Source organism: Geobacillus proteiniphilus (assembly GCF_001908025.1).
GTDB classification, from domain to species: domain Bacteria; phylum Bacillota; class Bacilli; order Bacillales; family Anoxybacillaceae; genus Geobacillus; species Geobacillus proteiniphilus.
The window spans coordinates 1-44010 of the sequence record NZ_MQMG01000032.1 but is presented as its reverse complement, the minus strand read 5'-3'; the positions used below and the strand labels follow the sequence as shown (position 1 = coordinate 44010).

The 44010-nt window shown below is 53.8% G+C and carries 39 protein-coding genes and 1 riboswitch; of the genes, 16 read left to right on the top strand and 23 right to left on the bottom strand.

All coding sequences use genetic code 11. The features are described 5' to 3' along the window. Positions 1–64: 64 nt before the first annotated feature. Together hutH and hutP are read right to left on the bottom strand one after the other, a co-directional pair. Positions 65–1579 (bottom strand): histidine ammonia-lyase, encoded by a 1515-nt coding sequence (hutH, locus tag BRO54_RS11755; protein WP_074044055.1) that lies wholly within the window; start codon positions 1577–1579, stop codon positions 65–67. A gap of 120 nt (positions 1580–1699) precedes the next feature. After that, positions 1700–2146: a hut operon transcriptional regulator HutP gene (gene hutP, locus BRO54_RS11750; protein ID WP_074044054.1), complete on the bottom strand. Its 447-nt coding sequence runs from the start codon at positions 2144–2146 to the stop codon at positions 1700–1702. Positions 2147–2420: 274 nt separating this feature from the next. Here hutP and BRO54_RS11745 point away from each other — a divergent pair, with 274 nt between their 5' ends. The 10 genes from BRO54_RS11745 to BRO54_RS11700 all read left to right on the top strand — a co-directional run bounded on the left by BRO54_RS11745 (position 2421) and on the right by BRO54_RS11700 (position 10919). After that, positions 2421–3266: an SPFH domain-containing protein gene (locus tag BRO54_RS11745; protein ID WP_074044053.1), complete on the top strand. Its 846-nt coding sequence runs from the start codon at positions 2421–2423 to the stop codon at positions 3264–3266. Between the two features lie 15 nt (positions 3267–3281). Continuing rightward, positions 3282–3461 (top strand): type II toxin-antitoxin system antitoxin, encoded by a 180-nt coding sequence (locus BRO54_RS11740; protein ID WP_074044052.1) that lies wholly within the window; start codon positions 3282–3284, stop codon positions 3459–3461. Between the two features lie 95 nt (positions 3462–3556). Then, positions 3557–3817, top strand: coding sequence for a hypothetical protein (locus BRO54_RS11735; RefSeq protein ID WP_074044051.1), 261 nt, complete (start codon positions 3557–3559; stop codon positions 3815–3817). Between the two features lie 29 nt (positions 3818–3846). After that, positions 3847–4872 carry an XdhC family protein gene (locus tag BRO54_RS11730; RefSeq protein ID WP_074044050.1) on the top strand — a complete coding sequence of 342 codons (1026 nt, stop codon included), beginning with the start codon at positions 3847–3849 and terminating at the stop codon, positions 4870–4872. Continuing rightward, positions 4869–5507, top strand: coding sequence for a xanthine dehydrogenase accessory protein PucB (gene pucB, locus BRO54_RS11725; RefSeq protein WP_074044049.1), 639 nt, complete (start codon positions 4869–4871; stop codon positions 5505–5507). Before BRO54_RS11730 ends, pucB begins: the two co-directional genes overlap by 4 nt. Beyond that, on the top strand, positions 5494–7821 hold the full coding sequence (locus tag BRO54_RS11720; RefSeq protein WP_074044048.1) for a xanthine dehydrogenase family protein molybdopterin-binding subunit: 2328 nt from the start codon (positions 5494–5496) through the stop codon (positions 7819–7821). The genes pucB and BRO54_RS11720 overlap by 14 nt, the downstream gene beginning before the upstream one ends. Further along, on the top strand, positions 7808–8650 hold the full coding sequence (locus BRO54_RS11715) for an FAD binding domain-containing protein (protein WP_074044047.1): 843 nt from the start codon (positions 7808–7810) through the stop codon (positions 8648–8650). Before BRO54_RS11720 ends, BRO54_RS11715 begins: the two co-directional genes overlap by 14 nt. 21 nt (positions 8651–8671) lie before the next feature. Beyond that, on the top strand, positions 8672–9157 hold the full coding sequence (locus tag BRO54_RS11710; RefSeq protein WP_074044046.1) for a (2Fe-2S)-binding protein: 486 nt from the start codon (positions 8672–8674) through the stop codon (positions 9155–9157). A gap of 170 nt (positions 9158–9327) precedes the next feature. Beyond that, positions 9328–9756 (top strand): MerR family transcriptional regulator, encoded by a 429-nt coding sequence (locus BRO54_RS11705; protein WP_074044045.1) that lies wholly within the window; start codon positions 9328–9330, stop codon positions 9754–9756. Further along, entirely contained in the window at positions 9756–10919 is a 1164-nt protein-coding gene (locus tag BRO54_RS11700; protein WP_074044044.1) for an MFS transporter, read from the top strand. The genes BRO54_RS11705 and BRO54_RS11700 overlap by 1 nt, the downstream gene beginning before the upstream one ends. A 201-nt stretch (positions 10920–11120) precedes the next feature. Here the strand turns inward: BRO54_RS11700 and BRO54_RS11695 are convergent, their stop codons facing one another. From BRO54_RS11695 to BRO54_RS11615, 17 genes are all read right to left on the bottom strand, one after another. Then, entirely contained in the window at positions 11121–12278 is a 1158-nt protein-coding gene (locus BRO54_RS11695; protein WP_074044043.1) for a saccharopine dehydrogenase family protein, read from the bottom strand. A 143-nt stretch (positions 12279–12421) separates the two neighbouring features. Beyond that, complete coding sequence (locus BRO54_RS11690) at positions 12422–13903, bottom strand: aldehyde dehydrogenase family protein (RefSeq protein ID WP_074044042.1); 1482 nt, start codon at positions 13901–13903, stop codon at positions 12422–12424. A 70-nt stretch (positions 13904–13973) separates the two neighbouring features. After that, complete coding sequence (locus BRO54_RS11685) at positions 13974–15629, bottom strand: thiamine pyrophosphate-binding protein (protein WP_074044041.1); 1656 nt, start codon at positions 15627–15629, stop codon at positions 13974–13976. Continuing rightward, positions 15626–16804 (bottom strand): aminotransferase class I/II-fold pyridoxal phosphate-dependent enzyme, encoded by a 1179-nt coding sequence (locus tag BRO54_RS11680; protein ID WP_139268065.1) that lies wholly within the window; start codon positions 16802–16804, stop codon positions 15626–15628. Before BRO54_RS11680 ends, BRO54_RS11685 begins: the two co-directional genes overlap by 4 nt. A gap of 602 nt (positions 16805–17406) precedes the next feature. Next, positions 17407–19095 carry a phosphomethylpyrimidine synthase ThiC gene (gene thiC, locus BRO54_RS11675; RefSeq protein ID WP_074044039.1) on the bottom strand — a complete coding sequence of 563 codons (1689 nt, stop codon included), beginning with the start codon at positions 19093–19095 and terminating at the stop codon, positions 17407–17409. A gap of 170 nt (positions 19096–19265) precedes the next feature. Beyond that, a riboswitch (TPP riboswitch) is annotated at positions 19266–19379 on the bottom strand. A 135-nt stretch (positions 19380–19514) separates the two neighbouring features. Further along, positions 19515–20768, bottom strand: a complete 1254-nt coding sequence (locus tag BRO54_RS11670) for a methyl-accepting chemotaxis protein (RefSeq protein WP_074044038.1) — start codon at positions 20766–20768, stop codon at positions 19515–19517. 35 nt (positions 20769–20803) lie between these two features. Then, positions 20804–20944: a hypothetical protein gene (locus BRO54_RS19845; RefSeq protein WP_161496652.1), complete on the bottom strand. Its 141-nt coding sequence runs from the start codon at positions 20942–20944 to the stop codon at positions 20804–20806. A 337-nt stretch (positions 20945–21281) separates the two neighbouring features. Continuing rightward, complete coding sequence (locus tag BRO54_RS11660) at positions 21282–21695, bottom strand: RDD family protein (protein WP_013522922.1); 414 nt, start codon at positions 21693–21695, stop codon at positions 21282–21284. Between the two features lie 210 nt (positions 21696–21905). After that, the gene (locus tag BRO54_RS11655; protein WP_047817752.1) at positions 21906–22961 is read right to left on the bottom strand and encodes an RNA-guided endonuclease TnpB family protein; all 1056 of its coding nucleotides are present in this window, start codon (positions 22959–22961) and stop codon (positions 21906–21908) included. Between the two features lie 263 nt (positions 22962–23224). Then, a complete protein-coding gene (locus BRO54_RS11650; protein WP_074044037.1) occupies positions 23225–24751 on the bottom strand; it encodes a PP2C family protein-serine/threonine phosphatase in 1527 nt (508 codons plus the stop codon). A gap of 6 nt (positions 24752–24757) precedes the next feature. Then, on the bottom strand, positions 24758–25042 hold the full coding sequence (locus BRO54_RS11645) for an STAS domain-containing protein (protein ID WP_239691257.1): 285 nt from the start codon (positions 25040–25042) through the stop codon (positions 24758–24760). Beyond that, on the bottom strand, positions 24939–25418 hold the full coding sequence (locus tag BRO54_RS20545) for an ATP-binding protein (RefSeq protein ID WP_239691256.1): 480 nt from the start codon (positions 25416–25418) through the stop codon (positions 24939–24941). Before BRO54_RS20545 ends, BRO54_RS11645 begins: the two co-directional genes overlap by 104 nt. A 336-nt stretch (positions 25419–25754) precedes the next feature. Then, entirely contained in the window at positions 25755–27407 is a 1653-nt protein-coding gene (locus BRO54_RS20820; protein ID WP_074044035.1) for a helix-turn-helix domain-containing protein, read from the bottom strand. 212 nt (positions 27408–27619) lie between these two features. Next, positions 27620–29029 carry a phosphomannomutase/phosphoglucomutase gene (locus BRO54_RS11630; RefSeq protein ID WP_074044034.1) on the bottom strand — a complete coding sequence of 470 codons (1410 nt, stop codon included), beginning with the start codon at positions 29027–29029 and terminating at the stop codon, positions 27620–27622. After that, the gene (locus BRO54_RS11625; protein ID WP_074044033.1) at positions 28980–30095 is read right to left on the bottom strand and encodes a glycosyl transferase; all 1116 of its coding nucleotides are present in this window, start codon (positions 30093–30095) and stop codon (positions 28980–28982) included. The genes BRO54_RS11630 and BRO54_RS11625 overlap by 50 nt, the downstream gene beginning before the upstream one ends. Next, entirely contained in the window at positions 30076–31263 is a 1188-nt protein-coding gene (locus tag BRO54_RS11620) for a glycosyltransferase family 4 protein (protein ID WP_074044032.1), read from the bottom strand. Before BRO54_RS11620 ends, BRO54_RS11625 begins: the two co-directional genes overlap by 20 nt. Further along, on the bottom strand, positions 31260–32303 hold the full coding sequence (locus tag BRO54_RS11615) for a nucleotidyltransferase family protein (RefSeq protein WP_074044031.1): 1044 nt from the start codon (positions 32301–32303) through the stop codon (positions 31260–31262). The genes BRO54_RS11620 and BRO54_RS11615 overlap by 4 nt, the downstream gene beginning before the upstream one ends. 291 nt (positions 32304–32594) lie before the next feature. Between BRO54_RS11615 and BRO54_RS11610 the strand changes: the two genes are divergently transcribed. Next, positions 32595–33776, top strand: a complete 1182-nt coding sequence (locus BRO54_RS11610) for a Gfo/Idh/MocA family protein (RefSeq protein ID WP_074044030.1) — start codon at positions 32595–32597, stop codon at positions 33774–33776. A gap of 204 nt (positions 33777–33980) precedes the next feature. On the opposite strand, the gene BRO54_RS11605 is transcribed toward BRO54_RS11610, so the two are convergent. Further along, positions 33981–34394: a (deoxy)nucleoside triphosphate pyrophosphohydrolase gene (locus BRO54_RS11605; protein ID WP_074044056.1), complete on the bottom strand. Its 414-nt coding sequence runs from the start codon at positions 34392–34394 to the stop codon at positions 33981–33983. 132 nt (positions 34395–34526) lie between these two features. Here BRO54_RS11605 and BRO54_RS11600 point away from each other — a divergent pair, with 132 nt between their 5' ends. Together BRO54_RS11600 and BRO54_RS11595 are read left to right on the top strand one after the other, a co-directional pair. Beyond that, the gene (locus BRO54_RS11600) at positions 34527–35390 is read left to right on the top strand and encodes an NAD(P)-dependent oxidoreductase (RefSeq protein WP_074044029.1); all 864 of its coding nucleotides are present in this window, start codon (positions 34527–34529) and stop codon (positions 35388–35390) included. A gap of 266 nt (positions 35391–35656) precedes the next feature. Further along, a complete protein-coding gene (locus tag BRO54_RS11595; protein ID WP_193408811.1) occupies positions 35657–36421 on the top strand; it encodes a sporulation protein in 765 nt (254 codons plus the stop codon). 171 nt (positions 36422–36592) lie between these two features. On the opposite strand, the gene rlmD is transcribed toward BRO54_RS11595, so the two are convergent. After that, positions 36593–37981: a 23S rRNA (uracil(1939)-C(5))-methyltransferase RlmD gene (gene rlmD, locus BRO54_RS11590; RefSeq protein ID WP_074044027.1), complete on the bottom strand. Its 1389-nt coding sequence runs from the start codon at positions 37979–37981 to the stop codon at positions 36593–36595. A 235-nt stretch (positions 37982–38216) separates the two neighbouring features. Between rlmD and BRO54_RS11585 the strand changes: the two genes are divergently transcribed. Then, the gene (locus BRO54_RS11585) at positions 38217–38633 is read left to right on the top strand and encodes an Rrf2 family transcriptional regulator (protein ID WP_033011350.1); all 417 of its coding nucleotides are present in this window, start codon (positions 38217–38219) and stop codon (positions 38631–38633) included. A gap of 83 nt (positions 38634–38716) precedes the next feature. After that, complete coding sequence (locus BRO54_RS11580) at positions 38717–39592, top strand: SDR family oxidoreductase (RefSeq protein ID WP_033011346.1); 876 nt, start codon at positions 38717–38719, stop codon at positions 39590–39592. A 402-nt stretch (positions 39593–39994) separates the two neighbouring features. Here BRO54_RS11580 and BRO54_RS11575 read toward each other — a convergent pair whose 3' ends face one another. Further along, a complete protein-coding gene (locus BRO54_RS11575; RefSeq protein WP_074044026.1) occupies positions 39995–42133 on the bottom strand; it encodes a heavy metal translocating P-type ATPase in 2139 nt (712 codons plus the stop codon). Next, on the bottom strand, positions 42126–42494 hold the full coding sequence (locus tag BRO54_RS11570; protein ID WP_074044025.1) for an ArsR/SmtB family transcription factor: 369 nt from the start codon (positions 42492–42494) through the stop codon (positions 42126–42128). The genes BRO54_RS11575 and BRO54_RS11570 overlap by 8 nt, the downstream gene beginning before the upstream one ends. A 236-nt stretch (positions 42495–42730) precedes the next feature. On the opposite strand from BRO54_RS11570, the gene BRO54_RS11565 reads away from it, so the two are divergent. Continuing rightward, complete coding sequence (locus BRO54_RS11565) at positions 42731–43867, top strand: IS110-like element ISGka2 family transposase (protein ID WP_074044024.1); 1137 nt, start codon at positions 42731–42733, stop codon at positions 43865–43867. Positions 43868–44010 lie beyond the last annotated feature (143 nt).

Genomic DNA, 44010 nt, shown 5'->3' with positions numbered 1-44010 from the left:
ACCATTTTTTCAAACACCTATCCTTGAACGCTCTCCACCTACGCCCATCATGCTTTGCCCTTCTCTAAGCTTTCGTTTCATCGCGGAGGAAGTGATGTTTTGCCCTTTCGCTCAACCACGCCGCCACCGCTTCAATGTCATCGGAAAAGACGCGGTCAGCTGTAATGGAGGAAACAATGCGGCGCGCCTCGTGGTAAAACTGCCTCGTTGACGGGGCCATTCGCTCGATGCCGCGCGCTTCGACAGCCTGCAAAGCGCAAATGAGCTCAATCACCAGCACTTTTCTTGCGTTTTGCACGATCATGTACGCATGGCGGGCGGCGGTCGTTCCCATGCTGACGTGATCCTCTTGGTTCGCTGAAGACGGAATCGAATCGACGCTGGCTGGGTGAGCGAGCGTCTTGTTTTCCGACACGAGCGAAGCGGCGACATATTGCATAATCATCGCCCCAGACTGCAAGCCGGGCTGTGGGCTTAAAAACGGCGGCAAGCCTTCGCTAAGCTGCGGATTGACAAGCCGTTCGATGCGGCGTTCGCTGATGTTGGCCAGCTCCGCCACCGCAATTTTCAACAAATCCATGGCGATCGCAACGGGCTGGCCGTGAAAGTTGCCGCCAGAGAGCACCGTCCCGTCCGTAAAAATAAGCGGATTGTCCGTAGCAGCGTTCATTTCGATTTCAAGCGTTTCCTTCACATAACGAAGCGCCCTAAGCGACGCTCCGTGTACTTGCGGGAGGCAGCGGATGGAGTAGGCGTCTTGCACGCGCCGCTCCCCTTGCCTTGTTGTGAGTTGGCTGCCATCTAAATAGCGGCGCAGCCGTTCCGCCACCTCCGCCTGCTCCTGAAACCCGCGGACTGCGTGGATGCGGGCGTCAAACGCGTCCACAATGCCATAAAGCGCCTCAATCGTCAGCGCCGCGATCCGTTCACTGTCATACACCAGTTGTTCCGCCTCTAAGTAAGCAAGGGCTCCGACGGCCGTCATCACCTGCGTTCCGTTAATAAGCGCCAGCCCTTCTTTTTCCTGAAGGGAAAGCGGTGAAATCCCCGCTTGTGAAAGCGCTTGGGCGGCAGGCATCCGCCGCCCTTCGTACATCGCCTCCCCCTCACCGGCAAGCGCCAGCGCCAAATGGGCAAGCGGCGCTAAATCGCCGCTGGCGCCAAGGGAACCTTGCTGCGGCACGATCGGATGGATGCCGGCGTTCAAAAACGCGAGCAGCTGCTCAATCACCGCCGGCCGCACGCCGGAATACCCTTTCAACAACGCATTCGCCCGCAAAAGAAGCATCGCCCGCACAACATCTTCGGCAAATGGCTCGCCGACGGCACAGGCGTGCGAGCGGAGAAGGTTGATTTGCAACTGCTCAAGATCGCTTCCGCCAATGCGCACATCGGCGAGTTTGCCAAAGCCCGTATTCACGCCATAGATCGTCCGTCCACTGGAAATCGCTTGTTCCACTGCCGCGCGGCTTTTCTCGACAGCCCTCATGCTTTCCTCAGCGGCCTCCACCCGCTCCCGCTCATAGACAACACGTCTTACCTCATCGATCGTCAATGTATGCCCAGTCAATACGATCATCATTCCATCTCCCTTCGTTTGTTTTCCCAATCGAACGCCTGGGCAAACAAAAAAGGAGGCGCCCTGCCATATGGCAGCATTCGCCTCCTCATGACTCATCGCCCTAGGCATTGATCGCTCCTATATATGATTGATTCCGAGCCCGACCGCCTCGTGCTCGAGCCCACGCACCGGAGCGCCGATCGTCCCGTACAACGCAACGGCGATCCATTCCCCTTCGTTCAGTTGTTCATACGGCATACCGCGCACCACGGCAAAACGAAGGCCAGCGGTTCTCAACAAATCTCCCAGCTCTACCTGCCCTCTCGTCACGCCATGCACTGCCTCTAAAATCGCATGGTATAAGGCGTGCATCTCACGGTACAAGCCACCGTCAACCACTCCATGCCGTTTCGCCGCCGTCTCAATCGCCGCGACGATTTTTTGCGGCTCCATCGCCCCGACCCGCCCTTGACAATAGCGCCAGGCGAGCGCCTCGAGCTGGTTGAGGACCGGGTCTTCCTCTCCTTCGTCAAGCATCGCCAGCAACAATGCCAGCCGGCCGATGCGCGCTTGTCGTGTTTCCATTGCTTCTACACACCTATTGATCTTTTTTTCTATTGTATGATGACAATGAAAGCGATGTCAATTATGAATTTCCATTTTTTTAGTACATTAAAACATTAACAGGCTGAACGATCGCCCTTTATGTTTCTGGATGGAAAATAGTTAGAAACATCCGCCTCGTGGCGAACTATGGACGAATCCATCTTCTCTTTATTAACATGATCAATCCTGGTTTCCATTTTTTGATTATATGATATCATATAAATATCAAACTGACATTGTTAGGGGGATAGGTATGAGAGAACAAGAAGCATGGCGTATGGATGGATTTATCGGCATCGGATGTATGGCCCTTTTCGTTATTGCTGGTTTTGTCAGCCTCATTCAAGTGCAGCTCTTATTGGCCGTTTTCTGCTTCGTTCTTGCCGTCCTCTTGGCGACTGGCATCACGATCGTTCAGCCGAATCAAGCGAAAGTGCTCACCTTTTTCGGCCGCTATTTCGGCACGATTCGCGACAGCGGGCTGTTTTTCACCGTGCCGCTCACCGTTCGAAAGAAAGTTTCGCTGCGCGTGCGCAACTTCACGAGCAACAAGTTGAAAGTGAACGATGTTCAAGGCAATCCAATTGAAATTGCCGCCGTCGTCGTCTTTCGCGTCATTGATTCAGCCAAGGCGGTGTTTGACGTTGATGATTACGAACAGTTTGTCGAAATTCAAAGCGAAGCGGCCATCCGCCATGTGGCGACGAAATATCCATACGATACGTTTGAGGATGATAACGAAATCACGTTGCGCGGCAACGCGGATGTCATTTCCGATGTGCTTGCCGCGGAACTGCAAGAGCGGCTGCGCGTCGCCGGGGTCGAAGTGATCGAAGCGCGCCTCACCCACTTGGCCTACTCGCCGGAAATTGCGGGCGCCATGTTGCAGCGCCAACAAGCAGCCGCCATTTTGGCCGCCCGGAAAAAAATCGTGGAAGGCGCCGTCTCCATGGCGCAAATGGCGATTGAACAGCTTGACAAAGAAAATATTTTAGAGTTAGATGATGAACGGAAGGCCGCAATGGTGAACAACTTGATGGTCGCGATCGTCTCCGAGCGCACCACCCAGCCGGTCATCAACGCCGGCAGTCTATATTAACGGTTGTGGAGTGCGATGGCAAAGAAAAAACAATTTCCCCTGCGCATTGACCATGAATTATATGCCGCGCTCGAACAATGGGCGCAAGATGAATTCCGCAGCGTCAATGCCCATATCGAGTTTTTGCTGCGGGAGGCAGCGAAGCGGGCCGGACGGCTCGGAAAAGGAAAAACAGATCAAAAACAAGGAAGCTAGCCGATGACGGCTGGCTTCTTTCCTTTTTCAGTCATGGTCATTTGTTACAGAAATATAATGATAGCAGAGCCTTTTTCAAAAAGGGGGACGAACCGATGCCGCATCCGCTGCCGCCGCTTACGGCCATTGCGAAAGTTGATGCATCATCCCACCGCGCTTTCAACAGCTCGGCCATCTTTGGCGTAACGGGCAGTGTCAAAAGTTCTATAGAAAACTCCACTGTGCATCGCAGGGGATCCTCGAAGACGGATTCACCCTTGACCAACACCCGCCAAAGGTGCGAAAGGGACGTCAAGGGCGACGAAAACAAAAAAGGAGGCAATAGGAAAGCCATCCTTAGTACTTTCCAAATTTAACCTTTTCGCAACGCATAAGGAGGATCGGCATGGAAAGCTACTTTCCAGTGCTTGAGACCATCGCCGTCACACCGTGCGATGGCGTGCTCGCCATCATCATCGAGGTGGAAGGCTCGGCATACCAAAAAGAAGGGACGTACATGTGGATCGGCGACGATAGTGGGACGGTCGGCCTGCTTAGCGGCGGCTGCCTCGAAGAAGCGGTGGCGGCCTACGCGCGTGACGTATTGGCCAGCCGCCAGGCAGCCGCCGTCTCGTTTGATTTGCGGACCGAGGACGATTTGTCGTGGGGGCAGGGTGCTGGCTGCAACGGCCTCATCCATGTTTGGCTTGAGCCGGTGACGGGGGACACAAAACCGGTCTGGCTGGCGCTCAAACGCTGCCTTGAACACGGCGAGCATGTTCTGATGGCACGCAGCCTCTCAAACCGAAACGAACCGCCGTTTTTCCAAAGCGAAACCGGAGAGCGCTTTGGCAGCGGCCGGATGCCGAGACCGGAATGGAGTGAATGGCTTCGCGATGCGCCGCTTTTCAGGGGATGGAATGGATGGTATAAGGCAGATGGGGAGGCGTTTTACGTTCAGCACTTTTGGCCAAAGCCGCGCCTTGTCATCTTCGGCGCCGGACCGGACGCGCCGCCGCTCGTCTCAGCAGCCAAAGCGGCGGGATTTTCCGTTACCGTGAGCGATTGGCGCCCAGCGTTTTGCCACCCATCCCACGTGCCGGACGCCGACGCCTTAGTCATTGGCTTTCCGCATGAAACCGTTCCGCGGCTTCACCTGAATGAGCGCGACTTTGTCATCATCATGACCCATCAGTTTGAACGCGACCGCGAACTCGTTTCCTTGTTAGCCGACATGCCACTCGCTTATCTCGGTGTGCTCGGTCCGCGGCGGCGCACTGACCGCCTCTTTCCTTCCGGCTCGACGCCTCCATTTGTCCGTTCGCCGGTAGGGCTTTCCATCGGCGCACGCGGTCCGTATGAGATCGCCGTTAGCATCACCGCCGAATTGATCAGCGTCCTTCGCGGGCGATCAACGGAGAGAGTATCATGAATTGCCCAACCATCGCTGGCATTTATTTGGCTGCTGGAGAAAGCCGGCGGATGGGAACGGATAAACGCGCTTTGCCTTGGGGAGAAAGCACGCTTGGCGCCGCCGGCCTTCAGGCCGCGCTCCGTTCGCGCCTCACTCCCATCATCGTCGTCGTGCCGCCGGCTGACCCACTCGTTTGGCTTCCCACCGAGCTTCGGGATCATGAAAAATGCCGCTTCGTCCGCTGTGTTGACCATCGCCGCGGACAGGCGCACTCGCTTGCCTGCGGCCTGCAGAAAGCGCTCGCTAGCGGGGCGGACGCCGCTGTCGTATTGTTGGCCGACCAACCGTTTGTCACTGCGGACGTAATCAATGCGCTTGCCGACCTTTACCGCCGCCACCGCCCTGATTACGTCGCCTTCGCCTGCTTCGGCACGCCGATGCCCCCAGTCATTTTTGGAAAACAAATGTTTCCTGCCTTGCTTGCTCTAAGGGGCGATGCAGGCGGGCGCACGCTGTTTCACCATCCCCGTTGGCGCGGCCTCTTGTATGAAGGCGATGAAACGATCGGCATCGACATTGACACGAAAGATGATTATAAGCATGCCGTCATGGATCGAGAAGAAAAGGAGGGACGCCCCCGTGGCCGTCGGTAAAAGCATCATCCGCAAAGAGGCGTGGGATAAAGTGACCGGCCGGGCGAAATATACGAACGATTTCAAAGAACAGGGGATGCTTCATGCCGTCCTGGTGACAAGCCCATACGCCCATGCGCGCATCCTCTCACTGGATGCACGCCGCGCGCTCGCCGCCCCCGGTGTCCATGCTGTTGTGACCGGCGAAGGGCTTCCACTCACCGGTGAAGACATGCGCGATCGCCCGCCGATCGCCGTCGACAAAGTGCGCTACTATGGCGAAGTCGTCGCCGTCGTCGTCGCCGATACGCTCGCGCAAGCCGAACAAGCGGCCCGCCTCGTCCGCGTCGTTTACGAACCGCTTCCAGCCGTCGGTTCGCCGAGTGAGGCGTTGAAAGAAGGCGCTCCATTACTGCATGAACATCTCGACCGCTATGAAAAAAACAAAACGACTCATCCTGAGCCCGGAACAAATGTCGCCCACCGGACGAAAATCCGAAAAGGCAACATCGAACAAGGGTTTGCTGAAAGTGACGTCATCGTCGAAACGAGCGTATCGTTCGCCCCTTCCGACCATATCGCGATGGAAACACGCTGCGCCACGGCGGAAATTTGGCCGGACGGCACGATCCATATTTCCGCCTCCTCACAGTCACCGTTTATGATCAAGAAGTTGCTTCATACGTATTTTGGCGAAGAAACCGGCAAAATCATCGTCCATACGCCGCTTGTCGGCGGCGCCTACGGAGGAAAAGCGCCCGTCCAGCTTGAGCTGCTCGCCTACCTTGCCTCCAAAGCGGTCGGCGGCCGAAAAGTAAGCGTCTGGAACAGCCGCGAGCATGACATGATCACTTCGCCCGTCCATATCGGTTTGGAGGCAACCGTCAAAATCGGCGCGACAAAAGAGGGCTTGTTCAAGGCCATGGAAATCTTATTTCTATTTGACGGCGGGGCTTATTCCGACAAGGCGATCGATGTCAGCCGCGCCGCGGCCGTCGATTGCACCGGCCCGTACCATGTCGAAAACGTCTTTTGTGATTCATTGTGCGTCTACACGAATCGCCCATACGCGACGCCGTTCCGCAGTTTTGGCCATTGCGAACAGGCATTTGCCGTGGAGCGGGCCATCGATGAATTGGCACGAACGCTTCAACTTGACCCATGGGAGGTGCGGCGCAAAAATGCCATCCTCCCGGGGCATACGACCCCAACGCAAGTGCGGCTCACCAAAAGCAACGTCGGCAACATGCCAGCCTGCCTCGACCGGCTGCGCGAGCTGATGCGTTGGGACGAGTGGCAGCGCGTGGAATTGGACGCCTATACGGTAAGAGCAAAGGGAATCAGCGGCGGCTGGAAAACATCGACGATCGACACAGATGCCAGCTCGGGCGTCATCTTAACGTTCAACTCCGACGGCAGCGTCAACGTCATCTCCGGCGTTGTCGAAATCGGAACCGGAACGAAAACGGTGCTCGCGCAAATCGTCGCCGAACGACTGAAGATGGACGTGGATGATGTTCATGTCAAAATGGATATTGATACGCAAACAACACCAGAACATTGGAAAACAGTCGCCAGCCGCGGGACGTTTATGGCCGGACGTGCGGCGCTTGCCGCTGCCGATGACGCCATCCGTCAGTTAAAAGACATCGCCGCCTGCGTCTTGCGGGCCTCGCCGGACGATTTGGAAGTCGGTTTCGGGCGCGTCTTTTTGCGCGATGACCCGGCCATCTTTCTTCCGATCAAAGACATCGCCTATGGCTACAAGTTTCCGAACGGCAACGCCATCGGCGGGCAAGTGATCGGGCGCGGCCACTACATTTTGCGCCACTTGACCCCGCTTGACCCAGAGACCGGCGCCGGCAAACCGGGCCCGGAATGGGGTGTATGTGCGGAAGGAGTGGAAATTGAGTTCAACCGCCGCGACTACACGTATCGCATTGTCAAAGCTTATGCGGTCATTGACGCCGGCAAAGTGCTCAACCCAAAGGCAGCGCTTGGCCAGGCGATGGGGGCGATGAGCATGGGGCTAAGCTTTGCCAGCCGCGAAGGGTTTCTTTTTGACAAAGAACAACGCGTCTTAAACCCGCAGCTGCGCACATACCGGCCGATCCGCTTCGGCGAACATCCAGAGTACATCGTTGAGTTTGTCGAAACTCCGCAAATCGATGCCCCATACGGTGCTCGCGGCATCGGCGAACATGGCTTGATCGGCATGCCCGCCGCCTTGGCAAACGCCTTGTCGCTCGCTGCCGGCGTGCCGCTCAATGAACTGCCGCTTGTGCCTGAACTCATTTGGCGGAAACAGAAAGGAGACTCCTATGGTTCCGTTTGACTTTGCCTACTACCGGCCTCAATCGATCGCCGAAGCGACAGCGCTGTTTACGGCGCTCGAGCGGGACGGAAAACGACCGCTCTACTACGGCGGCGGCACGGAGATCATCACGTTGTCTCGTTTGAACCTTGTCCGCACCGCCGCCGTCATTGATATAAAAGCGATCCCTGAATGTCGGACACTTGATGTCGGCAATGATTCTCTCGTGCTCGGAGCAGCGCTCTCGCTCACTGAACTTGAGGAAGCAAACCTGTTCCCATTACTAACAAAGGCGGCGAGAGAAGTGGCCGACCGGACAGCGCGCAACCAAATTACGCTCGGCGGCAACATCTGCGGGCAAATTTTTTACCGTGAGACCGCACTGCCGCTATTCGTCGCCGAGGCGGATGTCATCATCGCCGGACCATACGGCATTCGGCAATGCCGCTTCAACGATTGGTTCCATCAACAGTTGCAGCTCGGCCGCGGTGAATTTGTCGTCCAGTTCAAGGTTGATCGTGCCGCCACCGCCCTGCCCCACTTTCACCGCAAGCGCCGCAAGCAAGGGGAAGTCGGCTACCCGCTTGTGACGATTGCAGCGCTGAAAAAAGACGGGACGGTTCGCGTTGCCCTAAGCGGCGTCTGTCCGTTCCCGTTCCGCTCCGCTGAAGTCGAGGCGCATGTAAATGACCGGAGCCGCCCAGTTGGTGAACGAATCCAAGCAGCGGTTGACGCCTTCCCGCGCCCGATTTTGCACGATATTGAAGGCTCGGCGGACTACCGGCTGTTCGTGGCCGCCCAGCTGCTTGAAGATATGCTTCGTGAGCTCGGAGACGGAGAAACCGTCTAAACAGGAGGTGAGCATGCGGACATGGAGGAAACGACAAAGCGGGAGCTTGTGCTGCACGTTAATGGAGAACGAAGATCGATCGTCGCTCGCCAAGCCGAAACGCTGCTGTTTGTTTTGCGCGATGGGCTGGGGCTGACCGGGGCCAAGCCAGGCTGTTTGAACGGCGACTGCGGCGCCTGCACCGTCTTAGTCGACGGCACGCCAATCAAATCGTGCATGATGCTCGCTATTGAGACAGTCGGCAAAGAAATCACCACGATCGAAGGGCTTGATGATGCCCCCATTCAGCACGCCTTCGTCCGCCACTTCTCCTTTCAGTGCGGCTATTGCACTCCTGGATTCATTATGAACGCCCACGCACTCATCGAGCGGCACCCAAACGCCGATGAGGCGGCGATTCAAGAATGGCTGGAGTCGAATATTTGCCGCTGCACAAGCTATCAAGAAATTGAAGCGGCGGTCAAAGAAGTGCTCGAAGCCAAAAAAGCAGCACCAACAGATCCTTGACGAGCAATGGATATCCCGAACCCAATCGGGATATTCTTTTTTTGATGCGGTATACATATTGTGTTTTTCTTCCATTCTAAATACCTATTGACAAAAATATAACGTTAACGTTAATGTTATGTTTGTAAAACAGATCGTTCACCGTGATCACGGGAAAGCGAGGGGCCCAGATGGAACGATTCAAAATCGATGACGTCGCCAGAGCGACCGGTTTGACGAAGCGGACGATCCGCTATTACGAAGAAATCGGTTTGATCAAGCCGCCGGCGCGCAGCGAAGGCGGCACGCGCCTTTATACAGCCGAGGACATCGAACGGCTGAAAAACATCGTTGCCGCGCGCGAGGTGCTCGGCTTTTCCTTGCAGGAGCTGCAACATTTTTTGGCGCTGAAAGAAAAAATTGAGGCGCATCGGACGGAATACCGACATGCCGCCGCTGGCAGCGAAAAATGGCGCGAACTGGAACAAATCGGCGCTGGGTTGCGTCGGCAAATCGCCATGCTTGAAGAGAAAATGAAGAAAATGACCATGCTTAAGCAAGAGCTGGAACAAATGGCAGAGCGGGTAGACGCCATCTTGCAAGAGAGGAGAGAGGAATAGTGGAGGAAGGAAAACAAACGAGGGCGCGATGGATCACCGTCGCCGCCGCCTTCTTGGCGTTTATGGGCATCGGGGTTGTCGACCCAATTTTGCCCGTCATCGCTGAAAGCATCGGCGCCACCCATTGGCAAGTAGAGATGTTGTTTACCGCCTACATTTTTACGATGGCTGTCATGATGATCCCGGTCGGCCTTGTCGTCAGCCGCGTCGGTGATAAACGAATGATGGTCATCGGGCTTGGCCTCGTCACGATTTTCTCGTTATTATGCGGATTTGCCCGTGACATTCCCCAACTGTCGATCTTCCGCGCCGGCTGGGGATTGGGCAACGCCACGTTTTTTGCCACCGCGATGACGCTGTTGATGGCGTTGACGCCGAAAGCAAGCACAGCGGTCGGCCTGTATGAAGCGGCGATCGGTCTCGGCATGGCCGGCGGCCCGCTCGTAGGCGGACTGCTCGGCCAACATTCGTGGCGCTATCCGTTTCTTGGCACGAGCGTGCTCATTTTCATCGCCTTTTTGCTTGTGGCCTGCTTCGTCTACGATCCGAACAAAGGAAAAACAAAAAAAGCGGCCGGATTGCAAGAAATGCGCCGCTTGCTTACTTTTCCGCCGTTTGTCAAAGGCGCGGTCGGCGGAATGCTGTACTATTACGGCTTTTTCGTCGTCTTGGCGTACTCTCCTTTGATCATCAAGCTATCGGCCATGCAAATCGGATTTGTCTTTTTCGTTTGGGGGCTCTGCCTTGCCTACGGATCGGCGGTGTTGGCCCATCGGCTTGAAGAAAAATACGAACCGAAACAAATTTTGCCATACAGTCTGCTATTGTTCGCCATCTTGCTTCTCCTTCTAGTCGTTTCCGAGCCGACATGGCTGATGGTCGCCCTCATTATTTTGTCCGGGTTGATCTCCGGACTCAACAACGCTTTGTTTACAAGCTATGTGATGGAAACATCGCCGTATGAGCGCGGGATAACGTCCGGCACGTACAACTTCGTCCGCTGGCTCGGGGCGGCCGTCGCTCCGGTGCTGTCCGGCGTCATCGGCCATGCCATTTCCGCGAAAGCGCCGTTTATGGTGGCCATGGCGCTGGCGTTCATTTCCTTCCTGTTCCTTGCCTGGCGCAAGCGGGAGACTTCGGCAACCAAAACGGCGCAACCGTGAAAAGCAGGCGACAACGGCAGTTTCGCGTCCAAAATCGGAAAACGCCCGTCTCCGTCTGGAACGGGCGTTGTTCACAACTCGCTTTCCGGCCGCGGCAATTTTGAGCATGCTGCGGTGGCGTTGTCTGCTCCGCACGCAACGGCGAGACATTGCCCTTTTTCACGAAACTGCTTCCATCCTCCTGCTTATGGCACCGCCTTTTCAGCCATGAACCGTCCGCTTCTCGCTGATGATGACGCCGCGTTTTTTCATCTCGTCCATATACACATCCCCCGGAACGATTTGCTCTGGCGGATAGACGCCGCGCTTTGTGATCACCCCGCGGCCGATGAGCTGAGCGACAGCGGAAATTGTGTAAGCCGTCGTGCGCGCCATCGCCGTCACCTTGTTTTCGCGGTCATTGAACGTGACGGTTTCGTATTCAAGCACCGTTTCCTTTCCATCTTTCCGACCGCCGACGATGACCCGAAGCAACACCACATCATCTTTTCCTTTCAAATCAAGCAGCGGCTTCAGGACGGAAAGCAGCACATCACGCGGCTTGACTCTGCATCCATTGATCTCAACTTCCACATCGTTGCGCGTCAAGTTCAAATCGACAAGCAGCTTGCATTTTTCCGCATGGCCGCGGTAGCGGATCGTTTTGTACTCAAGCCGTTTCAAGTTCGGAAACGAACGCGAGAGCGTCGACGTCCCGCCTGAGGTGTGAAACGCTTCAAGCGGCCCGAACCGGTCGAAATAAATCGGCTCGACTTCCGAAAGGGACGGCACTTCTTGTTTTTGGCCGTTGCGGATGATCAAGGCCGGATCGGTGTAATGGTCAAGCAGCCCCTCAAGCGAAAACACATGGTTGTACTCCAGCGGCGGTTCGGGGCGGACGGGAATGCCGCCAACATACAGCAAAATGGATTCTACCTCATCGAGTTGGCTCGCCCCATAGCCGGATAAAATGTTGATCATTCCGGGTGCGACGCCAAGGTCGGGGATGATGGTCACCCCAGCGGCTTGGGCTTGTTCATGCAGCTCAAGCACCCGGTCGGTGATATGGCCGATATGGCCGCCTAAATCGACAGAATGGACGCCAGCTGCAATGGCCGTTTTCGCTACCGCTTCGTTAAACTGGTAAAACAAGGCGTTGACCACCACATCGTGCCCTTTCATGAAAGACGACAGCTGCTGTTGATCGCTGGCATCCACCCGCACAGCGGCAAGCTTTTTGAAATGAAGCTGCCGCACCGTCTGCTCTGCCTTGGCCAAATCGACATCCGCCAACGTCACCGCCTCAACGTCTTGGCTTTGCACTAAATCGCGCGCTGCTTCTTTGCCCATCAGCCCCGCTCCAAGCACGAGCACTTTCATCGTTCTTTCCCCCTCTGTCACCGATTCTTTGCCATACGCTCACATGACAGCCGCTTTTTTCACATCTTTGCCGCGGCCGCTGCTTCGATTCACGATATACTTCGCTTCTCTTTTGCCGGCCATGTTGCAGGCGACAGCCCGGTTCAATCATCGGTATCGATTTGCGCCCGTTGCAGCTTCCCACTGAAATCGACATAAATGCTCCGCCATTCGGTGAATACGTCAAGCGCAGCGACGCCGGAGTCCCGGTGGCCGTTGCCCGTCCCTTTCGTGCCGCCAAACGGCAAATGAATTTCCGCTCCCGTTGTGCCGGCGTTGACATACACGATGCCGGTGTCCAAATCGCGCATCGCTCGGAATACATTGTTGACATCGCGTGTGAAAATGGCACTTGACAGCCCATAATCGACGCTATTGTTGACGGCGATCGCTTCGTCCAAACTGCGGACGGAAATGATCGACACGACCGGGCCGAAAATTTCTTCGCGGGCGATGCGCATATTCGGCGTGACATCGGTGAAAATCGTCGGCGCGTAATAAAAGCCGCGCGCATAGTCGCCCTCGCGCAATATATAGCCGCCCACAAGCAGTTTCGCCCCTTCTTCTACGCCAATGCGCACGTAGCGGTCAATTTTTTGCAGCGCCTCTTCATGGATGACGGGTCCGACTTTGACCGTTTCATCCAACCCGTTGCCGATTTTCAATGTTTTCACTGCTTCAAGCAGACGCCGCTCAAGCTCCTGTTTCACCCGCTCATGGACGATGACCCGGCTGCACGCCGTGCACCGCTGCCCCGACGTGCCGAACGCACTCCAGATGATGCCGTCAACCGCCAATGTCAAATCCGCATCATCCATCACAATGACGGCGTTTTTTCCTCCCATTTCAAGCGACACCTTTTTCAACAGCCGTCCGCATTTTTCCGCAATCATCCGCCCGACTTCATTCGATCCGGTAAATGAGATGACCTTGACATCAGGATGTTCGACGAGCGCATTGCCGACTGTCGGCCCGTCACCGTGGACAACATGAAACACTCCCGGCGGCAAGCCCGCTTCTTCAAAAATGCGGGCTAATTCCTGCGCCATGATCGGTGTCTCGGGCGCTGGCTTCCACACGACCGCATTGCCGGCAACAATGGCCGGAAACGACTTCCAAGTGGCGATGGCAATGGGGAAATTCCATGGAGTGATGATGCCGACAACCCCCACCGGCACGCGGACGCTCATCGCAAACTTGTCTTTCAGCTCAGACGGCGTCGTATCGCCGAACAGCCGCCGCCCTTCCCCCGCCATATAAAACGCCATATCAATGCCTTCCTGCACTTCGCCGCGCGCTTCCTCGATCACCTTGCCCATTTCCATCGTCAACAGCCGTGCCAATTGTTCTTTCCGCTCCTTTAGCAGCATGCCGACTCGATATAAAACTTCCGCGCGTTTCGGCGCCGGCACGAGCGCCCACTGTTTTTGCGCTTCTTTGGCTGCCTGAACGGCCTCATCAATATCGTTTGGCCCGGACATCGCCACCTCGGCAATCGTTTCCCCCGTCGCCGGATTGATCACCGGCGCAAATTGCCCGGTGCTTGGCTCCTTCCATTCTCCATTGATATAGTTTTGGATTTTCACTGTATACTCCCCCCATTTTTCTAGATGATTTATTGAGATAATTTATACATTGAACGCCGAGCGATGATCGTCAGGACTTCCTCTTGGCCCGCAAGTCTTGGATCGTTGCCGCCACCGAAATGTGGTTCGGATCGGTCAACACTTCAATCACCGTCGGCTTCTTGGCTTCAAGCGCCAACAGAAGCGCTTCCGTGAACTGTTGTTCCGTCTGCACTTGGAATCCGCAGCTGTTCAAGCATTCTGCCAACCGGGCAAACGACACGCGGCCTAAATCGGTGCCGATGACCCGCCCCGGAAACTGCAATTCTTGATGCATGCGGATGGTGCCGTACATATGATTGTTAAACACAATGCTGATGATCGGAATATCGTATCGAGCGGCCGTTTCCAACTCCTGCACCGTCATCATAAAGCCGCCATCCCCGGATAAAGAAACGACGGTCCGGTCGGGAAAGGCCAGTTTCGCGCCAATGGCGGCCGGCATGCCATATCCCATCGCTCCTGACGTCGGGCCGATGTACGTGTGCCCATCCCCAAACGGGAAAAAAGCATGGAGCCAACCGGCGAAATTCCCCGCATCGTTCGTAATGACCGCATTTTTTGGCAAATGGTGACCTAAACTCGCCATGACCGCTTCATGGAGAGTTCGTTTTTCAAGCGGCAGCGCGGCCGTTTGTTCGTACCGTTTCCTCCGTTCAGCCGCCCATTCCTGCCAAGACGGCTGCACCGCGAGATCGAGCAAACGGGACAGCACTTCCTGACAGTCAGCCCAAACCGCGAGATCCGGTGCATACACTTTTCCGAATCCATCGCTGTCAATATCGATGTGAATCAGCGTCTGCGTTGGAGATAGCAAACGGTAATCTTGCGTCGTCACTTCCGACAGCCGCGTCCCCAACGCCATCACCACATCGGCCTGCTCAGCCGTTTCCATGACCTCTTTCGGCGTCCCTAGGCCTAGGTGCCCGACATAGCACGGATGGTTGTGGGGAAACACATCATGCCTCCGGAACGCCGCCATGACTGGAAGTGCATACTTTTCCGCCCATAAGCGCAGCAACTGCTCCGCTCCCGACCATTTGACGCCGCCGCCAGCAATCACGAGCGGCCGTTTGGCGCGCTTCAGAATCTCTTCAATGTGCTGTATATCTTCTTGCCTTGGTGCCGGCTTCGGCACATCGGTCTCGGCTATCACTGCTTCCGCTATCGTTTTGGAAAAGACATCTTCTGGCAGTGAAACGACGACGGGGCCGGGCCGCCCTGTTTTCGCGGTGCGAAACGCCCTTTGCACCAGCTCTGGCACCCGCTCGGCTTCGCGAATTTCGACCGCCCATTTGGCGATCGGACGAAAAAACGCTTCCATATCGACTTCCTGAAATCCTTCACGCCCTAGGAAGCGGCTGTTCACTTGCCCCAAAAACACGACCATCGGAGTGGAATCTTGCCTCGCGGTATGGACGCCAATCGCCAAATTCGCTCCGCCAACCGCCCTTGTAGCCAGCACGACGCCGCACTTTTGCGACGCTTTCGCATACCCTTCCGCCATAAAGGAAGCACCCCCTTCATGGCGGGCGGAGATGAACTCGATGGATGGCTCATCATAGATGGCATCAAGGAGGGGCAAATAACTTTCCCCCGGCACACCAAACACATAACGGATTTGTTCCTGTTTGAAACATTCGACGATGGCTTGAGCCACCGTGATGTGACGCATCGTTCGCTTCATGGCGCCGATTCCTCCCAATTCACTTGCTTCCATCGTTCAACGGCTTGCTCTAGACGCTCGAGCGGCGCTGACAGCGATACGCGGACATATCCTTCCCCTGCGGGTCCAAACGCTGTTCCCGGTGTGACGATGACTCCCGCTTCTTCGAGCAGTTTGGCGGCAAATCGTTCGGATGAGTATCCGTCATAGACCGGGATCCACAAGAAAAAGGTCGCTTTCGGCCGCTGCACGTCGATGCCCAGTTCTCGGAGTTTCTCGACCATCCTATTCATGCGTTGTTCATAAATGCGGCTATTTTCTCGAATAAACGTCTGTCCGTTCATCAAAGCGGCCACCGCCGCCTTCTGGATCGGAATAAACTGGCACGTATCCGTGTTGCTCTTGATCACCGAAAGCGCTCGAATCATGTCCCGGTTTCCGACCACGTATCCGATGCGGCAGCCGGCCATGTTATAGCTTTTGGACAACGATCCAAATTCCACCGCCACTTCCTTTGCCCCGTCCACCTGCAAAATGCTCGGCGCTTGAAAACCGGCAAACGTCACGAACGAGTAGGCCGCATCATGAGCAATGAACATCCGGTGCCGACGGGCAAGTGAAACGGCTTCGGCCAATACATCCAAATCGACAGCGGCGGCCGTCGGATTGCTCGGATAATTGAGAAACATGATTTTCGCTTGGTCATAAACGGACGAGGGAAGCGCATCAAACCGAGGAATATAACCATGTTGCGCATCGAGCGGCAGCGATCGGCTCTGGCCGCGGGCAAAATGGACGGCCGTCCGGTAGACAGGATAGCCCGGATCAGGCACTAAGGCGAGCTCGCCGGGATTGAGAACGGCTTGCAGCAAATGGACGATTCCTTCTTTCGAGCCGATTAACGCCAACACCTCGGTCTCCGGATCGAGCTTGACGCCATATTCCCGTTCATAAAAACGCGCGACCGCTTCCCGATACTCCCTGCAGCCGCCATACGGCGAATACGTATAGTGTTCTGGCGCATCGAGCGCTTCTTTCAACGCTTCGATGACAAAGGAAGGGGGCGGCAAATCTGGGGCGCCGATCCCCAAATCAATGACATCGACCCCTCTTTGGAGCAGTTCTTCTTTTTTCTTCTGGAATCGGGAGAACAAATATGGCGGCATCGTCTGCACAATATCGGAAAATGTGTTCAATCCCATCCCTCCTCATGGCCCTTCGTTTCAGTTTATGCGCGCGCCCATCGCCCTCATGCCCGTTTCACGTTCAAGAAGCAGCCTATAATACCAATGGCTTTCTCACATCAAGATATCATCAAAATCTTTTTTCTCGAAAAGCGGTCGATGCAGGAGAAGTGGTTGTTTTTTCACTAAGCCGCTAGAAAGACGCGATCAACCTTCTGAAACCCGGCCCCTTTCGCCATAAAAAGAAGCGGCCGGCATCATCCACGGTTCGATGACGCAACTGGCCGCTGTCTATGGAAGCGAAGCGCCGGCGAAGACGTCGCGATAGACTGCGCAGTTTTCCTTTCATAATTATTCTATGACTAGAAATTTGTACCTTATAAAATTATCATAATCAATAAAAAATTATTTGTAAATATACTTTTATAAATTTTTAGAAAAATAATACACCAACAATGAACCGCATCGATTTGCAGGACAAACAAGAGGGGCGATGAACGTTCGCCCCCCTCCGTTGCTTCGATCAGCACCGAGCGTTTTCCAGCTCATGCTTTTTCCGTTGATCGAACTTCCCTATCCTCTCCGCCGTTTCGAGCATCGCAGCCCGCCTCTTGTCATTGATACAGCGACGACCCTTGCTGAATAAATTGTTTCGCTTTTTCTTTCATCCCTTCCTCTTTGATTTTCCGCTGCAGTTCATGCGAAATGTTCATTGAGCAAAATTTCGGCCCGCACATCGAGCAAAAATGGGCCGTTTTCGCCGCTTCAGCTGGCAATGTTTCATCATGGTATTCGCGGGCCCGCTCCGGATCGAGGGATAAATTGAACTGATCGTTCCAGCGAAATTCAAAGCGTGCTTTCGAGAGCGCATCGTCGCGCTGCTGGGCGGCTGGATGCCCTTTTGCCAGATCAGCCGCATGGGCGGCGATTTTATAGGCCACGACCCCGGCGCGTACGTCCTCTTTATTTGGCAACCCTAAATGTTCTTTTGGCGTCACGTAACAAAGCATCGCCGTTCCATAAGCGCCGATGATCGCGGCGCCAATCGCTGACGTAATATGGTCATACCCGGGCGCGATGTCGGTGACAAGCGGCCCTAACGTATAAAACGGCGCTCCATGACAAATTTCCTGTTCCCGCTCGACATTTTCGCGAATTTTATGCATCGGAATGTGCCCCGGCCCTTCGATCATCACCTGCACATCATGCTTCCAGGCGATTTTCGTCAGCTCGCCGAGCGTCTTGAGTTCCGCAAACTGCGCCTCATCGTTCGCATCGGCGATGGAGCCGGGGCGCAAGCCGTCGCCAAGGGAGATCGCGACATCGTATTGTTTCAAAATCTCGCAGATTTCTTCAAAATGCGTATACAAAAAGTTTTCTTCATGGTGGGCCAAACACCATTGGGCGATGATCGAGCCGCCACGCGAGACAATTCCGGTCGTCCGGTTGGCGGTGAGCGGAATGTAATGAAGCCGCACACCGGCGTGGATCGTCATGTAGTCGACTCCTTGTTCAGCCTGCTCGATGAGCGTCTCGCGGTACACGTCCCATGTCAGCTTCTCCGGCACCCCTCCTACCTTTTCGAGCGCCTGATAAATCGGCACCGTTCCCACCGGGACCGGCGAATTGCGGATGATGTACTCGCGCGTTTCATGAATGTGTTTGCCGGTCGATAAATCCATGACCGTATCGGCGCCCCAACGCACCGCCCAAAGCAATTTTTCCACTTCGTCTTCAATCGATGAAGAAACAGCCGAGTTGCCGATATTGGCATTAATTTTCACATGGAAACGACGGCCGATGATCATCGGTTCGCTCTCTGGATGGTTAATATTGGCCGGAATAATGGCCCGACCAGCGGCGACTTCTTGGCGGACAATTTCTGGATCGATTTGTTCACGAATTGCGACAAACTCCATTTCTGGCGTAATGATCCCCCGTTTGGCGTAATGCATTTGTGTCACTGTTTTTCCGGGCTTTGCCCTCAATGGACGGCGCACAAACGGAAGCGAACGTTGGATCGCAACAGAAGACCGCTCCATTTCCTCCACATCGCCGCGCTCGACAATCCAGCGGCGGCGAAGAGGAGGCAAGCCTTTCTCCACGTCCGGTTCAAAATCGGGATCCGTATACGGGCCCGTCGTATCGTAGACACGCACCGGTTTGTTTTCCACCATTCCTTGCGGCGTTTTCGTTGGCGACAAAGCAATTTCTCTCATCGGCACGCGCACATCCGGGCGCGACCCTTCGATGTACACTTTGCGGCTTTCCGGAAACGACATAAACGAGCGGATGTTTTCCATGCGTGGCTTCCCCTTTCAACATAAAATATGAAAGATCAGATCTGAAGCCACACCGTCTGAAGCGGGGCAAACACGAGAATAGGCGATGGCGGCCGATTCAAAATAAAAACAGGTTCCGACACCGGAACCTGATCGAAGGCAAAAGGCCAAATGAACAAGACACGTCCATCTGTTCCCGCTGCCTGCTTCCCTACGCTGGCATGACCCAGATCAGGTTCAAAGGGTCAAAGAACTTCATCGCGTTCTTTTCTCAGCCCGGCTCTCGGACTCCCCTAGCAGATAAGCGTATAACAATGATGACTGACTTTTTTTATTTTATCAGACAATTGGCAAAGATGCAAACCATTTTATTCCAAACGTTGACTCCCACACGTCGTTTGAAAGCCCCTCTTTCTCGGAGAAAGCGTCCTTTTCCTCACTCACACAGAAAATTTCTTCAGCATTGCCCGCATCTCGTCCGCCATCTGACCGAGCGATGTCGACGAAGAGGCGATTTCCTCGACGGAAGCCATTTGTTCCTGCGTCGCTGCCGATACGTTGGCCGCACCGGACGCTGACTGTTCGACAATATTGGTCATCTGTTGGAGTGCGTCGTTCACTTGACGAGCATGCTCCGTCATTTGCTCGATGGCGGACGATACTTGCCCAATTTGTTCGCTCACTTGGCCGACCTCCTCGCGAATATGGGCAAATGATTGGCCGCATGCCGCCGCAACGTTCAATCCTTTCACCACTTCGGCGATCACCTGTTCGGCGGACGCAACCGCCCGCTTCGTTTCTTCTTGAATATAGCCGATCAGCTCGGAAATTTGTTGCGCTGAGCGCGCTGATTGTTCTGCGAGCTTCCGCACTTCATCCGCGACAACCGCAAACCCTTTCCCTTGCTCGCCGGCGCGCGCCGCTTCGATCGCCGCATTGAGCGCCAACAAATTCGTCTGCGACGCAATGCCGGTGATCGCTTCCGTAATCTGTCCAATCTCGTTGGAGCGCTCCCCAAGCCCTTTCACCACCTGGCCGAGCGTTTGCACATGATCGTAAATGAACTGCATTTGCTCGGACATTTGTCCGATTGACTGCTTGCCGTCCTCTGCTTTCGCCGACGTTTTCTCGGCGCGGTGCGCCACATCTTTCGTATGGCAAGCGACGTCGCTCAATGTTTGGGAAATATCATGCACGGACGCGGCGGTGGTGCGGACAGCATCGGCCTGCTCCTCCGCACTTGCCGCAAGCGTTTCCATCGTTGTCGCAATTTGCTCTGTCGCTTTCGTCGTCTGTTCGGCGACGGCGGCAAGCTGCTGAGAATATTGCGCTACTTCTTCGGCATGATGTTGGATTTGCCCCATCACACTTTGCCAAGCGTCTGCCATATCGTTTAACGACGCCGCAATCGGCCGCAGCTGCTGCACGCGATCAAGCGGTACGCGCACCGTCAAATCTCCGCCTGTCATCTTGCCTAAATGTTCGTTAATAACGGCAATCGGGGCAACAAACCGTCGATAGTTGAGCGTTGCCGAAACGAAGCCGAGCATCGCGCCAAACAGCACCGTAGCAACAAGCGTCCACCAAAATGCCGTCCCGCGAATGCCGTTGACCAGGCATGTGGCCATGCCGATCGCCGCTGTGCCAGGAATGACAACGAACATTGTGCGAATGATATAAGCGCTTAACGACAATCCATTCTCCTCCCTTTTTCTATCATCAAAAAACTTTATACTACTACTATAGCATTGACATATTCGTCAACGTGCATTGGTTTTCCTTCTTTAGCGCCCAGCCATCCTTCGTGCGCGTTGGCGACATTGTATTGTTCCGCTGCGCCGGCGCCTACGGCTGGGACATTTCCCATCATGATTTTTTAACCTAATTTCCGAAAGAAGTCTCCCACCTCAAGGAATGTGCAGGGCGTAGCCCAATGAGTAGGTGGGAGATGAATTTCGGTTGGCAATCGCCAATGAATATGATAGTCTATGGTTAGAACGGACACCTTCGGAACGAAGGGAAGCGTAAAGGGTTCTTGTGTGTGGCTTACCGTTCGGCGAACACGCACAAGTCGCTTGAAGCCCCCACCTCTGAGCGAAGCGTAGGTGGTGGGTAGTTCACGCCATCCGCATCCGGAATTTATTTGCCTCAAATCGTCGATGTAAAAACAGCGGGCCTCCACTCGGAAGCCCGCCTTTTTCCATTGTTTACACCGTCGGTTTTTCCGTTGTCACATACGTCCCAGCGATAAAATCGTGAATCGACCGTTTGTCTTCTCTTGCGGCTACCATAATCGCACTAATAATGAGACCTATGCCAAACGTGATAAAGTATACGAGTCCGCCAACGAACGAGCGCAAAAACATCGTGCCGATGCCGACTTTTCCGCCGTTGACTTTCGCAATCCGGATGCCAAGCATCCGCTTGCCGACCGTATATCCGTACCAGACAGCCGGAACGATCAACGCGTAAAGGATGTTCGCTAATGACGTAAACCAGTTCGTTTCCCAACTGCCAGTGATGAAATAGCCGATGATCGAAATCGGAATGCCAACGACAATAGCATCCAACAAGTTAGCCAACAGCCGCTTCCAAAATCCAGCCGGATTTGTCACCGCCATATGCCTTCCCTCCTGTTGCCTTTTCTATATTGTATTCGCAATCAACAGCTTGACACTCCACACGCCTAAAGGCGTAGGATTCTTGGGTCGTTCGCGTCCTCATCCATTTCTGGTTTGGACAACGCCCAAGTTCGGGGGTGTGTCATCACCCCGTCCCATCGGGTTAGTGTGTACCCCGATGGGCGGCGCACCTGTGACCAGTGCGCTAGGTTAGGCGCTCAAACCCGAAATCGCTTTGGCGATGTTGATCGCCCCATTTAAGTCGGCGTGGATGGCGTATCCGCACGCTTGGCATTGGAAGCGGATGCCGTTTCGGTTTCCTTTATCTCGATAGCCGCATCGACAGGTCTGGCTTGTGTAGGTCGGATTCACCCACTCCACCCGAATGCCTGCCATTTCAGCTTTATAGGCAATCATCGTTTGCAATTGATGAAACGCCCAGGAATGGAGACTTCGTCCTGCTTCTTTTGCAGAAGCGGCTCGTTTCCGAATCCCCGTCAAATCTTCCATCCGAATCACGCCAACACCGTTGGCGAGGGCAAAGTGGACGATTTGACGGCTGATTTTATGGTTCATATCCTTCATCCAGCGGGACTCTTTACGGCCGATTTTGCGAATCATATGGAGCTTCTTGGCTTTGCCTAACTTTCGCCGCAGAGCCGCATATCGTCGGCGAATGAAGGCGCATCGGTTCCCTTTGAAAAACAACGATTTCGTTCCTACGCTGGCAACGGCGATATAACGAAGTCCCAAATCAACGCCCATTACCTTGGTTTCTTCCCGTTGTTGGACTTCAAATGTGATCGCAACAGCCAAGTACCATTTCTTTCTCTTTTTGTAGAGCTTGGCTGCCCCTTGTTTGGCGGTTCCGTCCAGCAACCGATTCAGCCATGCTTCTTGATAGGGACGCGTGACCACAGGCACGCCGACTCGCTTCTCTAATGTTGGGAATGAAACCGTGTAGAACTCTCCCTTTCGTTCGACGTTCCAATTTTGATTGTTGAAGCAACACCATAATGTTTTAAACCTTTTTACCTTCTGATGTTTCCTTTGAGACTTGACATCTCGAATCGTCTGATTCACGATGGCAGAAGGAAACCGTTGCGACGAAAACTCTTTAAATAGTTTACTCGTCGCTTGATTCAGTTCTGGATGATTCAACAGCCAATTCGCAAACGCTGTATTCACTTCTGTCATCCGTTCATACATTTCTTGTTTGACTTTCGTTGGTTTGTGCAGTTCTAGCCTTAGTGTGATCGTGGGCATGGATTCACCTCCTTGCGACGACTACATGATACCGTTTTTTCATAATAATTCAATATAAGAAAACGGCTCGCTTTCATCCCACCCCTAAAGGAGTGGATTTTCTCGCTCGCTGGTCTGTAAAAAGGGATAGCCCAAAAGGCCATTTTTACAACCACCTCCCCTTTGAGGGAGACAAACTTGGCTGCCGTGCCGTTTCATACATAAAGAAAAAGCAGCTTGTGAAGCGGATCGATCATCCGAATACAGGCGGCTTTTCCCCTCGTTTAGCCAAGCTTGGCCACCACCGCCGAAAAATCGTCCGGAAGCGGCCCTTTTTGCGCAAAATGGCGGCGCAGATGGGCCAAAAGCATCCGCTCGTCCAATGAAATATGCGGCGTTAGCGCATCGCGGAACTCTTCAATCTTTTGCCGGACAGAGCCCGTTTCCCCTTCGATCGCCCCGTCGGAATACAACACAAGCGTCGCCCCCGGCTCGTAGCGCAACCGGCCGCTGTCGACAAAAAGGCGCGGAAGCAGCCCGATCGGCGCGCAGCCGCGGTCCAACTCCGCCACCGTTCCGTCCGGTTGGAACAAAAACCCCGGCGGATGGCCGGCTGATGCATATTCAATCATCCGTTCCTTGACATCCACAAGAACATACACGGCGGTGAAATAATACGTCATCCGCCCGTTTTCATGGTACAACTGGCGCATATGGCGGTTCAACTCGCGAAACACTTCCGTCGGAACGATCCCTTTGCGGATGACGCCGTTTAAGAGCGAGCGGACCGACATGCAAATGAGTGAAGCCGCTGCCCCATGACCCATCACATCCATTAAAAAAATGCCGTACCGCTGTTTGTCGATCGGATACCAGGCGTACATATCGCCACCCAGCTCCCGCGATGGGATGTACGTTCCGGCAATCTGGATTCCTTTGGCCGACAACGGCTTGCTCAACACGCGCTTTTGCACCTCGCGGGCCAGCCGCAAGTCATCTTTCATCGCTGCGATGTATGGGTTCTCATAAGTTGGACCGGCAAATAAAAACAAGTAAAAAGCGATTCCTCCATCATGGCCGGGCACAGCCCGCACCGTCGTCTGCCTGACATAGACCGAACCGTTTTTCCGCCGCCAGCGCACCCACCCCCTCCATTCTCCACTTTCCCCAGTTCCCGCTTGAATCACCTCATAAAGCCAGGCCTCGTAATAACCCGCGTAAAGCGTATGCAGCGGCTGACCGACAATCTCTACACCATGGCCAGTGATTTTTGTGAACGCCGGATTGACAAACTGAACGACAAACTGGCCATCGGTTACGAGCATCGCCTGTTCCATAGCTTTGTACACTTGTTCAGCGAGCTGCCGTTCATTCTCGTTTCGCTTTGCTTCTGTCAGATCAGCGACAACCCCACTGACGAGCCTCACTTCCCCGAATTGGCCAAGCACAGGAAACGTCCGTTCAAGCACCCAGCGGACGGAGCCATCCCGCTGATTGATGATGCGATACGTTTGGACACCCGCATCCGCCCCCGAAAGGAGCGACCATTTTCTTTCCGCCTTGGCGCGGTCATCCGGGTAGGACACTTTTGCCCATATGTCTTGATCGCGGTAAAAGTCGTCCGGAGGCAGGCCGTACAGCTGCTCGCATGATGACGAAATGAACAAGAGACGCCTTTGTTCCGGCGTTGCGAGCCAATACACATAATCGCTCGGCCCAACGAACACATTCATTTTTTCCAAGCCGAGAAGCAACTCCCGCCACGCGAGGTGGTCATAACGTTGAACATATTCCCAAAACCCATCCACCATAGAACGTCATTCTCCACTGAAATAATCCATGGCTTCCTTCTCTGTGGCAAATAGTTTGATAAACGAAGAAAATTTGACGATATGGAAAATTTCTGCAAGCGACCCTTTTACGCCGGTGATGACCAACTCTTTTTGTTGGGCTCTCGCCGCCATGACGCTGTCAGCGATGACACCGAGTCCAGCGCTGTTAATGTATTTGACCCCCTCCATGTTGACGATCAATTGATCCGCCCGTTTGTCCAGCAACTTTTCCAGCGCTTGACGGAACGATTCGACGTTGTTTAAGGTAATATCTTCTGTCCATGTCAGCGTGCAAATTGCCCCTTGTTTTGTCTCCATCTTGTTTCCTCCAATGGTCACTCTTTTTTTTGCACTTGCACATGCACAACAAGACGTTGTTTCCCGCTCGCTTCACGTATACATCGTCGACGATATGGGCGATCAGCTGCAGCCCCCTGCCGCGCGGCCCAGTGTTGACGACATCGGTTTGGGCTACGGAGAAGCATCCCCCTCGCTGCTTGACAATAATCATAAACTGTCTTGCATCAATTTTCCAAAATATCCTAAAGGGCAGTCTTCTTGTTTTTTGACAATATTCATACGCATTCGTGCACGCTTCCTCTGTCGCTAGCCGAAGAAAAAGGCAATCGCGCGGCAAAAACCCCATTCTCTTCGCCAGTTCCTCGGTAATGTCCATCGCTTTTAAAATGTCCGCCGTTTTCATGATCGCCATCGTTCGGATCATGGCCGTAGGCTTCATCGGCATTCCCCTATCCTTGTTATGCTTATGCGCCGGCCAAAGCAGCATGGCAGCTTTTCCACTATCGCACGTTCCAGCGCTGGGGAAAACGGATTCGAATGCTATTTTTTCCTTGATTGTTCCATCCCTATCGAAAAATAGTTCTTATTTACTACAATTCATTATAATACAAAATGGGGTTCATTCCAATTTCCTACATCCAAAAAAAGACATCATGGCACCCATCGTCCAATGATGTCCCCCTTAACGGCGCTGCCGGCGGTGGTTTAGTTGATACACAAGGGCGATCAACTGCGACCGGTCATTGACGCCAATTTTTTGAAAAATGTTCGTAATATGATTTTTCACGGTATGGACGCTAATGAACAGCCGTTCTGAAATTTCGCGATTGCTGCAGCCTTGAATGAGCAGCTCCAATACATCCATCTCCCGGGCTGTCAACTGCTCGGACAGCATGTCGATATTGACCGTCCCATCATTCCCACCGTGAGCCTTGCCGCTAATCATCATCGCACCAATCGCGGCCAGCGCCGTCATATACACTTCCGCCTCTTTCGCTTCCCTTTCTTTCTTTATATGAACGGCGAGAACGCCATAGCGGCCATCGCCGACGAAAAACGGCACTTCCATCACCGGTTTGCCCTCGACATAAAGCAACGCCGGCACCTCGCTTTTCGCCTTCTCGCCGTGACAGCCATAGCGACGGCAGACATCATCCCGATAACGAACGGCCATTTCTACGTCCATCGCCCCTTCGTGGACAACAGCTGTTTGGCCATCGCTAGACCATACCGCGCAGACGAAATCGCCGTAAGCGAGCTCCGCGGCGAATTCGGCCATCATCCGGATGATTTCTTCCTCGTTCTGCACAACACGCATGGCTCGTCCAATTTCCACCAACATCGAAAGGCGCATCAAATGGCGGTCCATTTTCATATCGGCCTCTGTACATTTAGCTAGGAGCAGCCAATGTTGAACGAGGGCGGAGCCGACCGAACGAAGCGCCGCCGGCAGTGAAGAGGCCGCCTCGCTGCCGATCATGACCCATCCTTCCATTGTTTTCCCGTGCATCGCCGGATACGCAATCATCGCTTTCGGGCGGATGCCATGGCGGACAAAAAAGGAAAAGCGTGGATCCAAAGCGGCATCTTGAACGTAAACCGAACGAAGCGGCGGCTCCGAAGACGAAAGCGGCGGAAACAACGCATCGATCATCTTGCCGCGCAGCTTTCCGGCCTTTTCCCCGCTTGCCGCCGCCACCATCCATCCTTGCGGACATTTGGCGATATACAACGCCATATCGACGCGTTCATCGAACGCCCGCAACTCAAAAAGCAGCTTGTCCACGTCCGCTAGGGCAGAGTCGTCCGTAACCGCCGCTTCGAGCCGTTTTCCGTATTCACAGCATTGTTGCTTGCGGCGCTCGCCGCTGATCAATTCCCCGCATATGACCGCCATCTTTTCTATATCTTTTAACTTCGCTTCGACCGCCCGCGCCGGCAGCGCCACCGATCGTTCGATGGCTGACACCCACTTTCCGCCGGCTGCCAGCGGCTGTTCGCAAATGAGCCATTTCGTCTCTTCCTCGATAAACACGCCCGCCCAAATCCAATATTCCGCCTTCTCATCGACAAACACGGGAGCGACGATGCTTTTCATGCCAAAACGCCCGACCGGCACGACCGATGGACGTTGCCATCCGTCAATGACAAGTTCTCGCGGGCAGAAAAACGATGGCGCTTCCCTTTTAGCGGCAAACAAAACGAGCTCCGCCAGCTCGGTCATATTCGATACTTTCGTCACGGGAGTGCCGTGATCATCGACGATAAGCATGCTCAACTCCGTCAATGCCGCGTATGCATCTTGAATATATTGCAACGATTCACGGATCACCACGCCTTCAACTCTCCTACAACACGTTTTTATCTCTATCTATTATGGACAAATGAATGGCAAGAAATCAAGCTTCACCCCCCTGCGATGGCAAAAACAAACCGGCGCGGCGCCCGCCATGATGCGGGCCGCCCGCGCCGGAAAAAACCTTTTGCGCCAGACAGAGCGCCCGTCAAGAACACTCCCAAGCATTTCGATCAGCTTGGAAAAGGACGTCACCAATCGATGCGCAATTCAAGAGCATGGAGGCAATCAGCCAGCTGCCGCTTAATCTCCGCCAGCGCTTCCTCCGTCTTCGCTTCCGCGCGTAAGACGAGAATCGGCTGCGTGTTCGACGGCCGCACCAACCCCCAGCCTTCCGGGAACTGGATGCGGGCGCCATCGACGTCAACAACCGGATAGCGGCCAGCGAACCGGTTTTTCACCGCAGCAATGGCAGCTGGTTTTTTCTCTTCCGGGCAAGCAACGCGCGTCTCCGGCGTCGCCGCGTACCGCGGCACATCGGCAAACCACTCGGACAGCGGGCGCTCATCGTGCGACAGTAATCGAAGCAGGCGCCCAGCGGCGTACAGCGCATCGTCATAGCCGTAAAACTCATCATTGAAGAACAAATGACCAGACATTTCACCGGCAAACGGGATCTCCGGACGACGGCGCAACGTCGCTTTGACGTGCGAATGGCCGGTGCGATGGAAGAACGGTTTCCCGCCGAGTCGCTCAATTTCCTCAACAAGCGCTTGCGAACATTTCACTTCGACGGGCGCGTCGGCTCCCGGATGGCGCTTAAGAATCTCGCGCCAGAACAACACCATCAGTTGGTCGCCCCAGCGGATTGTACCCGTTTCATCCACGACTCCGATCCGGTCGCCGTCGCCGTCAAACGCGATGCCAAGATCAGCCTGCTCCTTGCGCACCATCTCAATCAAGTCCGTTAAGTTCTCCGGCACGACCGGGTCCGGATGATGATTCGGAAACGTCGGATCGGATTCACAGTAAAGCGGGATGACATCGCATCCCCACTCTTTGAGCACTTGTGGCGCAATGATCGATGGGGTGCCGTTGCCGCAGTCGACGACGACCTTCAGCTTGCGCGGACCGAGTTGGATTTTCTCCTTCAACATATTGATATATGCCGGAGCAAGGTCAAGCGTTTCCTCGCGCCCCCGCGCTGTTTTAGGACGCGGCTGTTCCTGGCTGAGCCGCTCCATCGCCCGCCGCAGCGCTTGGATGCGCTCGCCGTAAATCGTCGTTTTCCCCATGGCGATTTTAAATCCGTTCTCATCCCCTGGGTTATGGCTGGCGGTGATGATCATGCCGCATGAAATGTTCGTGTAGTATAAGCTGTAGTAAAACATCGGCGTCGTCGAAAGCCCAATATCGACGACATCGCAGCCGCCATCGAGCAGCCCATCTTTGAGCGCTCGGTGCAGTGCGGGCGATGACAGACGGTTGTCATGGGCGACAACCGCTTTCTTCTCACCTTCGTTTTGCATCATTTCGGCAAAGGCCCGTCCGAGCCAATACGCGAACGACTCATCGAGCTCCTCGCCGGCTCGTCCGCGGATGTCATATTCTTTAAACACGTGTGCCGGCCATGCGAACGGTTTCGTTGTTGACGTATTCATCGACAACCACCTCCACCGAAATCGATTGAGCGATTGCTGCTGTTAACAAGTACGACAATGTTGACTCCGCCCCCCGATTCGGGTTCGGGCCGTTCGGGCCAAGCCCGTCGCAGCAACTGCCGTCGCTTGGGTCGGCAAGCGGCGCGTTGCCGTCGTTTTCCCCGTAAAACCAGGCGAGGCAGCGGCGAACGACGCTGCGATAACGCTCGTCGTCCGTTGCCCAATACGCTTCGCGCGCCGCCAAGGCGAGCTTCATGACATCAAGCGGCTGCTGATCCCAATCGGCGCGGTAGCGGCGGCTGCACCAACCGCGGTTGCCGATCGGGCGGATGACGCCGCCCGGTCCGCTCATTTTTTCAATAAGGAACGCAAGGCTTTTTTCCGCCGCTTCCTTCACCTCATCCCGCGGCGCACGTCGATAGGACGTCCAAAGCGCCCACGGCAGCACCCCGTTGGCGTACGTCAACTCTGGCTCATACCAATGCCAGTCGTCGCCAGCATGCTCCCAATACGCCGCAAGCAGCCGCTGCTCAAGCCGTGCGGCCAAGGCCGCCACTTCCTCTTGATCGACGCCAAGCGGGCGTCCTTCTGTCAATAAGATGCCGCAAGCAGCCAACCCCCAGGCGACGCCGCGCAGCGAACGAAGCTCCCACGCGGCGGGCATGGCCCGCCGCAGCATCTCCGCCGCCGCTTCACGCCGCGCCGGATCGCTGAGACGGGCGTACGCGATGGCCGACGCCCAAAACGACCGGCCGAAGCAGTCGTCTGACGGCGTTTCCTCTTCCTTTGTCCGGTCGAAGAAAAAGTTGTTATGGAACGTGCCATCATCGTTTTGCGCCCAAAGCAAAAACGCCAAATACCGGTCAAGCAAACGGTGCAGCCGCTCCTTCTCTCCTTTGTCTTCGCATAGCGCCAGCCATTCCAGGCACGCCCAAATGGCGCGGGCGTTGTCATCGGTCGAATAACCCTCGCGACGGCGCGGGATGCGGCCGAGGCTATGCTCGAGCAACCCGGTGTCGTCAGTCATGCGCTCGAGATGGTCGAACTTAATGACTGACGGTGCCAACCGTCTTCACCTCCCCACGTTTCGCGGCGCACATGCGCGCAAACAAGGCGACATGCTGTTCGCCGACGCGCGGCCAATGCGTGTTTGCCCCGATTTGGCGCACCTTTTCCTCCCATCGCTTCAGCGCCGCCTCGTCGGCCAACAGCTGCCCGAGCCGCTCTTCCCAGGCGGTCGTATCGCCATACGGCAACAACAGCTCTTCACAACCTTGCAACAAGTCGCGCGCATGCTCATACGGCGTCGAAACGACCGGACGGCCGACGCCGACCGCATAGGCAAGCGTGCCGCTTGTAATTTGCTGCATGCCCGGGTACGGGGTGACGTACAAGTCGCACGCCGTCAAATAATCGATCAATTCCTCTTCGCTGAAATACCGATCTTCCATGCGGACATGGCGATCAAGCCCTAAACGGTGAATAAGCGACTTCAACTCCTCGCGATATGCTTCTCCTTCCCTTTTTTTCACTTCTGGGTGTGTCTGTCCGGCGATGACATACAGCGCTTCCGGCACCTTGCGAACGACGCCCGGCAACGCGGCCAAGACCGACTCAATCCCTTTGCCGCGGCTGAGCAAGCCAAACGTCAACATCACTTTGCGGCCGCTGAATCCGAGGCGGCGGCGAAGCGAATCGCGATTTTCGCTGCTTGGGCCCGGAGCGCCGTGCGGAATATAGACCATTTTTTCCTCTGGCAGGTCGAACGCCTGCACTAAGTACGGGATCGCCTGCCGGTTCATAACGATGATCGCATCGCTTGCCGCCGCGATTTTCTCTTGAATCGGGCGATACGGCGGCTCGGGCGCGGCAAACACCGTATGAAACGTTGTCACGAGCGGCTTGTTGAGCGCGGCGATGAAATCAAGAATGTATTCACCAGCCTCCCCGCCGAAAATGCCGAACTCATGCTGCAATAAAACGACATCGATGTCGCTTTCATTCACCCGTTTGGCCATCTCGGCATACGCCGCGCGGTTTTGCGCCGGAAGCGGCCAATACGCTGGGTCGTTGCGATAGGCGTCATCGCCGTCGCTTTCGTTGTACAAAACGATGACGCGGTCGCCATCGGATGGGCCCCGGACGCCATCAATGCTTTGGCGCAAATGTTCCGTAAACGTCGCCAGCCCGCACCGCCGCGGCGGGTACGTGCTGACGTAGGCAATTCGAATCATGCTTGCACCGCCTCCTTGAACTGATTAATAATCGAATCTTCGAACACTTCTCCCGCCGGCGTCACCGTCCGATAGCCGAAAATGCTGTTTTGCAAACGGCTGCGGTCACGAATGACAGAGCGGTCCCAAACGATTGTCTGCGCGCAATGGACGCGGGCGCCAATTTGGCAGTGGTCGCCGATGACCGCATTCGGGCCAATGACGGCCTGCGGACCGATTTTCACGTGGTCGCCGATGAGCACAGGCGGCACAAACAAGACGCCAGACCCAATCTCCACGTTTTCGCCAACAAACACGCCCGGTTGAATTTCACGTCCTTTGAGCGGAATCGGAAACTCCCGGCTCAACGCATCCCAATGCACTTGGCGGTAGCGGGCCGGCGTCCCCATATCACGCCAGTATCCGTTGCTGACGATGCCATATACACCGACATTCTTCTCGATCAGCAGCGGGAATGTTTCGCGTTCAATCGATACTTCCCGCTCAGCCGGAATATAGCGCATCACGTCCGGCTCGAAAATATACATGCCGGCATTGATGCGGTTCGATGGCGCTTCTTCGCGGCGCGGCTTTTCGACAAAGCGTAAAATTTGCCCGCGATCGTCTTGTTCGACCACCCCATAGGAAGAAGGATCGTCTACTTCCGTTAAAACAATGGTCGCCAAACCGCCATGTTGACGATGGAAATCAAGCAGCGGGATCAATTGCGGCAAATGCACGATGTCGGCGTTAAACACGAGAAACCGTTCCTTCAGCCAGCGCTCGGCGTTTTTGATCGCCCCAGCCGTTCCAAGCGGGAACGGTTCGAGCGCGTATGTAATCTTGACGTTCCAGCGCTTCCCATCTTCGAAATAGCGACGGATCACTTCTGAACAATGATGTGCGGCGATGACAAATTCGTTGACTCCTTGGTCGCGAAGATGAACGATGAGGTGTTCAAGCCATGGCCGGTTCGCAATCGGGGCCATCGGTTTGGGGATGTTTTCGGTCAATGGACGAAGACGCGTACCTAATCCTCCTGCCAGCAACAATGCTTTCATTTCGTCATCCCTCCATAATCTTTTTTTCACAAAAATAGGCATCTTTTTGACGGATGAACGAAAAAATGAAAGTAGTTCATAGATTGCTAGCACTCGGCAGTGACGGTTGCTAATAATAGTATACATAATATTCCTCCTTCTATGCAAGCGAAATGATTGTCGGATGGTGTCGATGAGGAATGATTGATGCTTGCAAATTTAGAAACTTTCATTTTCTCGTTCTTCTTTTTCTTTGCGGTATAATGAGTATCGTTAATGCTATATATATGTGAGGGAGGAGGAGAATACGCCATGATTTCTTCATCATCTTTCCGTTACCATGTTGGCATTGCCGGTGCCGGCGCATTCGCTGAATTTCTCGCCGGTGCGCTCGCCCCGCTTCCTTCCTTCCATCTCGCCGCTGTCGCCGGGCGGACGGACGAAAAACGCCAGCGCGTCATCGACGCCTATCGCCGCCGTCAGCCGCAGGCGGGCGACGTGCGCGAATACCGCGAAGCTGAAGAATTGATCATTGACCCGCATGTTGACATCGTCATTCTCACCACCCCGCCGCATTTGCACGCCCCGCTTGCCGAGCGGGCGCTTGAGGAAGGAAAACATGTGCTCCTTGAAAAGCCAGGCGGCCTCACCGCCGAGGCGCTGCGGGCGAACATCCAGCTCGCCGCCCGCCAAAACCGGGCGTTGGCGGTCAATCTCGTTCTTCGCTACCACCCGCTCGCTGAAGCTGTCAAGCAACTTATCCATCGCGCGCTTCTTGGCCCAGTGGACTACGCAAGCCTTCACAACGCGGCTCACCGCGTCGCGGAAGGCCATTGGTTTTGGGACGAACGGCGAAGCGGAGGCATTCTCATTGAACACGGCGTCCACTTTTTTGAAGTCGGCCGTGACTGGTTCGGCGAAGCCGTCGAAGCGCACGGATTCGCGTTAAGGGAAACAGACGGCACACGGCCGCGCGTCGGAGCCACTGTGATCCATGAAGGCAAGGGCCGGCGCATCCCCGTCCATTATTACCACGGCTTTACGATGGACCCTGCCGCTTCGGAATCGACGCACTGGGACATTCATACGGCACGCGGGCGCATCGTGCTTGACGGCTGGATTCCGACGCAGCTGTCCGTCTCCGGCCTCGTCTCTGACGAGGAGGCCGCGTGCATTGACGCCTGGCTTGACGCCATCCCGACAAAGCCGTCATCCGGCTCCATCGAACAACTGCAACAAGCGGCCGACCGACTGATGCCGCCCACGGAACCTTCAGCCGCTCCGCGCCGTCCGTACGAGCGCACCGTTGTGCTCTCGGACCGCCACGGTTGGTACGAAGCGATCGCCCAAGCGCGCTTTCTTGATTTTTGCCGTTTGATCGAGAACCCGAGCTGGCGCGTCCTCGTCACTGCTGAAGACGCCGCCGCCGACCTCGCTTTGGCGGAAGCGTGCACCGTTGCCAATGAAGCCATCGATCCGCTCGGCATCCGTTAACACAACGAAACAAAAAGGAAAGGTGTCCCAAAAAGATCGGGGCACCTTTTTTGATTGCCGTATATATAGATACAAAAAAATGTTAAAAAGCAATATATTGTGTTTCGCTTCTTGAACATCGCCCTTTGGCGTCAGACTCTTTTTCGCCTCAATCTGTACAACGGTAGTTTTTCCTAACAAACACCCGAACGCCGCAACGGCCATTTACACGTTCCGGCTCACCTTCCTCTTGTGCAACAGCGCCTCAACGGTCGAAATGTCCGCCGGCGCCCACCTAAGGGAGTGAAGCTGGGACAGTGGCACCCACCGAAGCTCGGCATGCTCCCGAGCTCGCGGCTCCCCATCGACTAAGCGGGCTTCATACGTCCGCAAATGCACGATGGCATGTTCATATTCATGGCATACATCCGCCAACAGTTTGCCGATGGAAATCGTGCAGCCAAGCTCCTCGCGAATTTCCCGAACTAAGGCCGCTTCCGAACTTTCACCTTCCTCCACTTTGCCGCCGGGGAACTCCCACACGTTCGGGAGCGACATATTCGGCGCGCGCAACGCACATAAAACGTCCCCCTGTTCGTTGCAGATGGCTGCTCCGACGACATGAATGACCCGTTTCATTGCTGACCCGCCCTTCTCATCCATATACGCCATTTTAGCAAAAACCGCTTTGTTTTCCAAAATAGTGGAACTCCTTCAAACATTATGATACTCTCAACAGTAGGACAACCAAGAAAGGAAGGGACGAAAAACATGATCGGGTTTATCGGCCTTGGCATTATGGGCAGCCGTATGGCGGAAAACTTGCTCGACAGCGGTTATTCTCTCGTTGTCTACAACCGGACGAAAGAAAAGGCGGAACCGCTCTTGCGAAAAGGAGCGAAATGGGCCAACTTTCCCAAACAGGCAGCGGAACAATCCAACGTCATCTTCACCATGCTCGCTAACCCGCAGGCGGTCGAAACGATGGCGCTCGGGGAACAAGGGTTTTTGCCCCATTTGACGCCGGGAAACATATGGGTTGATTGCAGCACCGTTGACCCCGCCTTTACACGCAAAATGGCGGCAAAGTGCGCCGAGCGGGGCATCCGCTTTGTTGACGCTCCGGTCGCGGGATCGAAACTTCCGGCGGAAAAAGGCGAGCTCGTGTTTTTTGTCGGCGGCCGCCAAGAAGATGTCGACGAAATCCGTCCGCTGCTTCATGTAATGGGCAAAGCCGTCTATCACTTAGGCGAAAACGGGAAAGGAACCATGATGAAGCTCGTTGTCAATTTGATGCTGGCTGAAGCAATGGCCGCCTTTTCCGAGGCAGTATCCCTTGGCGAGGCGCTCGGATTTGACAAAGAGACGGTAGTGAACATGTTGCTCAACACGCCGACTGCCGCACCGTTTTTACAAGGGAAAAAGGACTATATCATTCACAACCGCTTTCCAGCTGAGTTTCCGCTCGAACATATGCACAAAGATTTGCACCTCGTCGCCCAATCGGCGTACGAGCGCGGAATCACCCTGCCTCTGGCGAACTTGGCAAAAGAGCTGTATGGCCTAGCCAAACAATACGGCTGGGGGCAAGACGATTTTTCGGCCGTTTATCGGCTGTTGTCAGGCCAAGCATGACAGGCAAAGGGAGGGACGGCATCGTTCCCGCCTTTTTAACTGTTTTCCGAAAGAAGTCAAGTCTCCCACCTCAACGAACGTTGACCTCGAACCGTGAGGCACACGGGGATCGCTCGGTCAACTTCCTGTCATGAGATGGGATTACCCGAGAAGCCCCCGCCTCTAAGCGTTAGCGTAGGTGGTGGGAGTATGTCGCTTAAGAAGGACGGAACCTTTTCACCAGGCGCTCCGTATTCTCAACTGAAATCGATGACAAGGGGGAGAACTTGTTGTTCAAAAAACTGTTAAGCTCCATCGGCATCGGATCTGCGACAGTCGATACGAAATTGGTGAAAGCGAAATACGTCCAAGGCGAAGCAATCGAAGGGGTTGTTGACATTCGCGGCGGCAGCGTCGAGCAGCACATTGATGAAATTTACTTGGCATTAGTCACAACGTACATCCGCGAAATCGATGATAAGAAATTCGAAGAAAAAGCCGTACTGGGGCGATACAAAGTAAGCGGCTCGCTGACAATTGGGCCGAACGAAACAAAAACGATCCCGTTTCAATTCGCCTTGCCGTACGACGTGCCCGTCACGCTCGGCTCTTCGCGGGTATGGCTGCAAACCGGCCTTGACATTAAAATGGCGCTCGACCCGCAAGACCGCGACCATCTCACCATCGAACCGCACCCGCTCGTCGCCGCGTTTCTCGAGGCAGCCCGCCAATTAGGATTCCGCCTCCACCACGTCCAATGCGAACAAGCGCGGCGCTATGGTGAGCGGCAGCTGCCGTTTATCCAAGAGTTTGAATTCAAGCCGGCAAGTGGACCGTTCAAAGGCTGTCTTGATGAATTGGAAGCGATCTTCTTTTTGTCTGAAAACAGCGTGGAAGTCTTGCTGGAAATCGACCGCAAGGCACGTGGACTTTCTGGGTTGTTCGCAGAGGCGCTCGATATGGACGAGACGTTTGTCCGGTTCACCTACGGCGCAGACGACATCCCGGCATTGCCGCAATTACTGGCAGATGCGATCCAGAAGTACAGTTAGACGGAAAAAACGAAAAGGGCCGTCCGCCATCTTTTTCCTTCCGCTTCTGAAGTTTGTAGGTGAGGCATAGGTTGCACATCTATCCCTGTAAATGATTTCTATTTGTTTCAAAAAGGATGGCAAAAACAATAAATCCCGTTTCTCCCTATCCGAGAAACGGGATTCCTTCCATCATGATCCCCGAACAAGCAACGCACAGCACTCGACATGGGCCGTATGCGGGAACATATCGACCGGCTGGACGGTTTTCAATGTATAGCCGAACGGGACTAATTGGGTAATATCCGCCGCAAACGTCTCCGGGTTGCATGAGACATACACAACCCGCTCCGGCCGCGCCCGGCCGATTTTGCGCATCACCTTCCCGCCCGCCCCCGAACGTGGAGGATCCAAAAGCAGCAGCTCCGGCCGCCCGAACTGTTCCAACACTTCATCAATCCCGCGTCTCGCATCCCGAGCCAAAAAGTACGTATTGTCAATGCCGTTGTCCTTCGCATTTCGCTTCGCCGACTCAATCGACGTTTCAACAATTTCAATGCCAGCTAACGCTTTGACCCGTTTCGCAAACGGCAGGGAAAACGTCCCGACTCCGCAAAAGAGGTCGATCATGTTTTCATGAGGCTGCGGTTTGCCCATCTCCAACGCCAGTTCAACCAATTTGGCCGCCTGCACTGGGTTCGTTTGAAAAAACGTATCAAACCAAAGGCGGTAGCGGAAGCCGCACAATTCATCGTAAATGAAATCACGTCCGGCCAACACATGGGTTTGTTCCGCCTGGGTGCGGTCCGCCCACGCCCGATTCTCGAGCCAAAGCAAACTTTTCACTTGCGGGAGCGCCTTCGTGATCCGCTCCGTCAAATCGGCCGCCGCTTCTTTCAACTCCCCTTCCGGCGCCTCGGTCGCAAAGAGCGCCACCATCACCTCTCCTGTCGCAAACGACTCGCGCACCATGACGTGGCGAAGCAGCCCTTCGTGGGTATCTTTGTGATAACCAGGCAGCTGGTGATCGCGCGCCCAACGCGCCACCTCCATGGCAGCTTTAACGATCCGTTCACCGGCAATGAGACATGTCTCCAATGAGATGATTTGTCGAAAGTTTCCTTGCTCATGCAGCCCAAGCAGGCCCTCCGGAGAAAACGTAAACTCCATTTTATTGCGGTAATGCCACGGATGTTCCATGCCAATCGTATCGCGGACAACGCCAGGGTCAAATCCGTGCTCTTTCAAGAGCGTCTTGACATGCTCCGTTTTATGGCGCAGCTGCCCTTCATAGCGCCAGTGCTGCCAGACACAGCCGCCACAGCGGTCAAAGTGCGGACACGAAGGCGCAAGCCGTTCCGGATGCGGCTCAATCACTTCTTCCAACCGCGCCTGAACTCTGCACCGTTTTGGCTCATCGACAACGACTCGCACCTTCTCACCGGGAAGTGTAGACGGAATGGCGAGTTTGAGCTTCTTTCTCTTTCCGTCCTCTTCACGCCAAACGACGGCTTGTCCAATTCCTTTTTTATCCAACTGATGAATGTCCGTAATGAACGATTGTTTTCCGCTGTCTGTCAATGGCTTTCCTCCTTCCGAGATGAACGATGTTGTCACCCTTTATGTATTGTACACGATCAGTGGACGAATCCAAAGCACCTTTCCGTCACGGCGTCAGCCCCTCTTCTCTCCGGCGCGGCCTTTGGCGGGGATTTATCCCTTTCCGACCGGAAGCACGATTGATCCAAAACGGCCAGCACCAAAGTTGACTTTTCCTGAAGATATAACTATAATGGTTACAACGGTGGTGTTTTACGTGAAACAAATTAGCACACGATTTTCGATGGCCGTGCACATCCTTTGCTTGCTTGCGACCAGCCCGGCCGATTGCACCGGAGATTTCATCGCGCAGAGCGTCAATACAAACCCTGTCATCATCCGTCGAATTATGGGCATGTTAAAAAAAGCGGGGTTGGTTGACGTCCGCCCCGGAGTCGGCGGCGCTTCGCTACGCAAACCTCCCGACCAAATCACGCTGTTAGACGTGTATCGGGCCGTCCGTGTCGTGGAAACGGATCAACTGTTTCGCATCCATGAACATCCGAACATTCAGTGCCCGGTCGGGCGGAATATCGAGGCGGTTCTGCAAGCCGAACTGAAAGCGGCGCAGGCGGCCATGGAAGAGCGGCTTTCGCAAACGACGATCAGCCGGCTGATCGCTCAATTTCAATAATAAAAGCTCTTAACAGGGCTTTTATTTATACATCGGTTGTAACCAAACTGGTTATAACAAAACAAATGAGGAGGTCTAGGCGTATGAACATATTAGTCACCGGGGCAACCGGAAAATTAGGAACGAAAGTCGTCGAAACGCTGTTGAAATCCGTGCCGGCTCACCAGCTGGCCGTCAGCGTCCGCCAGCCGGAAAAAGCCGAACATCTTCGGGCCCGCGGAGTCGACGTTCGCCATGGCGATTTTGACCGCCCCGAAACGTTGGAGACAGCCTTTCAAGGGATTGACCGGCTGTTGATCATCTCCACCGACGGAGACAACGAAACAAGAATCCGCCAGCACACAAATGCCGTCAACGCCGCCCAACGCGCCCAAGTCGGATTCATTGCGTACACAAGCCTGGCGAATGCGAATGAAAGCCGGCTCGCCTTGGCCGAAGTGCATCGGGTGACGGAAGAAGCCATCGCAAACACCGGCATTCCGTACTCCTTTTTGCGCAACAACTGGTATTTGGAAAACGAAATCGGAACCGTTCAAGCCGTCCTCGCCGGGGCGCCTTGGGTGACATCAGCCGGGACAGGCAAAGTCGGCTGGGCCCTTCGCCAAGACTACGCCGAAGCCGCCGCTGCCGTCCTCGCCGGAGATGGCCATGAAAACACAATTTACGAACTTTCCGGCCCCCTCATGACCCAAGAAGAACTCGCCGCCGCCCTCGGCGCCGTCTTAGGCAAAGACGTGCCGGTGCAACAAGTCGACGATGCTGCCTATGCTGATATCATGAAAAAGGCTGGTTTGCCCGATCCGCTCGTGTCGTTTCTCGTGGACATTCAACGCGGCATCCGCGAAGGCTCCTTAGAAATCGAAAGCAACGACTTTGAAAAACTGCTCGGCAGACCGGTGACGCCGATTCACGACGCGCTGGCTCAACTTGTTCGTGACCTAAAGGGAACAACCCATTAATTTCCACAAAAACCGGCCCTGCGGCCGGTTTTTTTACGAAACAAACTTCCTCCCCCTCTCCCCTTTTCCATCTTCCCGACCGCCATCCCCGTCAGCTCATCAACCGTTTCGTCATCATCTCCTGTTTCCAACCTTTTTTTCAATATCTGCTTTGCCTAACAGGATTCCAAAGCGGCCATTCCCAGGATGCCGGACGCACAAAAACGGTGTCCCGAACGCAGCGGGACACCTCCAACTCTACAACGTATGATGGCTTATAACGCTTGTTCCTTCTTTTCGTCCACTCTCGTATACCCATTTTCCCAAAATGTCGCGTTCTTGATCCCGTATTTTGACGCAATGAGAGACGAAATGCTCACGTTCAGCGCTCCTTATCATGCACTGCCACTTGTGGTGAAGAGCCTATTCTTTAACTTTTAGCAATCGCATGCTGTTTAATGTTACGAGTAATGTTGCTCCCATATCGGCAAATACCGCTAACCATAGCGTTAACCAACCAGGCACAATTAACAGTAATGACAATGCCTTAATCCCTAAAGAGAAAATAATGTTTTGCTTAATAATCGCTAAAGCTTTGCGGCTCAATTTAATCGTATATGGCAATTTGCTTAAATCATCAGACATTAAGGCAATATCGGCTGTTTCTAGGGCTGTATCGGTTCCAGCACCACCCATTGCCACACCAACGGTTGAAGCTGCAAGAGCTGGTGCATCGTTCACACCATCTCCAACCATCGCCACGCTTTGATGCTTGTCACGAAGCTCTTTGATGAAATTCAGTTTATCTTCTGGAAGTAAATCGGCTTTAATATCGGAAACGCCGACTTGTTTTCCGATGGCTTCGGCTGTTCTTTGGTTATCCCCTGTCAACATTACCGTTTTTTCAATACCGACTTGATGAAGTTTTCGAATAACCTCTTTGGATGATTCTCTTATTTCGTCTGCCACGGCAATTAACGCCAGAATTTCTTTTTCCGTTCCTAACGCCATGACCGTTTTCCCTTGTGTTTGAAGGGTTGTAATTTGTTCTTTTATTTCTGATTGGATGCCATTTGGAAGAAGTTCTTCAAAAAGACCTGGACTTCCGACATAATACATTGCGTTATTTACTTTGGCTTTGACCCCTTTACCTGTAATGGATTGGAATTCTTCAACAGATAAATCATTAAAATTCAATCCATCTTCTTCTGCTTTTCTTATAATGGCGGAAGCAAGTGGATGTTGTGAGCCTTTTTCAATGGCTGCTGTAATGGTCATTAGTTCATTTTCATCGCCATTATAAGTGACCACATCGGTGACGGAAGGAACACCTTTTGTTAATGTTCCTGTTTTATCAAAAGCGATGACTTTTAGAGATCCTGCTTCTTCTAAATAGATGCCACCTTTAATTAACACCCCGTTTTTCGCTGCATTTCCAATGGCGGTTACAATCGCAACAGGAGTGGAAATGACCAGCGCACACGGACAACCAACCACTAATACAGCTAGACCCCGATAAATCCATTCGCTCCAATCAGCACCCATAAATAATGGCGGAATAACGGCTAGTAAAAGAGCAAAAATGATAATGGCTGGTGTATAGTATTTGGCAAAACGATCTACAAACGCTTGAGAAGGCGCTCGTTCTGCTTGAGCTTCTTCCACTAAATGGATGATTTTCGAAAGGGTTGTATCTTCCACTCGTTTTGTCACTTTTACTTCCAATAAACCTTCTTCATTCAATGTTCCTGCAAAAACTTCATCACCAACTGTTTTCGCTACGGGAACACTTTCCCCTGTAATGGCAGCCTGATTTAATGTAGATGTACCCTTGATGATGATTCCATCCATCGCTAATTTCTGACCAGGCTTTACGATCATAATATCTCCGACTTGAATATCGTCAACAGGGACCATCATTTCTTCATTTCCGCGACGAATTAATGCTTCTTTTGGAGCAATATCCATCAACGATTCAATGGATTGACGAGCTTTATCCATGGAATAACGCTCTAAGGCTTCGCTAATGGCGAATAGAATAACAACCGTTGCACCTTCTCCCCATTCACCAATCGCTGCAGCTCCTAAAATCGCCACTGTCATCAGCGTATTCATATCAAAATTCAATCGAACTAGGTTTTTGAAACCTTTTATAAATAACGAATATCCACCGATTAAAATTGCTGCAGCATATCCAATTGTCGCAAAGATATGCTCTTCTCCGTATTGCTTCCCTAAAAACCAACTGATCACAAGCAAAACGGCGGAAATATACACTTTAATGTTCTCTTTTTGCTTCCAAAAAGGTTCACGCTTGACTGATTTTTCTTTATCTTCCCGAACCTTTAAGTTTTCAAAAGCTCCTGCTTTTTCTAATTCTTCGATGGTTGTTGTACCCCAAACGGTAATTTTAGATGCTCCAAAGTTTACTTTAGCATCTTGAACACCTGGCAATGATTTTACATTATTTTCAAACTTTGCCGCACAGTTTGCACAAGTAAATCCTTGAACACGGTAGGTTTTCGCTTCTGATTTAGATAATTTTGCTTGTTGTTCAGACACGGACTTTCACCTCTTTCTCATGTACTAACGCAATCATGATTAACTGCTTAATATGGTCATCATCCAGCGAATAAAATGCTAGCTTTCCTTCTTTTCGATACTTTACAATCCCTTGTTTATAAAGAGTCCGTAAATGATGGGAAGTGGTTGCAACAGAAGCCCCAATGATATTGGCAATATCACATACACATAACTCTTTATCTTGGCAAAGTGAATAGACAATTTTTGCCCTATTTTCATCTGCCAGTGCTTTAAACAACAGGACAACCCTGGATATATCTTCTTTTTGCAATTCCCCTTGTATTCGATTGACTTTTTCTTCGTCATAACAATAAATTTCACATGTCTCTTTCTTACTCATTCATTATCCCCCTTTCATATTCAAATTTCCGTTCGAATATATTATACCCCATATCTTTCTTACTCATTCATTATCCCCCTTTCATATTCAAATTTCCGTTCGAATATATTATACCCCATTTCTTTTATTATTCAAGTATTTATTTGAATGAAAAACAAAAAACATCCATGAGTAAATTTTACTCCCCACCCAGGCATGAAAATCCATCTCTCCTTCCATAATGGAGGATTTTCATCATGGATGTCATCTATCCTCGCTGCGCAGGATTGGATGTTCATGCCGAAACCATCGTCGCCTGCGCGCTATGGGAAGAAGATGGACACATTCAAAAGGACATTCAAACCTTCTCCACGTTCTCGAAAGGACTTGGCGACCTGCTTGAGTGGCTCGAAGACCATGGGGTCACCCATGTCGCCATGGAATCCACCGGCGTGTATTGGAAACCGGTCTTCGCCTTCCTCGAGGGCTATGTCGACTTGACTTTGGCCAATCCGCAGCGGATCAAAAATGTCCCGGGAAGAAAAACCGATGTCTCTGACGCCGAGTGGATCGCCAAGCTGCTCCGCCATGGACTCGTTGAAAAAAGTTTCGTCCCCCCAGCGGATATTCGCGAATTGCGGGATTTTACCCGCCTCCGCAAAAAGTGGGTCGGACAGCTGACTTCGGAGAAAAACCGGATTCAAAAAGTGCTCGAGTCTTCCAATGTCAAACTCGGCTCCGTCCTCTCCGATCTCTTCGGCGTTTCCGGAAAAGACATCCTCGCCCGGCTGCTTGAGAAGGGATACGTGGACAAGGACGAGTTGGATCAATGCCTGCGCGGAAGGCTCAAAAAGAAAAAGCAAGCGGTGTACGATTCGCTGCTCGGCACCTTGACCGAACACGAGCTCCGTCTCCTTCGCCTCTTGTGGAAACACGTTGAGGAATTGGAGCGGCTCATCGAAGAAGTCGACCAGCACATCGACCGCCTGCTCGAGCCGTATCGGGAGGAAGTGGACTTACTGATGACCATGCCTGGAATCAAAAAACAAACCGCCGCCGTCATCATCGCCGAGATGGGAACCGACATGAGCGTCTTTGAAACGCCGGAACGGGCGGCTTCATGGACTGGATTGTCCCCCGGCAACCATGAAAGCGCCGGAAAGCGAAAGAGCACGCGCACGACAAAAGGCAATCCCCATCTCCGATCGGCGTTATGCGAGGCGGCATGGTCAGCAGCTCGATCCAAGACGCATCCCTTGTCCCGAAAGTTTTGGTCGTTGGCGGCCCGGTGCGGGAAGAAAAAAGCCCTCATCGCCATTGCTCGGCGGATGTTGGTGATCATCTTTTGCATGATCTCCCGCAAAGAGCCGTTCCGCCAACCACAACTTATTTAGTCTAGCCAAAAGGCAGACAGGTTATACGAGATGCCTAAAATCGGGCACCTCTGCTTTCCTATTGCCTTTTTTGGCCATTTTCAGTATACCCTCACGGATCAGGAGCGTATACCGCACTCACCAAGTGGTGGGGATTTTCACGG

What these genes read in the sequence shown, in the direction of transcription:
- BRO54_RS11705 (WP_074044045.1), top strand. Translation starts at nt 9,328, where the DNA reads ATGGAACGATTCAAAATCGATGACGTCGCCAGAGCGACCGGTTTGACG.
- BRO54_RS11615 (WP_074044031.1), bottom strand. Translation starts at nt 32,303, where the DNA reads ATGAAAGCATTGTTGCTGGCAGGAGGATTAGGTACGCGTCTTCGTCCA.
- BRO54_RS11610 (WP_074044030.1), top strand. Translation starts at nt 32,595, where the DNA reads ATGATTTCTTCATCATCTTTCCGTTACCATGTTGGCATTGCCGGTGCC.
- BRO54_RS11600 (WP_074044029.1), top strand. Translation starts at nt 34,527, where the DNA reads ATGATCGGGTTTATCGGCCTTGGCATTATGGGCAGCCGTATGGCGGAA.
- BRO54_RS11730 (WP_074044050.1), top strand. Translation starts at nt 3,847, where the DNA reads ATGGAAAGCTACTTTCCAGTGCTTGAGACCATCGCCGTCACACCGTGC.
- BRO54_RS11740 (WP_074044052.1), top strand. Translation starts at nt 3,282, where the DNA reads ATGGCAAAGAAAAAACAATTTCCCCTGCGCATTGACCATGAATTATAT.
- BRO54_RS11650 (WP_074044037.1), bottom strand. Translation starts at nt 24,751, where the DNA reads ATGGTGGATGGGTTTTGGGAATATGTTCAACGTTATGACCACCTCGCG.
- BRO54_RS11710 (WP_074044046.1), top strand. Translation starts at nt 8,672, where the DNA reads ATGGAGGAAACGACAAAGCGGGAGCTTGTGCTGCACGTTAATGGAGAA.
- BRO54_RS11620 (WP_074044032.1), bottom strand. Translation starts at nt 31,263, where the DNA reads ATGATTCGAATTGCCTACGTCAGCACGTACCCGCCGCGGCGGTGCGGG.
- BRO54_RS19845 (WP_161496652.1), bottom strand. Translation starts at nt 20,944, where the DNA reads ATGATGGGAAATGTCCCAGCCGTAGGCGCCGGCGCAGCGGAACAATAC.
- BRO54_RS11695 (WP_074044043.1), bottom strand. Translation starts at nt 12,278, where the DNA reads ATGAAAGTGCTCGTGCTTGGAGCGGGGCTGATGGGCAAAGAAGCAGCG.
- BRO54_RS11580 (WP_033011346.1), top strand. Translation starts at nt 38,717, where the DNA reads ATGAACATATTAGTCACCGGGGCAACCGGAAAATTAGGAACGAAAGTC.
- BRO54_RS11685 (WP_074044041.1), bottom strand. Translation starts at nt 15,629, where the DNA reads ATGAAGCGAACGATGCGTCACATCACGGTGGCTCAAGCCATCGTCGAA.
- hutH (WP_074044055.1), bottom strand. Translation starts at nt 1,579, where the DNA reads ATGATCGTATTGACTGGGCATACATTGACGATCGATGAGGTAAGACGT.
- BRO54_RS11660 (WP_013522922.1), bottom strand. Translation starts at nt 21,695, where the DNA reads ATGGCGGTGACAAATCCGGCTGGATTTTGGAAGCGGCTGTTGGCTAAC.
- BRO54_RS11565 (WP_074044024.1), top strand. Translation starts at nt 42,731, where the DNA reads ATGGATGTCATCTATCCTCGCTGCGCAGGATTGGATGTTCATGCCGAA.
- hutP (WP_074044054.1), bottom strand. Translation starts at nt 2,146, where the DNA reads ATGGAAACACGACAAGCGCGCATCGGCCGGCTGGCATTGTTGCTGGCG.
- BRO54_RS11630 (WP_074044034.1), bottom strand. Translation starts at nt 29,029, where the DNA reads ATGAATACGTCAACAACGAAACCGTTCGCATGGCCGGCACACGTGTTT.
- BRO54_RS11735 (WP_074044051.1), top strand. Translation starts at nt 3,557, where the DNA reads ATGCCGCATCCGCTGCCGCCGCTTACGGCCATTGCGAAAGTTGATGCA.
- thiC (WP_074044039.1), bottom strand. Translation starts at nt 19,095, where the DNA reads ATGGAAAACATCCGCTCGTTTATGTCGTTTCCGGAAAGCCGCAAAGTG.
- BRO54_RS20545 (WP_239691256.1), bottom strand. Translation starts at nt 25,418, where the DNA reads ATGGGGTTTTTGCCGCGCGATTGCCTTTTTCTTCGGCTAGCGACAGAG.
- BRO54_RS11570 (WP_074044025.1), bottom strand. Translation starts at nt 42,494, where the DNA reads ATGAGTAAGAAAGAGACATGTGAAATTTATTGTTATGACGAAGAAAAA.
- BRO54_RS11605 (WP_074044056.1), bottom strand. Translation starts at nt 34,394, where the DNA reads ATGAAACGGGTCATTCATGTCGTCGGAGCAGCCATCTGCAACGAACAG.
- BRO54_RS11715 (WP_074044047.1), top strand. Translation starts at nt 7,808, where the DNA reads ATGGTTCCGTTTGACTTTGCCTACTACCGGCCTCAATCGATCGCCGAA.
- BRO54_RS11655 (WP_047817752.1), bottom strand. Translation starts at nt 22,961, where the DNA reads ATGCCCACGATCACACTAAGGCTAGAACTGCACAAACCAACGAAAGTC.
- pucB (WP_074044049.1), top strand. Translation starts at nt 4,869, where the DNA reads ATGAATTGCCCAACCATCGCTGGCATTTATTTGGCTGCTGGAGAAAGC.
- BRO54_RS11745 (WP_074044053.1), top strand. Translation starts at nt 2,421, where the DNA reads ATGAGAGAACAAGAAGCATGGCGTATGGATGGATTTATCGGCATCGGA.